The 56,067-nt window shown below is 51.7% G+C and carries 66 protein-coding genes and 6 tRNA genes (2 of these 72 running past the window's edge); 17 read left to right on the top strand and 55 right to left on the bottom strand.

From position 1 onward, the window contains the following. The 20 genes from clpP to IB286_RS11680 all read right to left on the bottom strand — a co-directional run. Positions 1-117: the 5' portion of an ATP-dependent Clp endopeptidase proteolytic subunit ClpP gene (clpP, locus tag IB286_RS11775; protein ID WP_317889752.1), read on the bottom strand. Its footprint begins 522 nt before the window's first position; 117 of the gene's 639 nt are visible here — the first part of the coding sequence; it begins with the start codon at positions 115-117; its stop codon lies off the left edge, out of view. 129 nt (positions 118-246) lie between these two features. Continuing rightward, entirely contained in the window at positions 247-1,575 is a 1,329-nt protein-coding gene (gene tig / locus IB286_RS11770; protein WP_190765761.1) for a trigger factor, read from the bottom strand. 80 nt (positions 1,576-1,655) lie between these two features. Further along, positions 1,656-1,740: transfer RNA gene (locus tag IB286_RS11765), tRNA-Leu, on the bottom strand. A 160-nt stretch (positions 1,741-1,900) separates the two neighbouring features. After that, positions 1,901-3,076: an acetyl-CoA C-acyltransferase FadA gene (gene fadA / locus IB286_RS11760; protein ID WP_190765759.1), complete on the bottom strand. Its 1,176-nt coding sequence runs from the start codon at positions 3,074-3,076 to the stop codon at positions 1,901-1,903. A gap of 18 nt (positions 3,077-3,094) precedes the next feature. Then, positions 3,095-5,245, bottom strand: coding sequence for a fatty acid oxidation complex subunit alpha FadB (fadB, locus tag IB286_RS11755; RefSeq protein WP_190765757.1), 2,151 nt, complete (start codon positions 5,243-5,245; stop codon positions 3,095-3,097). 214 nt (positions 5,246-5,459) lie between these two features. Then, positions 5,460-6,521, bottom strand: a complete 1,062-nt coding sequence (locus IB286_RS11750) for a beta-N-acetylglucosaminidase domain-containing protein (protein WP_190765755.1) — start codon at positions 6,519-6,521, stop codon at positions 5,460-5,462. A 22-nt stretch (positions 6,522-6,543) separates the two neighbouring features. After that, positions 6,544-7,677 carry a glycine cleavage system aminomethyltransferase GcvT gene (gcvT, locus tag IB286_RS11745; RefSeq protein WP_190765753.1) on the bottom strand — a complete coding sequence of 378 codons (1,134 nt, stop codon included), beginning with the start codon at positions 7,675-7,677 and terminating at the stop codon, positions 6,544-6,546. Positions 7,678-7,698: 21 nt separating this feature from the next. Further along, a complete protein-coding gene (locus IB286_RS11740) occupies positions 7,699-8,472 on the bottom strand; it encodes a TatD family hydrolase (RefSeq protein WP_190765751.1) in 774 nt (257 codons plus the stop codon). A 48-nt stretch (positions 8,473-8,520) separates the two neighbouring features. Next, positions 8,521-8,868 carry a PilZ domain-containing protein gene (locus IB286_RS11735; protein ID WP_190765749.1) on the bottom strand — a complete coding sequence of 116 codons (348 nt, stop codon included), beginning with the start codon at positions 8,866-8,868 and terminating at the stop codon, positions 8,521-8,523. 191 nt (positions 8,869-9,059) lie between these two features. Beyond that, positions 9,060-10,052 (bottom strand): DNA polymerase III subunit delta', encoded by a 993-nt coding sequence (locus IB286_RS11730; RefSeq protein ID WP_190765746.1) that lies wholly within the window; start codon positions 10,050-10,052, stop codon positions 9,060-9,062. Between the two features lie 11 nt (positions 10,053-10,063). After that, positions 10,064-10,702: a dTMP kinase gene (gene tmk / locus IB286_RS11725; protein WP_190765744.1), complete on the bottom strand. Its 639-nt coding sequence runs from the start codon at positions 10,700-10,702 to the stop codon at positions 10,064-10,066. After that, positions 10,702-11,781, bottom strand: a complete 1,080-nt coding sequence (mltG, locus tag IB286_RS11720) for an endolytic transglycosylase MltG (RefSeq protein ID WP_190765742.1) — start codon at positions 11,779-11,781, stop codon at positions 10,702-10,704. Before mltG ends, tmk begins: the two co-directional genes overlap by 1 nt. Beyond that, on the bottom strand, positions 11,774-12,613 hold the full coding sequence (gene pabC / locus IB286_RS11715) for an aminodeoxychorismate lyase (RefSeq protein WP_317889751.1): 840 nt from the start codon (positions 12,611-12,613) through the stop codon (positions 11,774-11,776). The genes mltG and pabC overlap by 8 nt, the downstream gene beginning before the upstream one ends. A gap of 15 nt (positions 12,614-12,628) precedes the next feature. Then, positions 12,629-13,867, bottom strand: a complete 1,239-nt coding sequence (gene fabF, locus IB286_RS11710) for a beta-ketoacyl-ACP synthase II (protein WP_190765740.1) — start codon at positions 13,865-13,867, stop codon at positions 12,629-12,631. A gap of 123 nt (positions 13,868-13,990) precedes the next feature. After that, a complete protein-coding gene (gene acpP, locus IB286_RS11705) occupies positions 13,991-14,227 on the bottom strand; it encodes an acyl carrier protein (protein ID WP_190765738.1) in 237 nt (78 codons plus the stop codon). A gap of 201 nt (positions 14,228-14,428) precedes the next feature. Then, positions 14,429-15,166, bottom strand: coding sequence for a 3-oxoacyl-ACP reductase FabG (fabG, locus tag IB286_RS11700; RefSeq protein WP_190765736.1), 738 nt, complete (start codon positions 15,164-15,166; stop codon positions 14,429-14,431). A gap of 22 nt (positions 15,167-15,188) precedes the next feature. Further along, positions 15,189-16,136 carry an ACP S-malonyltransferase gene (gene fabD / locus IB286_RS11695; RefSeq protein ID WP_190765734.1) on the bottom strand — a complete coding sequence of 316 codons (948 nt, stop codon included), beginning with the start codon at positions 16,134-16,136 and terminating at the stop codon, positions 15,189-15,191. Positions 16,137-16,210: 74 nt separating this feature from the next. Beyond that, positions 16,211-17,206, bottom strand: coding sequence for a phosphate acyltransferase PlsX (gene plsX, locus IB286_RS11690; RefSeq protein WP_190765732.1), 996 nt, complete (start codon positions 17,204-17,206; stop codon positions 16,211-16,213). A 9-nt stretch (positions 17,207-17,215) separates the two neighbouring features. After that, the gene (gene rpmF, locus IB286_RS11685; RefSeq protein WP_190765730.1) at positions 17,216-17,395 is read right to left on the bottom strand and encodes a 50S ribosomal protein L32; all 180 of its coding nucleotides are present in this window, start codon (positions 17,393-17,395) and stop codon (positions 17,216-17,218) included. Between the two features lie 37 nt (positions 17,396-17,432). Beyond that, entirely contained in the window at positions 17,433-17,969 is a 537-nt protein-coding gene (locus IB286_RS11680; RefSeq protein WP_190765728.1) for a YceD family protein, read from the bottom strand. Between the two features lie 165 nt (positions 17,970-18,134). On the opposite strand from IB286_RS11680, the gene IB286_RS11675 reads away from it, so the two are divergent. Beyond that, positions 18,135-18,734 carry a Maf family protein gene (locus IB286_RS11675; RefSeq protein ID WP_190765726.1) on the top strand — a complete coding sequence of 200 codons (600 nt, stop codon included), beginning with the start codon at positions 18,135-18,137 and terminating at the stop codon, positions 18,732-18,734. A 6-nt stretch (positions 18,735-18,740) separates the two neighbouring features. Here the strand turns inward: IB286_RS11675 and IB286_RS11670 are convergent, their stop codons facing one another. Both IB286_RS11670 and rluC read right to left on the bottom strand, forming a co-directional pair. Then, complete coding sequence (locus IB286_RS11670; RefSeq protein WP_190765724.1) at positions 18,741-19,394, bottom strand: HAD family hydrolase; 654 nt, start codon at positions 19,392-19,394, stop codon at positions 18,741-18,743. A 3-nt stretch (positions 19,395-19,397) separates the two neighbouring features. After that, positions 19,398-20,348: a 23S rRNA pseudouridine(955/2504/2580) synthase RluC gene (gene rluC, locus IB286_RS11665; RefSeq protein WP_317889750.1), complete on the bottom strand. Its 951-nt coding sequence runs from the start codon at positions 20,346-20,348 to the stop codon at positions 19,398-19,400. 577 nt (positions 20,349-20,925) lie between these two features. Between rluC and rne the strand changes: the two genes are divergently transcribed. Together rne and IB286_RS11655 are read left to right on the top strand one after the other, a co-directional pair. After that, positions 20,926-23,775: a ribonuclease E gene (gene rne / locus IB286_RS11660; protein WP_190765720.1), complete on the top strand. Its 2,850-nt coding sequence runs from the start codon at positions 20,926-20,928 to the stop codon at positions 23,773-23,775. Between the two features lie 127 nt (positions 23,776-23,902). Next, positions 23,903-23,990: transfer RNA gene (locus IB286_RS11655), tRNA-Ser, on the top strand. Between the two features lie 179 nt (positions 23,991-24,169). Here IB286_RS11655 and IB286_RS11650 read toward each other — a convergent pair. Continuing rightward, positions 24,170-24,409 carry a hypothetical protein gene (locus IB286_RS11650; RefSeq protein WP_190765718.1) on the bottom strand — a complete coding sequence of 80 codons (240 nt, stop codon included), beginning with the start codon at positions 24,407-24,409 and terminating at the stop codon, positions 24,170-24,172. 105 nt (positions 24,410-24,514) lie between these two features. On the opposite strand from IB286_RS11650, the gene IB286_RS11645 reads away from it, so the two are divergent. Further along, positions 24,515-25,567 carry an IS110 family RNA-guided transposase gene (locus tag IB286_RS11645; protein WP_190765716.1) on the top strand — a complete coding sequence of 351 codons (1,053 nt, stop codon included), beginning with the start codon at positions 24,515-24,517 and terminating at the stop codon, positions 25,565-25,567. 212 nt (positions 25,568-25,779) lie between these two features. After that, the gene (locus IB286_RS15810) at positions 25,780-26,019 is read left to right on the top strand and encodes a helix-turn-helix domain-containing protein (protein ID WP_190765714.1); all 240 of its coding nucleotides are present in this window, start codon (positions 25,780-25,782) and stop codon (positions 26,017-26,019) included. Between the two features lie 139 nt (positions 26,020-26,158). Here the strand turns inward: IB286_RS15810 and IB286_RS11635 are convergent. Further along, positions 26,159-26,233, bottom strand: a tRNA-Lys gene (locus IB286_RS11635). Positions 26,234-26,580: 347 nt separating this feature from the next. Here IB286_RS11635 and IB286_RS11630 point away from each other — a divergent pair. Genes IB286_RS11630 through IB286_RS11600 form a run of 7 tightly spaced genes read left to right on the top strand, consistent with a single transcriptional unit; the run spans position 26,581 to position 30,702 of the window. Next, positions 26,581-27,252, top strand: a complete 672-nt coding sequence (locus IB286_RS11630) for a Bax inhibitor-1/YccA family protein (RefSeq protein ID WP_190765798.1) — start codon at positions 26,581-26,583, stop codon at positions 27,250-27,252. A 55-nt stretch (positions 27,253-27,307) separates the two neighbouring features. After that, positions 27,308-27,676: a sulfurtransferase complex subunit TusD gene (tusD, locus tag IB286_RS11625; RefSeq protein ID WP_190765711.1), complete on the top strand. Its 369-nt coding sequence runs from the start codon at positions 27,308-27,310 to the stop codon at positions 27,674-27,676. Between the two features lie 3 nt (positions 27,677-27,679). Continuing rightward, complete coding sequence (locus tag IB286_RS11620) at positions 27,680-27,988, top strand: hypothetical protein (protein ID WP_190765709.1); 309 nt, start codon at positions 27,680-27,682, stop codon at positions 27,986-27,988. Further along, a complete protein-coding gene (locus IB286_RS11615; protein ID WP_190765708.1) occupies positions 27,988-28,236 on the top strand; it encodes a hypothetical protein in 249 nt (82 codons plus the stop codon). The genes IB286_RS11620 and IB286_RS11615 overlap by 1 nt, the downstream gene beginning before the upstream one ends. Positions 28,237-28,278: 42 nt before the next feature. Further along, on the top strand, positions 28,279-29,280 hold the full coding sequence (locus IB286_RS11610) for a glycosyl transferase family protein (RefSeq protein WP_190765706.1): 1,002 nt from the start codon (positions 28,279-28,281) through the stop codon (positions 29,278-29,280). 12 nt (positions 29,281-29,292) lie between these two features. Next, positions 29,293-30,399, top strand: coding sequence for a tRNA (uridine(54)-C5)-methyltransferase TrmA (gene trmA, locus IB286_RS11605; RefSeq protein WP_190765704.1), 1,107 nt, complete (start codon positions 29,293-29,295; stop codon positions 30,397-30,399). A gap of 3 nt (positions 30,400-30,402) precedes the next feature. Continuing rightward, complete coding sequence (locus IB286_RS11600) at positions 30,403-30,702, top strand: 4a-hydroxytetrahydrobiopterin dehydratase (protein ID WP_190765701.1); 300 nt, start codon at positions 30,403-30,405, stop codon at positions 30,700-30,702. On the opposite strand, the gene IB286_RS11595 is transcribed toward IB286_RS11600, so the two are convergent. From IB286_RS11595 to IB286_RS11565, 7 genes are all read right to left on the bottom strand, one after another. Beyond that, positions 30,673-31,572: a hypothetical protein gene (locus IB286_RS11595; RefSeq protein ID WP_190765699.1), complete on the bottom strand. Its 900-nt coding sequence runs from the start codon at positions 31,570-31,572 to the stop codon at positions 30,673-30,675. The two genes, IB286_RS11600 and IB286_RS11595, sit on opposite strands and share 30 nt — an antisense overlap. A 5-nt stretch (positions 31,573-31,577) precedes the next feature. Then, positions 31,578-32,174: a dUTP diphosphatase gene (locus IB286_RS11590; protein ID WP_190765796.1), complete on the bottom strand. Its 597-nt coding sequence runs from the start codon at positions 32,172-32,174 to the stop codon at positions 31,578-31,580. A gap of 123 nt (positions 32,175-32,297) precedes the next feature. Then, a complete protein-coding gene (locus IB286_RS11585) occupies positions 32,298-32,537 on the bottom strand; it encodes a hypothetical protein (RefSeq protein ID WP_190765697.1) in 240 nt (79 codons plus the stop codon). Continuing rightward, positions 32,537-32,854 carry a hypothetical protein gene (locus IB286_RS11580; protein WP_190765696.1) on the bottom strand — a complete coding sequence of 106 codons (318 nt, stop codon included), beginning with the start codon at positions 32,852-32,854 and terminating at the stop codon, positions 32,537-32,539. Before IB286_RS11580 ends, IB286_RS11585 begins: the two co-directional genes overlap by 1 nt. Before the next feature lie 128 nt (positions 32,855-32,982). Next, on the bottom strand, positions 32,983-33,813 hold the full coding sequence (gene queF, locus IB286_RS11575) for an NADPH-dependent 7-cyano-7-deazaguanine reductase QueF (protein WP_190765695.1): 831 nt from the start codon (positions 33,811-33,813) through the stop codon (positions 32,983-32,985). Positions 33,814-33,822: 9 nt separating this feature from the next. Then, entirely contained in the window at positions 33,823-34,596 is a 774-nt protein-coding gene (locus IB286_RS11570) for an ABC transporter permease (RefSeq protein ID WP_190765694.1), read from the bottom strand. 10 nt (positions 34,597-34,606) lie between these two features. Further along, positions 34,607-35,521: an ABC transporter ATP-binding protein gene (locus IB286_RS11565; RefSeq protein ID WP_190765693.1), complete on the bottom strand. Its 915-nt coding sequence runs from the start codon at positions 35,519-35,521 to the stop codon at positions 34,607-34,609. A 113-nt stretch (positions 35,522-35,634) separates the two neighbouring features. Here IB286_RS11565 and IB286_RS11560 point away from each other — a divergent pair, with 113 nt between their 5' ends. Beyond that, positions 35,635-36,036 (top strand): PA2817 family protein, encoded by a 402-nt coding sequence (locus IB286_RS11560; RefSeq protein WP_190765692.1) that lies wholly within the window; start codon positions 35,635-35,637, stop codon positions 36,034-36,036. 72 nt (positions 36,037-36,108) lie between these two features. Here IB286_RS11560 and IB286_RS11555 read toward each other — a convergent pair. From IB286_RS11555 to msrB, 4 genes are all read right to left on the bottom strand, one after another. Further along, positions 36,109-36,184, bottom strand: a tRNA-Gly gene (locus IB286_RS11555). 50 nt (positions 36,185-36,234) lie between these two features. Beyond that, positions 36,235-36,310: transfer RNA gene (locus tag IB286_RS11550), tRNA-Glu, on the bottom strand. A 147-nt stretch (positions 36,311-36,457) separates the two neighbouring features. Next, positions 36,458-36,533: transfer RNA gene (locus tag IB286_RS11545), tRNA-Glu, on the bottom strand. Positions 36,534-36,687: 154 nt separating this feature from the next. Next, positions 36,688-37,083, bottom strand: a complete 396-nt coding sequence (gene msrB, locus IB286_RS11540) for a peptide-methionine (R)-S-oxide reductase MsrB (RefSeq protein WP_190765690.1) — start codon at positions 37,081-37,083, stop codon at positions 36,688-36,690. A 143-nt stretch (positions 37,084-37,226) separates the two neighbouring features. On the opposite strand from msrB, the gene IB286_RS11535 reads away from it, so the two are divergent. Then, entirely contained in the window at positions 37,227-38,462 is a 1,236-nt protein-coding gene (locus IB286_RS11535) for a pyridoxal phosphate-dependent aminotransferase (protein ID WP_190765688.1), read from the top strand. On the opposite strand, the gene IB286_RS11530 is transcribed toward IB286_RS11535, so the two are convergent. The 6 genes from IB286_RS11530 to IB286_RS11505 are packed head-to-tail and all read right to left on the bottom strand — an operon-like array spanning position 38,459 to position 43,815. After that, a complete protein-coding gene (locus tag IB286_RS11530) occupies positions 38,459-39,388 on the bottom strand; it encodes a class I SAM-dependent methyltransferase (protein ID WP_223826332.1) in 930 nt (309 codons plus the stop codon). The genes IB286_RS11535 and IB286_RS11530 overlap by 4 nt on opposite strands. A 21-nt stretch (positions 39,389-39,409) precedes the next feature. Continuing rightward, on the bottom strand, positions 39,410-40,567 hold the full coding sequence (locus IB286_RS11525; RefSeq protein WP_190765686.1) for an ATP-NAD kinase family protein: 1,158 nt from the start codon (positions 40,565-40,567) through the stop codon (positions 39,410-39,412). Beyond that, positions 40,564-41,712 carry a 4-phosphoerythronate dehydrogenase gene (locus IB286_RS11520; protein ID WP_190765684.1) on the bottom strand — a complete coding sequence of 383 codons (1,149 nt, stop codon included), beginning with the start codon at positions 41,710-41,712 and terminating at the stop codon, positions 40,564-40,566. The genes IB286_RS11525 and IB286_RS11520 overlap by 4 nt, the downstream gene beginning before the upstream one ends. A 27-nt stretch (positions 41,713-41,739) precedes the next feature. Beyond that, entirely contained in the window at positions 41,740-42,672 is a 933-nt protein-coding gene (locus tag IB286_RS11515) for a 5'-3' exonuclease (RefSeq protein ID WP_190765682.1), read from the bottom strand. Further along, positions 42,669-43,244 (bottom strand): elongation factor P hydroxylase, encoded by a 576-nt coding sequence (locus tag IB286_RS11510; RefSeq protein WP_190765680.1) that lies wholly within the window; start codon positions 43,242-43,244, stop codon positions 42,669-42,671. Before IB286_RS11510 ends, IB286_RS11515 begins: the two co-directional genes overlap by 4 nt. Then, positions 43,237-43,815 carry a gamma-glutamylcyclotransferase family protein gene (locus IB286_RS11505; protein WP_317889748.1) on the bottom strand — a complete coding sequence of 193 codons (579 nt, stop codon included), beginning with the start codon at positions 43,813-43,815 and terminating at the stop codon, positions 43,237-43,239. The genes IB286_RS11510 and IB286_RS11505 overlap by 8 nt, the downstream gene beginning before the upstream one ends. A 55-nt stretch (positions 43,816-43,870) precedes the next feature. On the opposite strand from IB286_RS11505, the gene IB286_RS11500 reads away from it, so the two are divergent. Next, complete coding sequence (locus IB286_RS11500; protein ID WP_190765678.1) at positions 43,871-44,551, top strand: hypothetical protein; 681 nt, start codon at positions 43,871-43,873, stop codon at positions 44,549-44,551. 53 nt (positions 44,552-44,604) lie between these two features. On the opposite strand, the gene IB286_RS11495 is transcribed toward IB286_RS11500, so the two are convergent. From IB286_RS11495 to IB286_RS11480, 4 genes are all read right to left on the bottom strand, one after another. After that, positions 44,605-45,000, bottom strand: coding sequence for a helix-turn-helix domain-containing protein (locus IB286_RS11495; RefSeq protein ID WP_190765674.1), 396 nt, complete (start codon positions 44,998-45,000; stop codon positions 44,605-44,607). Then, positions 44,997-45,239, bottom strand: a complete 243-nt coding sequence (locus IB286_RS15805) for a type II toxin-antitoxin system HigB family toxin (RefSeq protein WP_223826345.1) — start codon at positions 45,237-45,239, stop codon at positions 44,997-44,999. Before IB286_RS15805 ends, IB286_RS11495 begins: the two co-directional genes overlap by 4 nt. A gap of 160 nt (positions 45,240-45,399) precedes the next feature. Beyond that, entirely contained in the window at positions 45,400-45,663 is a 264-nt protein-coding gene (gene tusA / locus IB286_RS11485) for a sulfurtransferase TusA (protein ID WP_190765670.1), read from the bottom strand. 63 nt (positions 45,664-45,726) lie between these two features. After that, complete coding sequence (locus IB286_RS11480; RefSeq protein ID WP_317889747.1) at positions 45,727-45,945, bottom strand: YheU family protein; 219 nt, start codon at positions 45,943-45,945, stop codon at positions 45,727-45,729. Between the two features lie 150 nt (positions 45,946-46,095). Between IB286_RS11480 and IB286_RS11475 the strand changes: the two genes are divergently transcribed. After that, positions 46,096-46,611, top strand: coding sequence for a glycine cleavage system protein R (locus IB286_RS11475; RefSeq protein ID WP_190765666.1), 516 nt, complete (start codon positions 46,096-46,098; stop codon positions 46,609-46,611). 23 nt (positions 46,612-46,634) lie between these two features. Here IB286_RS11475 and IB286_RS11470 read toward each other — a convergent pair whose 3' ends face one another. From IB286_RS11470 to prmB, 5 genes are all read right to left on the bottom strand, one after another. Beyond that, a complete protein-coding gene (locus tag IB286_RS11470) occupies positions 46,635-46,874 on the bottom strand; it encodes a hypothetical protein (protein ID WP_190765664.1) in 240 nt (79 codons plus the stop codon). Between the two features lie 6 nt (positions 46,875-46,880). Further along, complete coding sequence (locus tag IB286_RS11465) at positions 46,881-47,312, bottom strand: hypothetical protein (RefSeq protein ID WP_190765662.1); 432 nt, start codon at positions 47,310-47,312, stop codon at positions 46,881-46,883. A 59-nt stretch (positions 47,313-47,371) separates the two neighbouring features. After that, on the bottom strand, positions 47,372-48,541 hold the full coding sequence (locus IB286_RS11460) for an MFS transporter (protein WP_190765660.1): 1,170 nt from the start codon (positions 48,539-48,541) through the stop codon (positions 47,372-47,374). Between the two features lie 16 nt (positions 48,542-48,557). Then, positions 48,558-49,655, bottom strand: a complete 1,098-nt coding sequence (aroC, locus tag IB286_RS11455; protein ID WP_190765658.1) for a chorismate synthase — start codon at positions 49,653-49,655, stop codon at positions 48,558-48,560. A gap of 75 nt (positions 49,656-49,730) precedes the next feature. Beyond that, positions 49,731-50,663 (bottom strand): 50S ribosomal protein L3 N(5)-glutamine methyltransferase, encoded by a 933-nt coding sequence (gene prmB, locus IB286_RS11450; protein WP_190765655.1) that lies wholly within the window; start codon positions 50,661-50,663, stop codon positions 49,731-49,733. Positions 50,664-50,771: 108 nt separating this feature from the next. On the opposite strand from prmB, the gene folE reads away from it, so the two are divergent. Beyond that, entirely contained in the window at positions 50,772-51,326 is a 555-nt protein-coding gene (folE, locus tag IB286_RS11445) for a GTP cyclohydrolase I FolE (RefSeq protein ID WP_223826331.1), read from the top strand. Positions 51,327-51,437: 111 nt separating this feature from the next. Here folE and IB286_RS11440 read toward each other — a convergent pair whose 3' ends face one another. The 5 genes from IB286_RS11440 to IB286_RS11420 all read right to left on the bottom strand — a co-directional run. Then, on the bottom strand, positions 51,438-52,673 hold the full coding sequence (locus tag IB286_RS11440; RefSeq protein WP_190765651.1) for an acetyl-CoA C-acetyltransferase: 1,236 nt from the start codon (positions 52,671-52,673) through the stop codon (positions 51,438-51,440). A gap of 21 nt (positions 52,674-52,694) precedes the next feature. Further along, positions 52,695-53,459, bottom strand: a complete 765-nt coding sequence (locus IB286_RS11435; RefSeq protein ID WP_190765649.1) for a crotonase/enoyl-CoA hydratase family protein — start codon at positions 53,457-53,459, stop codon at positions 52,695-52,697. Between the two features lie 83 nt (positions 53,460-53,542). Next, complete coding sequence (locus IB286_RS11430; protein WP_190765647.1) at positions 53,543-54,313, bottom strand: SDR family NAD(P)-dependent oxidoreductase; 771 nt, start codon at positions 54,311-54,313, stop codon at positions 53,543-53,545. A gap of 224 nt (positions 54,314-54,537) precedes the next feature. Next, positions 54,538-55,563 carry a phosphotransferase family protein gene (locus tag IB286_RS11425; RefSeq protein WP_190765645.1) on the bottom strand — a complete coding sequence of 342 codons (1,026 nt, stop codon included), beginning with the start codon at positions 55,561-55,563 and terminating at the stop codon, positions 54,538-54,540. A 9-nt stretch (positions 55,564-55,572) separates the two neighbouring features. After that, a protein-coding gene (locus tag IB286_RS11420; protein WP_190765643.1) for an acyl-CoA dehydrogenase family protein crosses the window boundary here: on the bottom strand, positions 55,573-56,067 show its end. It continues 729 nt past the right edge of the window; 495 of the gene's 1,224 nt are visible here — the last part of the coding sequence; its start codon lies off the right edge, out of view — the gene reads right to left on this strand; it ends in the stop codon at positions 55,573-55,575.

Below are 56,067 nucleotides of genomic sequence, written 5' to 3'. Positions count from 1 at the left end.
ACGGGAATAGATGTCGTAGGAACGCTCACCCCGTGAGGTCTGCTCAACGACCATAGGAATCAGGCCGAGGTTATTAATAGTATTGTTGTTGATGCCTTCAAAATTGCTACGCGACATATTTCTCTTCTCGTGGGTCGTAATTGCGGGTGTAGTTCTGAATAGTAGTTATTAGGGCGACCCTAAAAAAAATCAAGCGACGGAACGGAAGTTCGGTCGCTTGATTCTCATCAACTTGGCAAATGACGCTTATTCGTCATCGCCACCTTTCTTAGGTGGAGTCAGAACTTCTTCGTAGCTTAAAGTTACATCGCTAAGCTGCGCTTTTTCAAGCAACTTTTCGACTACTGTCTCTTCAATCACCATACCTTCGATTTGCTGAAGCTGCTGAGGGTTGCTCTTGTACCAGCTAATCACCTCATCTTTGTCTTCATAGCTTCCCGCCAACTCTTCCAGTGCTTCGTCCACTTTAGCGGCATCGGCCTTGATATCTTCAGCAGTGATAATTTCGTTAATTACCAAGCCCAAGCGCACACGGCGCTCAGCGTTTTCGCTGAACAGCTCATCCGGCAGGATATCTTTTGGATTCAGTTTCTCAGCCAGAGCACCGAACTGCTGCATTTGCTGGTTGCGCAGCGCATCGATTTCTTGCTGGATCAGCGCTTGAGGAATCAGCAGGTCGCTGTGCGCTGCCAGAATGCCTTCCATCACCTGATCTTTAATGCGAGTGTTCACGGCGCGCTTCAGTTCGCGCTCCATGTTCTTTTTCACTTCTTCACGGAAGGCTTCTACACCACCCTCTTCAACACCGAAGGCAGTGAAAAACTCATCGTTCAGCTCGGGTAATTTCTTTTCCTGAACGGCGTTCACTTTAATTTTGAACTCAACTGCCGCGCCTTTCAGCTCTTCGGCGTGGTAGTCCTCTGGAAAGCTCAGCGCAACCACTTTCTCTTCACCGGCAGACAGGCCAATAATGCCGTCTTCAAAACCGGGAATCATACGACCTGAACCCAATTCCAATTTTTGACCTTCGGCTTTACCACCAGCAAATTCTTCGCCGTCTTTTGTGCCAACATAGTCGATATCAACCTGGTCACCCTCAGCAGCGGCACGCTCTACGGTGTCCCAGCTTGCGCGTTGTTTTTGCAGGTTCTCGATCATCACATCGATATCAGCATCAGTCACAGAAGAAACTGGCTTTTCTACGGTGATGCCGCTGTAGTCTTTCAATTCAATTTCTGGAAATACTTCAAAAGTGGCAACAAACTCTACGTCTTTGCCTTCATCCATGTTTTTGGGTTCGATTGAAGGACGGCCTGCTGGGCGAAGATCTTGCTGTTGAATGGCCTCATAGAACGCTTGGTTCATGACATCGCCCAAGATCTCCATACGAACTGATTGGCCGAAACGCTGGCGAACCACTTTCATTGGCACTTTTCCGGGACGGAAACCGTCGAGTTTAACGGTGCGGGCGGCTTCCTTCAGACGTGCATCAACAGCACTATCAACACGCTCGGCGGGTACGCCAACAGTCAGACGACGCTCCAGGCCAGAGGTTGTTTCAACGGAAACTTGCATGGGTATTCCTCAAATACGGTAAATAAAAATACAGCTCCGCGACGGAGTCGGGGAGCTGTCAAAAATTATTGCCTTTAAAATGGTGCGGATGGAGAGACTCGAACTCTCACGCCTCGCGGCACCAGAACCTAAATCTGGCGTGTATACCAATTTCACCACATCCGCACGAAAAAACCGCCTAACTATCTGAATTAAAACGGCTTTGAAAAGAGGCTTCGCGAAGCTCCAACAACGCGAGGCCGCAGATTGTGCCACAGCCCGGCAGTCGGTTCAAGGGAGGACTGCAACAACAATCACTCCCACGCGAAACCTTTAGTAAGCGAGCTTAAATACGCTCAATAATGGTGCTAATACCCTGCCCCATACCAATACACATGGTGGCCAGACCAACAGACGTATCCTGCTGTTCCATAACGTTAAGCAAGGTGCCCACAATACGCGTACCGGAACAACCGAATGGGTGACCCAGTGCAATGGCGCCGCCATTGAGATTCACTTTCTCGTCCATCATTTCCAGCAGACCAAGGTCTTTTAGTACTGGCAATGCTTGAGCGGCGAAGGCTTCATTCAGCTCGACAGTTTGAATATCAGACATTTCCATGCCCAAACGCTTCAGGGCTTTCTGAGTTGATGGCACAGGACCGTAACCCATAATTGACGGATCAACACCCGCAACCGCCATACCGATGATGCGCGCGCGAGGGGTTAAACCCAGCTCGGCAGCACGGGCACCAGACATTACGATCATGGCAGAGGCACCATCGGCAATCTGAGAGCTAGTACCCGCAGTTACCGTACCATTTACCGGATCAAAAGCGGGACGCAATTGCGCCAGACCTTCAAGGGTTGTTTCAGCGCGAACGGTATTATCGGCAGTGACCAGAATCTTGCGACCCTCTTCGTCATGGCCTTCCATCGCAATGATTTCTTTATCGAACAGGCCTTTCTGCTGAGCGGCAGCCGCACGCAGGTGCGAGCGAACGCCAAACTGGTCTTGCTGTTCGCGGCTAATGCCGTGCAACATACCCAGCGCTTCAGCGGTCATGCCCATCATGCCGGCGGCACGAGCGACATATTTGCTCGACTGCGGGTTGGGATCAACGCCGTGGGTCATCGATAAATGGCCCATATGCTCAACACCACCCACCATAAAGGTGTCACCAATACCGGCGGTAATAGACGCCGCAGCAGTATGCAGTGCCGACATTGAAGAACCACACAGGCGGCTCACGGTTTGCCCAGCTACGGTGTGCGGCAATTGGGTCATTACCGAGAACATGCGAGCGATGTTCCAGCCCTGTTCTTTAGTCTGGTTTACACAGCCCCAGATCACATCCTCAAAGCTGGCAGGATCAATGCCGGGATTGCGGGCTAGCAGGCCGTTTACCAGTGCCGCCGACAAGTTTTCTGCGCGCACATTGCGGTAAACACCATTTTTAGAACGCCCCATTGGGGTACGGGCGCAATCTACAATTACTACATCATTTGCTTGATAAGTCATTTTTCGTCTCCGCCCGAATTACTTGAAGAAAGTCTCGCCATTGGCCGCCATGCTACGCAGGCTTTCAGGAGCCTCGTATACGCCGCCAAGTTCTTTAAAGCGATCAGCCAGTTCAACAAAAGCTGCTACGCCCATCTGGTCGATGAAGCGCAGAGCACCGCCGCGGAATACTGGGAAACCAATACCCATAATCAGACCCATATCGGCATCGGCCGCTGAGCTAACAATGTTCTCATCCAAGCAGCGCACCACCTCGGTACACATTGGAATCATCATGCGAGCAATAATGTCTTCGTCGGTGATTTCCAGGCTGCGACCTTCTGCAGCTTCCGCCGCCATGCTCAGCGCAGTTTCATCTTCGGTCTTGCGCGGCTTGCCTTTCGCATCTTCGCTATAGGCGTAAAAACCAATGCCATTCTTCTGACCGAAACGCTTGGCTTCATACATCATTTGAGAAATGGTACGGAAACCGTAGTTCATACGCTCAGGGAAGCCTTCTGCCATCACCTCAGCAGCGTGACAACCGGTGTCGATACCGACCACGTCCATCAAATAAGCAGGCCCCATAGGCATGCCGAATTTTTCCATAACTTTGTCGATACGGCGGTAATCCACCCCATCGCGCACCAGCATTTCAAAACCAGCAAAGTACGGGAACAACACACGATTGACATAGAAACCGGGGCAGTCGTTAACCACGATGGGCGTTTTACCCATTTGCAGCGCGTATTTGACGACTTTGCTCACGGTTTCATCAGAGGTTTTCGCACCGCGAATAACCTCAACCAGCGGCATAGCGTGAACCGGGTTAAAGAAGTGCATACCGCAGAAATTTTCAGGGCGCTTCAGAGGCTCAGCCAAATAGTTGATAGAGATGGTTGACGTATTCGAGGCGAGAACCGCATCTTCACGGATGTGATTTTCCGTTTCGCTCAGTACGGCATGCTTAACTTTGGGATTTTCAACTACCGCTTCAACAATGACATCGGCCTTGTCAAAGCCATCGTAATTCAGGGTAGGACGAATGCTGCCCATGATTTTGGCCATTTTGTCTGCGCCCATACGGCCGCGATTGACCTGTTTGGAGAGCAGCTTACCCGCCTCTTTCATACCTAATTCCAGACCTGCCTCGGCAATGTCTTTCATCAGAATTGGAGTGCCTTTATAGGCAGACTGGTAAGCAATACCACCACCCATAATACCGGCGCCAAGTACCGCCGCCTGGTTTACATCACCACCCGCTTTGGCGTGGGTTTTGGCAGTTTTATTCACCGCTTGGTCATTCAGGAACAGACCAATCAGCGCATTGGATTGTGGCGTACGGGTCAATTTAATGAAGTTGGCAATTTCCACTTCAATGGCCGCGTCGCGAGCCAATGGTGCGTTCTTCTCCATGGATTTGGCCGCAGTAATCGGCGCGGGCATATTTTTGCCGGCCTGCTGTGCCACCATCGCTTTACCCGTAGTAAAGGCCATCATGCGCTCAATATCGTTGAGCTTAACGGGTTCCAGCTTCTCTTGGCGTTTGGCTTTGTAATCAAAGGTGCCGTCGACACACTTGTTCAACAGATCCAAGGCCGCCTCTTTCAGCAATTCTGGTGCAACCACCGCATCGACACCGCCGTCTTTCAGCGCTGCATCCGGTTTTTGCTGATTGCCCGTTGCCGTCCACAGCATCGCGTTGTCGCAACCAATAACCCGAGGCAAACGCACGGTGCCACCAAATCCGGGGTTAATGCCCAGCTTAACTTCGGGCAAGCCAACGACCGCCGCAGTAGACATAACGCGGAAATCACAGGCCAGACACATCTCATAGCCGCCGCCTAGGGCCACGCCATTAATGGCGACTACCGTGGGTACCGGCAGATCTTCAAAGCGGTTAAAAATGCCATTGGCCTCACGAGCCCATTTGCCCAGTTCTTCATCGGGCAGTTTGAACAATTCGGTAAACTCAGTGATGTCGGCACCAACAATAAAAACGCCCTTGGCGCTGGTCACCAATACGCCTTTCAGGTCGGCTTCTGCCGCTAATGCCGCAGTCGCCTGATCGAGCTCATTCAGAGTCAGGCGGTTAAATTTATTTACGGAGTCACCCTGCAGATCGAAGCAGAGTTCAGCGATACCACCATCCAGATACTTAGCCGTTAAGGCTTGGCCTTGATAGATCATTGTTATTCCTCAATTGAGTTAGGGAAGGCCTGATAAAGGAGAACACTTCCGCTGGCAATGAAGCGCGCGAACAGCTCACGCTAAATGTTTACATGTAAAACATTTGGGCGAAAATTACAGCATCGCCGCTAACAGTTCAATAACCCTGTTGACATAGAACGGCGTCCGCAAAGTCAAAACCCCAGTGCAAACAGCCACACAAATACTCGAACAACTACTCGGTGAGACAATCCGGATCAAAGCGGTAAGCCTCATCCAGCCAGTCTGCCACCTCTACGGCAATAGGGTGTGAGATTGCCCGGTATGCACTGCAAAGTTTGTTTTTATCGGACTCAGGAATCTGATCCAGCCCCTGCTCTTGAAACAGCGACCAATCCACTCGCAAGCGCTGGGCAAGCACCTCTGGAAGTGTAGACAATTGTTGCTCAAATTGCTGATCGGCCCAGTAAGGCTCATCGTTTTTATAAATGGCCGCCAAGGTCGGCAACACCAGACAGGAGGCGGCAAATTGATTCATGGGATTGGTGAAATGCCCACGGGTCTGGGCGGCAAGACTCGCGCCCCGCCCCCGAAAGGGGTAAAGATTGAGAAAACGACTGCTTTTGCGACCATCGTTGACCGGGTAGTTATCCCATAGCAACGGCTTGCGCCCTAAGATAAGCCGGGCGCGATCCATATCCTCGGCGCTGTAATCTGGGCTGATCACGGCCCGACCAGTCCAGAGAATATCAATATCCTCCGCCAAGCCCGCCCCCAGCTCTTCAAAATAGCCTGTTGGGCAAGCGCCAAACAATTGCTCAAGAATGGGGTCTTCGCTGTAGTAACTGGGGCAGACGGCCAGTTGCGTATTGGGCATTTGCTGGCGAATAAAATCGACTACGTCTAATTGTCGTCGAGCTAAATCAGGATTCCCGGCAGGCAGGTCATCAAACAAAATCCACAGCTGGTCGAGTACCAGCGCTTTCAGCGTGTCGACCTTAGCTGCCAGTCGCTGGCGATCAGCGGCATCGAAACGGGTTTGTAAACCGGCGGGAGAAAATCCCAGCCCCCAAGCAATTCCGGCCTGATGACAGGCCTCACTCATGGCCGAGAGTTGATATTGATGAACTCGGCTAAAGGGCTGATGCCAAGCGCTGCGCAGGCTACTATCCCCTTTTGGGGCATAGATATACGCGTTATATCCCCAGGCTGCTAATAAGGCGGGAAGCTGCTCTCGCTGGGCCCAACTCCACTGGCGGCCATAGAACCCCTCAATCACACCCAGCTGAAAGTGCATACACCGGCCTCAAAGAAAAAACTTACCCCCGGAAATAGCGCTGAGGGAAAAAGGCCCCGCGTCTCACACTCACCGGAATGGATTTGCCGCGCACATTGGCAAACAAGGCACGCTTGTCCGCCAAGGCAGCGCTTTCAATATAGGCCATGGCAATGGGACCTTCCACACTGGGGCCAAAACCACCACTGCAAACCTCGCCCAACACTTCGCCCTGCTCGCCCACAATCTCGGTGTGTTCACGCACTGGCGCGCGACCTTCAATATCGAGCAGAACGCGTTGCTGTTTTGCACCCGATTCCAGCTGCTGAAAAAACGCGGTATCACCGATGAAACCACCGGCGCGCTCCCCGCCGGGGCGACGGCATTTTTGAACCGACCACATTAAGTTGGCGGACAAGGGCGAGAGGGTTTCGTCCATATCGTGACCATAGAGACAGAGGCCTGCCTCCAAACGCAGTGAGTCTCGCGCACCTAAACCAATAAATTCGACTTCGGTTTCAGCGATAAGCAAACGAGCTAAACGCTCAACATCGGCATTGGCCACTGAGATTTCAAAACCGTCTTCACCGGTATAGCCGGAACAGCTCAACCAGCAATCAATACCGCCAATGCTGGCAAAGGCTGTATCCATAAAGGTCATCTCTGCCAGCGCCGGTTGTAAACGGCTCATTACCGCACGCGCCTGCGGCCCCTGAATGGCTAGTAGTGCCTGATCTTCCAGCATCTCGAGCTTAATAGAATCCGGCAGTTTTGCGCGCAACCAGGCGAAATCCTGATCTTTACAAGCGGCATTCACCACTAACATGAAATCCTCGCCGCGATTAGCAAACATTAAGTCATCGCGAATACCGGCCTGTTCATTCAGCATCAAACCATAGCGCTGGCGTCCCACCGGCAAGCCGATAACGTCTTGGGGAAAAACCGCTTCCAAGGCCTGTGCGATGCCCTCACCGGTAACGCGAATTTGTCCCATATGTGAGACATCAAACAAGCCCGCTGCAGTGCGCGTGTGTAAGTGTTCTTTTTTTACACCCAAGGGATACTGCACCGGCATATCGTAGCCAGCAAAAGGCACCATCTTTGCACCCAACTCGCGGTGCAGGGCATTCAGTGCCGTAGATTTCAATTCAGCAGTCGATAGGCTCGCGTCACTCACCTGGGGTTTCCTCAATCTAATCTAATTTAATCTAAATAACTGGTTAAAATTTTTACCGGTCTGGCTCACCACATCGGCAAAGCTCAAACCTTTTAAATCCGCCACACATTGCGCCACTTCCACCACAAACTTGGGCTCATTTTTTTTGCCGCGATAAGGCACCGGCGCCAAATATGGTGAGTCGGTTTCCACCAAGATACGCTCCATGGGCACCCGTCTCACGACCTCTCTTAACTCTTCCGCACTTTTAAAGGTAATGATGCCGGAAAAGGAAATGTAGTAACCCATTTCAATGGCCGCACTGGCCATTTCCCAAGATTCGGTGAAACAATGCAGAACACCGGCAACCGCAGGGTCACCGTGTTCGGCAATAATATTCAGGGTATCTTCGCGGGCATCCCGGGTATGGACAATCGTGGGCTTGCCGGAACGCGCCGAAGCCTGCAGATGGTTGGCAAAGCTGAGCTGCTGCTCCGCCTTGCGCTCCTGACTGTAGTAATAATCGAGGCCGGTTTCACCAATGGCGACCACCTTATCTTGACCCGCCAATTCCACAAGCGTTTCTATAGCGCAGACATCCTCAGCAATATCCAAGGGGTGCACACCAACAGAGGCATAGATATCCGGATTTGCCTGGGCAATTGCCACTACATCTGGCGCGTTTTTAAGATCAATACCAATACAGAGCATGCGCTCCACACCGCGCTCACGGGCAGCCGCTAAGGCGGCATTGAGCTCACCGTCATAGTGCCGCAAATCAAGACGATCTAGATGACAATGACTGTCTACCAGCATCTCTACTCTCTTTCTTTAATGGGGTCGTAAATGAAACGAACAGGTAACTCACATGGTGTGAGTGAGCTTGTCTGACTCGAGAATTCCAGCCAGATAGGCTTCAATTTTTGAATTCGCGGTATGGTCTTCACCAATAAACTGAACGCCAATACCCGCTGCGCGATTGCTCTGTGCGCCCCGTGGCGTAATCCAGATTACCTTGCCGGCAACCGGAATTTTTTCCGGCTCATCCATCAGCGTCAATAACATAAATACTTCATCACCAATGTCATAAACCTTGGTGGTGGGAACGAAAAGCCCGCCATTTTTGATAAAGGGCATATAGGCCGCATACAGCACCGCCTTGTCTCTAATTGTCAGAGACAAAATTCCATTTTTTGCGGGGGCGCCACTCATTGCTTCAATCGGTCCTTATCGCGGTGAGGCGAATTTTGTTAATGCGGTACTCGTCTACTTCCAATAGTGCAGATAAACGGACTGCGGGCAAATACTAACTCAAGTATGGGGGGAGTGGCTAATTATCGCACTGTTGTGCCATTTAGTAGCTTGCCAACTTTCACACAATTGATCAGCGCCACATCCTTGTTTTAGGCAAACCAGTTCAGGAGCATTTCCTCCCAAACCAATCGTTTGTTCAGTGTAGCACCCCTCTGCATTTTGGCACGCAGAAGCTGAGCTTTATCCAACTCCACCACGAGCTGATGCGCTGAGCGCTTGGCAAAGGCCTGCCAAACCGGGTTTTCGCAATCCACGCCAGCACTGACCTGCTTAAGCAGTCGCAAACCTCGCTGCAACCACCAATCCAGTGTTTCCAAGATATCCTCACCGGCAAGCAGCTCAGCTAGCTGAACCGGACTCTGTCGGCCTTGAATAACGCCTTGCAATTGCTCGTCAAAACCTTGCCAACGACTTAGCCCATCCTGATCAAATAGCGCTTTTGCCGCCAATGGTCGGCCGCTAGCCTCGGTTAATAAACGTGAACACAAGGCCTCATCGCCAATATAATTCTGCAGCCAATTGAGCACCACTTTCTGATCCGGCACCCCAAAACTCATTTGCAAACAGCGCGATCGAATGGTGGCCAATAACTGGCTTGGCGCATGACTGACTAAAAGTAAAACCGTGTCGCCAGCGGGTTCTTCCAGCGTTTTTAACAGAGCATTGGCGGTGTTGATATTCATCGCTTCCGCAGGGTGAAGCACCACTAATTTTCGACCACCCTCGCGATGCGCGTGTTGCCCCACAAAGCTCTGTAATTGGCGTACCTGATCGACACCGATCTGGCGCTTGCCTTCTTCAGGAGAAATTTCCCGGTAATCTGGATGATTACCCGCAGCCAATAAACGGCATGATTGGCAGTGGCCACAGGCAGCAAAAGTGCTGGCATCCTGACACAGTAAGCTATGGGCAAAGGCCTGAGCGAAACGCAACTTGCCAATACCCTGCGGGCCAGACAGGAGCAAGGCGTGGGGCAACCGTTTTGCCTCTAATAAAGCCCCCAATTGCTGCCATTGATTCATTTGCCATGAAAATGCCGTAGCCGGCTGAGCCACGCCTTCATTCGCGCCTGTTTCACTCACGCCAGCCTCACTCACGCCAACCAAGCCTCGATAATAGAATCAATTTCTCCGCCTAATTGCTGCTGCACGGCCTCAAGCTCAACACTGGCATCAATCACCCGGTAACGCTTCGCGTGCTCCGCCGCCATATGCAAATAGGCACCGCGCACCTTTTCAAAAAAACTCTGTTGCTCGCGCTCAAACCGATCCAACTCGCCACGCTCTCGCGCACGGGACATCCCAACCGCAACTGGAGCATCCAGCAAAATAGTGTAATCCGGGCGCAATTCGCCTTGCACGAGACTTTCCAACTGAGCAATGGTCGACTGCGACAAACCACGGCCGCCGCCCTGATAGGCATAAGTCGCATCAGTAAAGCGATCGCAAACTACCCACTGCCCTTGTTCAATTGCCGGTTTGATACAGGCTTCGAGGTGCTGTGCCCGAGCGGCAAAGACCAGCAACAGCTCGGTAAGCTCCGACATGGCTTCTTCCCGAGGCGTTAATAACAGCGAGCGAATCTGCTCGGCCAACTCGGTGCCACCCGGCTCGCGAGTAGAAATAAACGGAATACCTGCGGCTTTAAGTCGTTCGGTGAGGAAGGCAAGATTGGTCGATTTTCCCACCCCTTCGCCGCCTTCAACGGTGAGAAACACGCCGCGTTTAGTCATTATTTATTCGCCTCAGGCGCAGAGCGATAACTCTGACGCCGCTGTGTAATTTGATATTTCCGCACTGCGGCTTGATGCTCTGCCAATGTTGCTGAAAATTGGTGGCTACCATCACCTCGGGCCACAAAATACAGCGCAGAGCCCTCCGCCGGATGCAGTGCAGCATGAATCGCTTCCCGACCGGGTAAGGCAATGGGCGTCGGTGGTAGCTGAAAATGCTGGTAGGTATTGTAAGGATTATTAGCATTACGCAAATCGGCACTGCGCAAATTGCCCTTATAAGAATCACCCATGCCGTAAATCACGGTGGGGTCAGTCTGCAGGCGCATTTTTTTCTGCAAGCGGCGTACAAATACCCCGGCAATTTGCTCACGTTCGCTGGCCAAACCGGTTTCTTTTTCAATAATCGATGCCATGATCAAGGCATCATAGCGATTTTTATACGGCAGGTCAGGCGCGCGAGCCGCCCACTCTTCGTCAAGAATTTGCTGCATCCGCTCATGGGCCCGCCGCAATAGTTGCACTGCATTTTCGCCGCGATGAAATTGATAGGTGTCAGGGAAAAACCAACCCTCGGGAAAGACGACCTCGGGAGCCTGCAATCCTAGCTGCGCCCATAAACCCTCATCAGCACGTAAATCAGTTTTATCCGACGCATTTTTATTCGTTACGGGCTGCAATTTATCATTGGCATTGAGCAGCGCAATCACCTGCGCCAGCGTCCAGCCTTCAACCAAAGTAATTTGGTAACTCACCACCTCTCCGCGCTGCATTTTCGACAGCCACTCGCGAATGGTCATTCCACTTTCAAGCCGATACTCACCGGTACGCAACAGAGCTTGCTCCGGCTGCAGGCGCGCATAAATTTTTAATGCTGCCGGGTATTCCAACAGTCCTTCCGCCGCCGCTTTATCCGCAACCGCCGACAAGCCCATACCGGCATTTAGCTGAAACAAGTCGTGTTCTTGCTTGAGTTTTAATGGAGTATCCAAATAAGACACCAACCACCAGGCGCCGATCAACGCGAGAATCAACGGCGGAAATAAAAGCGTGAGGAAAAATCGAAACGCCTTAAACATCAAAGGTCGCCTTAAACTGCTCCTGAAGATGCCGACTTAACGGCCCAATGGATTTCTGATGGCAATCAACTGCGGTAATAGGCCAAATACCAAAAACACTATTACAAAGGAACAACTCTTCAGCCAAATACACATCCGCGAGTGTTAGGTCTGCGACACGCGCAGGAAGTTGAGATTGCGCTGCATATTCTAAAATTTTGCCGCGCATAATCCCCGCTACACCACAGCGTGACAGTGCTGGTGTCAGCAATTGCCCCTGACGAACCAAAAACAGATTGCTGCGAGTACCCTCAATCAACAAACCGCTATCGTCTTGCATCAAACCCTCGGCAAACCCTCGGGCTTGAAGCTCGGCACTGGCCAAAACCTGCTCTAAGCGATTGAGATGCTTTATTCCCGCCAAGGCAGGCTGGCGCGACAAACGCTGCTGACACAGTGTGATTTTAACGCCATCGTGCCAGTAAGGCGCAGGCTTCGTTGCCGGAAAAAAACTTAATAGCCGATCGCTTTGCTGACTCGCGGGGCTATACCCTCTACCTCCCGAGCAGCGACAAATAATGACTTTAATCACCCCGGATTGCGGTTTGCCCGCCTTATCCAGCAATAACTCAAGTTCCTTTAGCAGTACCGACTCATTGAGCTGAAGATTGAGTCGCCCCAAGCCTTCACGCAAGCGATCAAGATGCGCCTCTAACCAAAGCGGCTTACCCGCCACCACGGCCAGCGTTTCAAACAGGCCATCACCGTAAGCTAGGCCCCGGCTGTGTGCCAAGTCAGTCAAATCCGCGTTAGCTCTTCCATTGAACAGGCTGATGGGCAGCTCTTTTACCACGCGCTTACAAATCCCTTAAATTTTAGAAAACAGTAGACTGCCATTGGTGCCGCCAAATCCAAAGGAATTGGATAACACATGCTGAATCTCGCGGGCTTGCGCCGTATGGGGAACATAATTGAGATTGCAGCCCTCATCGACATTATCAAGATTAATGGTTGGCGGAGCTAACTGGTCACGGATCGCCAACACACTAAAAATCGCTTCAACGGCACCGGCCGCACCCAGTAAATGTCCAACCATCGACTTGGTTGAACTTACCGCCACTTGATTCGCCGCCGCGCCCATCAAACGTTCCACCGCTCGACTCTCGGCAATATCACCCGCCAGCGTTGAGGTGCCATGGGCATTAATGTAATCGATTTGCTCAGCATTGAGAGCAGCATCGTTCAACGCATTTTGCATGGCCGCATGGGCACCACGACCATCTTCCGGTGGCGAGGTCATATGGTGAGCGTCACAACTCATACCAAAGCCGCTTAGCTCGGCATAAATCCGCGCACCACGTTGCTTGGCAAATTCATATTCTTCCAACACCAACATCCCGGCGCCATCGCCCAGCACAAAACCATCGCGGTCTTTATCCCAGGGACGACTAGCTGCTTGCGGATCATCATTGCGGGTCGACATGGCCCGCGCCGCTGAAAATCCGCCAATACCCACCGGAGTCGTGGCCATTTCCGCCCCGCCAACCAGCATTACATCGGCATCGCCGTAGGCAATCATTCTCGCCGCCATACCAATATTATGCGTACCCGTGGTGCAGGCGGTAGTAATGGCAATACTGGGCCCTTGCAGATTGTGGCGAATAGCAACCACGCCCGCGATCATATTAATAATGGCGCCGGGCACGGTAAAAGGCGACAACTTACGCGGGCCACTTTTTTCTACAATCAGACGTGAGTTTTCAACTAGGCCAAGGCCGCCAATACCAGAACCGATGGCAGTACCAAAACGCGGAGCCAATTGCTCATCTACGGTGAGACCCGAATCTGCCAGAGCTTGCTCTGCTGCCGCGACACCATAGTGAATAAACGGATCAAAACGCTTGGCTTCTTTGGGCTGAAAATAATCACCAAGCTCAAAGCCTTTTACGGCACCGCCAATCTGCGTGGCATACTGACTGACATCAAAGCGGTCGATCAGTCCGATACCGCTCTTGCCAGCCACAATATTTTGCCAGCTTTCCGCTACGGAATTGCCCAAAGGAGAAATCATCCCCATTCCAGTAACCACAATCCGACGCTTGGCCATTGCGTTCCCCCACTATTTTGAATCTAAAATTCGAGACATAAAAAAAGCCGCTCTATTCGCATAGTAACGGCTTTTTAAACGGTTTCCCGTGTGGCGGATCAGTAAAGACTCCGCCCAGAAGAATTACTGCAGATTTTCTTTGATGTAATCAATCGCCAGCTTAACAGTGGTGATTTTCTCTGCTTCTTCATCTGGAATCTCAGTTTCGAACTCTTCTTCCAGAGCCATTACCAGCTCAACGGTGTCCAGCGAGTCAGCGCCGAGGTCTTCAACGAATGAAGCGTTCTCTTGAACGTCTTCTTCCTTCACACCCAACTGCTCGGCAACGATTTTCTTGACGCGCTCTTCAATGCTACTCATGGTCTTGTATGACTCCTATTGGATAAATATGTAAGCGAAACAGGTTCAATGTTCTAGTTAAAAAAACTCACCTGCCCACCAATGTAAAATCTGTCTTGCGGTATGCACGTGGCGCACATTCTACATCGACTGATTCCGCTTTTGCATAGCAAAACGTGAAAAATTCACATTTGATGCAAAATATTCTTTAAAAACAGATGTTTACGCCATATACATGCCGCCATTCACATGAATGGTCTCACCGGTAATATACGCCCCCGCATCGCTGGCCAAAAACACCACAACGCCGGCAATCTCCTCGGGCTCGCCCAAACGCTGTAGCGGAATCTGCGCTTTCAGCAGTTCGCGCTGGTCATCGCCCAGCTTTTTGGTCATATCGGTATCAATAAAGCCCGGCGCAATGCCGTTCACAGTAATACCGCGTGAACCGATTTCACGCGCGAGTGAACGAGTAAAACCATCCATGCCCGCCTTTGCTGCCGCGTAGTTTGCTTGTCCGGCATTACCCATTGCGCCCACTACAGAGCTGATATTGATAATGCGGCCCCAGCGCGCCTTGGTCATGCCACGCAGACAGGCTTTGCTCAAGCGATAGAGAGAGTTGAGGTTGGTGTCGATCACATCGAACCACTCTTCGTCTTTCATCCTCATCATAATATTGTCTTTGGTAATACCGGCGTTATTTACCAGAACCGCTGGGGCACCGTACTGCTCGCCAATAGCCTTGATAACCGCATCGACAGACTCAGATGAAGACACATCCAAGGTCATACCCTGACCTTTAATGCCTTCCGCTGCCAAACCTTCGCTAATGGATTGCGCGCCGGCATCTGAGGTTGCGGTTCCTACAACGGTGTAACCGCTTTTACCCAAGGCCAGCGCAATCGCGCGTCCAATTCCACGGCTGGCGCCGGTCACTAGTGCAACTCTGTCAGTCATGTTGTTCTCCTATTAGTAAAATTTATTCGCCGGCAATAGCAGCCAAGGTCGCCGCCAAGCTGTCTGGGCAGTCAATATTCAGGCAGTTTAGTGGTTTATGAATACGCTTATTCAGGCCACTCAGCACTTTACCGGGGCCACACTCAACGCCAGTTTCAACACCGCGGGCAATCATCGCCTCAACACAATCCACCCACTTAACTGGGCTGTAAATTTGCTTAACTAACAGGGCTTTAATGGCTTCGGCGTCACTTTCTGTTTGTGCATGAACGTTATGGATAACCGGAATACTTGGCGATGAAACAGGAATAGTTTCCAGTGCTTCTTCAAGTTTTTCACCGGCGGGTTTCATCAGTGAGGTATGGAAAGGCGCGCTTACTGGCAACAGCATCGCCCGCTTGGCTCCCGCCTCTTTCAGCGCATTAATGGCTTTTTCCACTGCGCCAGCATGACCGGCAATCACGACTTGTCCGGGGGAATTGAAGTTCACCGCCTCAACAACTTCATCGCCAGAAATGGATTCGCAGATGCTAAGAATTTGCTGATCTTCAAGGCCTAACACTGCAGCCATGGCGCCAACACCAACGGGAACGGCCGTTTGCATAGCTTGGCCCCGAGCGCGAACCAAGCGCACCGCATCGCTGAAGCTCAACGCGCCAGCGCAAACCAGTGCAGAAAACTCACCCAAGCTGTGACCAGCCATCACCCCAGGAGTCATGCCACCGCGCTGGCACCACAGACGCCAAACCGCCACGCTTGCAGTCAGCAAAATCGGCTGAGTATTTTCCGTCAGGTTCAGTTGCTCCTGCTCGCCGTTTTGCACCATGCTCCACATATCGTAGCCCAGCGCTTCAGAGGCTTCTTCAAAACAGGCTTTAACAATCGGGTATTCGGCGCCCAGTTCAGCCAGCATCCCCACTTTCTGAGACCCCTGACCGGGAAATACAAATGCCAGTTGCTGCTTATCCATAGTGCTTCCTTTATATAAATTGTATTTTTTTGAGAATGCCGTCTTCGAGCATTCAAATTCTTGTGTATCGCCGCCTAGAGTTGGCGCGCGATATTAGTAATCAAGTCACTGCGCACAGCCTGCACAGTCTGGTGAAGGGCTGCATAATACCCGCTCTGATCGGAACTGCCATGGGCCTTGATCACAATCCCGTTCAAGCCCAGCAGAGCTGCGCCATTATAGCGGCGCGGATCAATCTCTCTGCGAAATTTCCGAATCAGTGGCCAGAATAAAGCCGCAATAAGTCGGGCAACCGGGTGCTGATCAGAAAAACGGCTCAATTCACCACGAATATAATTGGCCGTTCCCTCACAGGCTTTAAGGGCAACGTTGCCGGCAAATCCATCACTGACAATAACATCGACCTGTTCCGAGAAATAATCGCCACCCTCAACAAAACCGCAAAAATTCAGCTTGGCATCCGCTTGAATCAGCTCGGCGGCATCGCGAACCACCTCGGTCCCTTTGATCATTTCCTCGCCCACATTCAACAGCCCAACTCGAGGAGCCGACTGTCCAGTCATACTGCTGTACAAAGCTGAGCCCATAGAGGCAAATTGATAAAGCTCTTCTGGCGAGGCGGCGATATTGGCCCCTACATCCAAACCCAGAGTAAAACCATTGTGGGCGGGGAATAGCGCACAAATGGCCGGACGGCGCACCTGAGGTAAACGCTCCACTAAAAGACAGCCCAAGGCCATCAGCGCGCCGGTATTACCAGCACTAACCACGGCATCGACCTGCCCGTCTTTCAGCAATTGCAGGGCAATCCCCATGGACGATTCGCGCTTATGGCGTAAGGCGTGGGAAGGTTTTTCATCCATATCCACCACATCGGCGGCATGAACAATGTGCAGGCGTGACTGATCACCGCCATGAGCAGACAAGGCAGCAGAAATTTCTCCCTGATCACCGATCAGAGAAATGGAGAGTTCGGGGATTTCCTGCAGTATTTGCAGGGAAGCAGGAAGGGTTGCGCGGAGACCTAGGTCTCCGCCCATAGCATCAACAGCGAGGCGCAGTGATGCCACAAAGAATAATTAGTCGTCTTTGCCCGCAACTACTTTGCGGCCACGATAGAAACCGTCAGCGGTAACATTGTGACGCAGGTGTTTTTCACCGCTGGTCTGATCTACGGACAGAGCCGAGCCAGTCAGCGAGTCGTGTGAACGGCGCATGCCACGACGTGAACGGGTTTTCTTGTTTTGCTGAACAGCCATGGCTCTCAGATCCTCGTATTCAATTATTCCGAGTCAGTTATTTTTTAGGAAATAATTGACCCAACACGGAAAACGGCGACTCGCCACCTTCCTGACTTTCAGTACCCTCTTGTTGTTCCACCTCGGGGTTAAACTCTGCCAATTTTACAGAGCAGTCCGCCTCGGGGTGATAATTAACAAAAGGCGTATTCAAAATCAGCTCATCCTGAACCAGATCGTACAGATTAAGCGGCTCGTCACCCAAGATCACGGGATCAAGGGATTTAGGCAACGCTTTCGCCTGTTCGTCGTTCCAGACAATCGCCAATTCAAAATCAGCTTGGAGATCAACCGGCATCGCTTCGAGACAACGCTGACAAAAAACCTCAACGTTAGAAACGGCTTTTCCAGCTACCCGAAAAAAGCCCTGCTCGTCTCGAAAAAACTGCAGATCAACGTCCACAACCCCGCTATCCGTGGCCAAGCCTTCCACAAATCTTGGCAAGGCTGAAACGGGCACAGCGGCAGAAACTTCACAACCAGCGGTTGCAAATTTCCGCGCTTCCACCATCTTGGGCAGGGGCTGTCTTTGCATAGGCGCGCAATCATAGGGATTTGCCCTCTTTTTGTCAAAGCAAATTCCTGTTTTTTAAACGATTTGCACCCACATTTCGGGGTTCACTGCCCGCCCCATCCCAAAATAGAGGACGCGAGCAAAATGGCGCTAGCCTAAGTCCATCCACCCAGCCAAAATAGCGCCATGAAAAACACAAACCAACCGCTGCCAACACTTATTCTGGCCTCCGGCTCCCGTTACCGGCGGCAACTACTGGAAAAGCTTGGGCTAGAGCCGCTCCAGATCTCCCCAGACATTGACGAACGCGCCCTGAAAAATGAGCAACCCCGTGAAACCGCTCAGCGCCTGAGCTTAGCCAAAGCACAGGCCGTTGCCCAAACCCAACCCAATGCCTTAATTATCGCCAGTGACCAAGTGGCCGAACTTGAGGGAAAAGCCATTGGCAAGCCGGGCACCCAAGAAAATGCCAAGGCGCAGCTACTCGCCAGCTCAGGGAAGACCGTGGTATTCCATACTGGCATCTGCCTGCTTAATAGCAGCGCCAACAGGGTGCAACTAAGCGTTGAAACCTTCAGTGTTCGCTTCAGAACACTGAACCCAGATCAAATTGATCAATATTTACAAAAGGAACAAGTGCTCGATTGCGCCGGCAGTTTTAAATCAGAAGGCCTAGGTATTGCGCTGTTTCAAGCCCTCAATGGCGACGATCCCAACAGCCTGATCGGCCTTCCATTAATACGCCTTATCGATTTCCTGGAAAAAGAGAACTATCCCATTCTCTAAAAAGCGTTAAACCTCGCCGAAATGCCGGCCAAGCACCGGTATTAACTGGGAAAAATGATCAATAACCGAAATCGGCTGCCAGCGCTGCAGGCGTTCAACAGCATGGGCGCCGTAACTCACCCCCACGCTGGGCATGGCCAATCTTGACGCCATTTCCAGATCGTACTCAGTATCCCCCACCATTACCGCCTGCGCGGCAGGCACCCGAAACTCCTCGCACAACTCCCGCAACATAAGCGGATCGGGCTTTGAAGACGTTTCATCAGCACAGCGGGTTGCAGAAAACAGCCGAGCTTCCGGCAAATCACTCAACACCCGGTTAAGGCCGCGCCGACTCTTGCCGGTGGCCACACAAAGAGTATGTCCCGCACCATGCAAGGCTCTCAACCCCTCAGCCACACCCGCAAAGAATTGGCAGGGAACCTGATCCGCCTCAATAAAATGGTGAACATAGGCTTCACGGATGCGTAAACACTCAGCCGGGCTTTGATCGGGGTACAGTTGCTGAATCGCCAAACCCAGTTCAAGACCAATAATATTTTGGACTTCCAGCTCAGTTCGCGGCAGATAGCCACAATCTAATGCCGCTTTCTGCATACATCCGACAATTTTAGCGCTGGAATCCAGCAACGTGCCGTCCCAATCAAATATCAGCAACACCGCCTACTCTCCCTGCTGAGCCGGCAGCTCGATTCGAGTTAAAAATTGCTGCAACTCATCGGGCAACGGCGCTTCTACGCTAATTCGCCGCCCCGAAACCACCAAACTCAGCGAGTGGGCGTGCAAAAACAAACGCCGCAAGCCTAAACCCTTGCTGTGCTTGTTAGCCTCTTCATCGCCGTATTTATCGTCACCCAAAATGGGATAACCCGCCGACTGGCAATGCACCCTAATCTGATGAGTGCGGCCAGTGATGGGCTTGGCCTCAACGAGACTGGCATCCCGATAGCGCTGAAGTAACTGATACTCGGTCAGCGAAAACTTGCCCTCTGGACTAACCCGCACCATGCGCTCGCCGGAACGCAGATGATTTTTCTCCAACGCCACTTTGACCTGACGCTTACGAGCCGGCCACTTACCCGCCACCAGAGCCAGATAGCGCTTATCCACGCCCTGCTTGGCTTTGAGTAATTCGTGAATTTCTTTAAGCACTGAGCGTTTTTTCGCCACCATCACACAGCCGGAAGTATCGCGATCCAAGCGATGCACCAGCTCCAACTGGCGATATTCTGGAAAAACCTGCCGCAACGACTCAATCAAGCCCAAAGACACACCGCTACCGCCATGCACCGCCAAGCCAGAGGGCTTGTTAATGATCAGCAGCCCATCATCCTCATACAACACCGCATCGCGAATGGTCTGTTCCAGCGTCTTAGGTACCGCCACCGTTTCCCGTTCGGCAATTCGCACCGGCGGCACCCGCACCACATCACCAGCAACTAATTTGTAGTCAGGTTTGGCCCTTCCTTTATTTACCCGCACCTCGCCGCGCCGCAAAATATTATAGATTTTGGACTTGGGGACGCCTTTCAGCTCGCGCATCAAAAAATTATCCAGCCGTTGCCCCTCAAATGCCGCATCTACAGCAATCAGCTTCACTTTGGCGTTTACCACCGTCTCCAACTGTCCTGACCTCCCTAAGTCATTGAGCTCGCAATTGATTACTGCTATATTCAGCGCGCAGGTCAGCGCCCCGCTCCCCCGCCTTTGCGGCTTGAGTTGGAATTGGCGAAACCTGCCTGACGACTGATCAGTGCAACACACCGACAGCGTCACGAATTCCCTGCTTATATAAAAGGAAGTAGGGCGCAAAAGATTAATGAAATATTGGTGCCGGCGAATTCTAACGCAGTGCCGGCCTATTAACTATTCGTGCTGCCGCAACTTGCCAGCACCGTGAGTGTGACAGAGCTTCGAAAAGCGACTCCTGAGACCAGCTAAAACAGTATTACCATTGCCCCGCCAAATTTGGCCCGGCGCAATGAATAGATGAGAGTGACGGCCGATCGCCAATCGCGACGCCCGAAAAGGAAACCACGCCAGCGCCCAATGCGACTGGCCAGATAGACCGAATAATGCGCCCAAGCGCCACTAATGACGCCGCAATTAGCGGTCTATCAAGACGCTTAACAAGATGATCCGTCACATGAGCGGAACGGCGAGACCCGCAGCACTGGGAATCTCTAAGCTCATGAAAAGAATGTTGATAAACGCAACTCAACCAGAAGAGTTGCGTGTCGCACTGGTCGATGGCCAGCGGCTCTATGATCTGGACATTGAAAACCGGACTCGCATCCAGAAAAAAGCCAATATCTACAAAGGTAAAATCACCCGCGTAGAACCCAGCCTCGAAGCCGCTTTTGTCGACTTTGGCGCCGAACGTCACGGCTTCCTCCCCCTCAAAGAAATTGCCCGCGAATACTTCTACCGCGCCCCCAACGATGTTCAAGGCCGTGCCAAAATCAAAGATTTGGTCAAAGAAGGCACCGAAGTTATCGTTCAGGTTGAAAAAGAAGAGCGCGGTAATAAAGGCGCAGCCCTCACCACCTTTATCAGCCTCGCCGGCCGTTACATGGTATTGATGCCCAACAACCCTCGCGCCGGTGGCATTTCCCGCCGCATCGAAGGTGACGAACGCTCGGCTCTGCGCGATGCCATGAACGGCCTCGAGCTACCAGACAGCATGGGCGTGATTGTGCGTACCGCGGGCATTGGTCGCAGCTCCGAAGAACTGCAATGGGATCTCGATTACCTGCTGCACCTGTGGTCTGCCATCAAGCAAGCTGGCGAAGAACGCCAAGCGCCAGTACTGATTCTGCAAGAAAGCAACGTCATTATCCGTGCGATTCGCGACTATCTACGCGACGACATTGATCAAGTTTTGATCGACTCCGCCGAGTCTTACAACGAAGCCATGCACTTTGTTGAGCAGGTGATGCCGCACTTCAAAAATAAAGTGCGCCACTATAACGACCCTGTGCCGCTGTTTAATCGCTACCAGATTGAATCCCAAATTGAATCCGCCTTCACCCGTGAAGTGCAACTGCCCTCGGGCGGCTCGATTGTTATCGACCCCACCGAAGCATTGGTGTCTATCGACATCAACTCGGCGCGCGCAACCAAGGGTGGTGATATTGAAGAAACCGCCCTGCAGACCAACCTGGAAGCGGCTGATGAAATTGCCCGTCAACTGCGTCTGCGCGATATCGGCGGTTTGATCGTGGTCGATTTTATCGACATGACCTCACCCAAAAATCAGCGCGAAGTCGAAAACCGTGTCAAAGATGCGATGGGCCCCGACCGCGCCCGCGTGCAAATAGGCCGCATCTCCCGCTTTGGCCTATTGGAAATGTCTCGCCAGCGCCTGCGTCCTTCTCTGGGTGAAACCAGTGCCAAAGTCTGCCCACGCTGTAACGGCCAAGGCACGATTCGCGACACCAAATCATTAGCGCTCTCGATTCTGCGTTTAGTAGAAGAAGAAGCCAATAAAGAGAAAAGCGCCGAGATTCGCGCGATTGTGCCCGTAAATGTGGCCTCTTACCTGCTGAATGAAAAACGCCGCCCAATCAACGATATTGAGCAACGCAGCAGCGTTCGCGTGGTCATCATCCCCAATCCCAATATGGATACCCCGCACTTTGAAGTGCTGCGCCTCCGCGAAGGCGATCTGGGTGAGCAGGAAGAACTGAGCTACAAAATCGCCCTCGAAAACGAGGAAGAAATTGAAGAAAACCTGTCTGCACCTACACCAACCGTCAATCAGGCGGCCGTAGTTCGCACCGCAGCACCGGTTGCAGCAGCACCCGCTCCCGCCGCCGCACCTCAAGCGAAAGCGGACAACCGCAAAGCGACGCAAAATGACAGCGCAGAAGAAGCTGGCTTCTTTGCCAAAATCGGCAAAACCATTGCTAGCTGGTTTACCGGCCCTGAGCCCGAACCCGAAAAACCCGCCCGCAATAATCGTCGCAATAACCAGCAACGTTCTGGCGGCAACAACAATAACCGTAATCGCAATAACCGCAACGGCAATCGCAATAATCGCCGTAACGACTCACGCGATAATCGTATTTCTGACAATCGTTCCTCGGATAACCGCGCCTCAGATAATCGCAACAACGACAACCGGGCAGCGGATAACAAACCCCGCCAGGAAGAGCGCCAAGAACGTAACGACGACAATCGCAGCGAAGGCGGTAATAACCGCAACCGTCGCAACCGCAACCGCCGCAACAATCAAAACCGTTCAAACAACGGCGAAAATCAGGCGCAAAACAATCAGAACGTAGAAACTCAAGACGACAATGCAGATAACCAGCCAAAACGTCGCCCGAGCAACCACAAGCCTCGCGGCCCACAAGAGCGCAAACGCACTCCTGCCCCTGCTGAAGCCCAGGTTGAGCTAGAAAACGACGTTATTGAAAACAAAGCAGCTGAAAACAACACAGCTGAAAACAACACAGCTGAAAACAACGCCGCAGAACGCAGCGAAGTTGCCGCCGAAAGCCAAAATCCTGCGCCCGCTGTGGCAGAAACCAGCCCAGCAGCAGAACAGCTTGAAGCGACAACAGAAGCTGAAATTACAGAATCACAAAGCCCAGCTTCAACTGAAGCCGCTAGCGAGTCTGTAGAAGCCGAAGAAGTGCGCACTCCTGCTGAACCAACAGTAGCCGTTGCCGATGAAACGGCTCCCGCTGAAACTCAAGATGAGCAGCCAGCGAGTGCCGCCAACGACACCGCTGCGCCAGAAGCGAGTAATGATGCGCCAGCTTCGACTCAAGAAGCTCAACAGCCCGTTAAAGTAGAAGCCAGTACAGCCAAAGTTGCTGCAGCCGAAACTAAGATCGAGGCACCTGCGGTAATCAAGCCAGTTAAACCAATTGGCCGCGCAGCTAACGATCCTCGCGAAGCTCCACGTCCGGTTGGCGCGATTGAAATCACCACCAATCGCCCAATGCCACCAGCACTGGACGCAAGCCTGATGGCTCAGCCAGACCCCAACCGTCCGGTACTGCCTCGCGCAGCCAATGATCCGCGTAATTAATTGCGCAAGTGAAAATTCAAAGCCCGGTTAAGCCGGGCTTTTTTTCGCTAAGAAAAAAGATATTTCAGCAATTTCATCGGCACTTCTTGCGTCAGAGAATTTCGTAGGTATAATTGCCGGCTTCTGCGGTGGGGTGGCTGAGTGGTCGAAAGCGGCGGTCTTGAAAACCGTTGAACCTCGCGGTTCCTAGGGTTCGAATCCCTACCCCACCGCCATTTCTTTTCTTCCCCAAATCTCCTGTTCAAACTTATTTGTTAACAACAATTTCTGTTGGCGAATTTCTATGCTTCTGCGTAAACCCTAAAAAATTTCAGACGAAAAAAAAGCGCTGCCCGCAAGCAACGCTTTGTTTATATTTTCTAAAACCGCAGGGAAGATTAAAGAAGCTCCAGATTTAGAAGCGTCCTTCATTCGCCAGCAGAACTTGCGAAGCGCCATCAAGACTTGCCTCACAAGCAGAGCGTGCTGCTTCAATTTTATTGTCGAAGCACTGACCACCAGTTCTAGATTCAACACACCAGGTTTTCTCATCGGGTGCACGACTCACTACAGGAATTGCACGGGTCGTACATTTCACTTGGTAGCGAGAGTATTTTTCACCCTCTGCGGTGTATTTATAGGAATGCAGCTTCAATGAAAGCGGATCCTGTTGAATTAATGGAATGGTACGCCCCTCTCCCCGATCGGGGTATTTCAGAGGAATATAGTAATTCCTTTGGCAGGCGCAGCGAGGCTAACCATGAAAAAAGCAGCAGGAGTTCCATCAATCACCGTTATCGGTATTGATATTAGTAAATCGTCGTTTCAACTGTTTGGTGTTGATGAGCGCGGTAATCCGAAGCTGGACAAGGTGCTTAATCGCAATCGGTTCAAAGAGTTTTTTACTAACCTACAGCCCTGCATTATTGGCATGGAAGCGTGCGCCGGTGCCCACTACTGGAGCCGCTACTTGCAGGCTCATGGACACCAGGTAAAGTTGATAGCACCGCAATTCGTAAAGCCCTTCGTCAAATCCAATAAGAACGATCGAGCGGATGCCGAGGCTATTTGTGAAGCAGTACAACGTCCAACAATGCGCTTCGTATCTGCCAAGACTGTTGAGCAGCAAGATATTCAAAGTCTCCATCGAATTCGCAGTCAAGTAGTAGCGAATCGAACAGCCCTAGTGAACCAAATTCGAGGTCTTCTTCTGGAATACGGGGTTGATATGCCGAATGGCATCAGGCGTGCACGTGTACAAATACCCTTGGTATTGGAAGATGCGGAAAATGGTTTAACAGGAAGGTTTCGTAATTGGCTTGCGCAGCTTTACAGTGAATTGGTTCATTTGGACGAGCGAGTTTCCGGTCTCGACTCGGAGATAGAGCAGATTGCAGCGTCGGAGGAGGATGCCAAACGTCTTATGAGCATTCCTGGAATCGGCCCAATGTGTTCAACCGCTCTGATTGCGGCAATAGGCGATATTCGAAATTTCAAGAATGGACGAGAGCTTTCTGCTTGGCTTGGTCTTGTTCCAAGGCAGTGCTCAACCGGTGGAAAGCCGCGACTGCTTGGCATCAGCAAACGAGGCGATGTTTATCTCCGTCAACTACTGGTTCATGGTGCTCGTTCTGTCGTGCAACGGGTAGATGGGAAATCCGACCCAAGAAGCCGCTGGCTTCAAGAGTTACTAAAACGCAGAAACAAGAATGTTGCCATCGTGGCGCTGGCAAACAAGATGGTGCGTACAGCCTACGCGCTGCTAGCCAAGAAGATAGAGTATAGGCAGGATCTTGCATTACCGACCACATGACAAAATTTATGAACTACTGATGTCACTCATCGTAATTCAAAGATAGGAGACTCCCCGCCGACGAGTTGCTAAGAGTAAAATCAGCGTGATGGCATGAAAGGTGAAGCCTGCGCCTCTGGAATCCTGTTTGGATGCAGGACTATTCAGAAAGCCGATGAATTGATAAGGATTGAGGCGCGCGTATTCCATCAGGGCCCGAAGGCGATCTTCATATGAGTACATGGACTACCTCCAAAGTAGTCCAAGATTTTGTCCGCACCCTCGGGACTTCGGTGACGATGAAAGATGTTGCTGAGGCGACTGGAATTCATCCCGTTACATTGTCGAAGATTGGTAAAAACCGGGGCTACAATCCGTCGTTAGATATCGTAGATCGACTTTGTGAGTATTTTGATTGCGAGGTAAGTGACCTTTTGGTTCGCGTCAGGAATGACGTGACAAGCACAAGCTAACGGGTCACTTTTGGATAAAAATTTAGGCTCGAGGAAAGGCTGTTTGGCACGGATCTGTCACAGATTCGTCACGGCGCCTTTTTACAGGCGAAAAAAAAGCGCTGCCCGATTGCAACGCTTTGATTTCTAAATCATTAAATGGTGGGTCGTGAAGGATTCGAACCTTCGACCAATTGGTTAAAAGCCAACTGCTCTACCACTGAGCTAACGACCCCCAGCGAATGAGCTGCATATCATACGGATTTATAAGCAAAAGACAACCAAAAATATCGAAAAAATATAAGTTTTATTACGGTTAAATTTCGAACAGCGCTTTGCGTATTTTTTAAGCAAATTAGCGACTTACTTGCTGAAAGTGAAATTCTCGGCTGCCGCTGTAATATCCCGCAAGTCTTGCTTCTTATTTATGTGTTTAAACTTTTCCAAGTGCATTAAAAAGCCGTTATATAAGGCGAATAATCGTTTTCTTCCTATGAAACTGCCAGTATGATTTCTGTCTAATAATGCTGTAAAAACACTTAACTACACTTCTTTAAACAGGAGCCCGCTATGCGCGACCCAATGCAAGAGACTTCGATTTTACAGGCCGGCAGCGCCTCGGAATCGGCTCTGCAGACTAATAAAGTTCTTCGCAATACCTATATGTTGCTGGGTCTTACCCTTGTCAACAGCGCAATTTGTGCCGGTATTGCCATGGCCATGAACCTCGGCCACGGCGCTGCATTGGTAATGATGATTTTGGGCTTTGTTATGCTGTTTGTGGTGAACGCCACCGCTGACTCAGGCAAAGGCATTGGCGCAATCTTTGTATTTACCGCGCTTATGGGTGCCTCTATCGGCCCCATGCTTAACGCTTACCTTGCTCTACCCAACGGCGGCGAGCTGGTTATGCAAGCCCTTGGCGGCACCGCATTGGTATTCTTCGGACTGTCTGGCTACGCGCTGACCACGCGCAAAGATTTCTCCTTCCTCGGTGGCTTCCTAATGGTTGGCCTGCTGGTAATTGTGGTTGGTAGCTTGGCTAATATGTTCTTCCAAGTGCCGGCGGCCTCTCTGGCAATTTCAGCGGCAGCGGTTTTTATCATGTCCGGCCTGATTCTGTTTGATACCAGCCGCATTATTCACGGTGGAGAAACCAACTACATCCGCGCAACTGTGGCGCTGTACTTGGATATCTACAATCTGTTTGTTCACCTGCTGAGCCTGCTCGGCGTATTCGGCAGCGACGACTAAGCCCTCTGAGCTAGCTTGCGATGGTGCTACCGTCGCAAGCGCTTTCCCTCTTTCAGTGAAACTTCAATACGCGATCCTCGTCACCTCTTCCCAAGCGGCGCAAACGGCCTACGACTTTGCCCAAGCCTTAAATGAAGCCGGGCACAGTATTTACCGGGTATTTTTCCTCGGTGAAGGAGTCACAATGGGTCACCGTGAAAACACCAGCGCGCTACTGCCCCAGTGGCAAGCATTCCAGCAACAACAGAGTCTCGATCTGGTGCTCTGCTCAAGCAGTGCCAACAAATTCGGGGTACGGGATCAGCGCGAAGCCAAGCGACAAAACCTGCCTGAAACCCTTGCGGATACATTCTGCATAAGTGGATTGGGGCAATGGTTGGACGCTTGCGAAAACGCAGACCGCATTATCCGGTTCGATGTTTAAGCCATGCAGCAGCTTTACCTGATCAGTCGCCCAGCCGATGACCCGATAATGAAGCCGGTCATCGATATGATTTTTAGCGCCGTTGCTTTTGGCTATGCCCCCACTCTGGTCTGTATCGGACGGGGCTGCGACCTTCTCAATGCCGAAAATGAAGCAAGCGGTATTCAAACGCTCAGTGATTTTGGTGATTATCAGCTCTACTATTTGGATAACGTGGAACCTACGCCCCCAATAAACCAAGGAGCCAGTGCGATTACCACAACCGAGCTGCAAGCACTGATTAATCAGCACTCCTGTGTACAGAGCTTTTAATGACACTGCACTTACTACAACAGCCTGAAAGCCTAACGCGTGCCGCTGCACTGATTGCCGAATCAGATAGCGTTGTTTTTATGCACGAAAAGCTACTCCTTGCCAACGATGTTCAGCTGCCTACTGCGGCAAACTACTTTGCTCTGAATCCAGTAAACACAGACGCCTTACCCAGCCATATCAAAGCCATCGACTACCCTGAGCTTGTTTCGCTGACTAGCCAACACGCGCACTGCTTAAGCTGGTAAAATTCGCGACTCCAACCGCGTTTTATATAGAGATCAGCACGAGTGAATAGCGCCCAAGAACACCCCTTTGCCCAATACGTTCGCATTCTTGGAAAAGGTAAAACCGGCTCTCGCTCCTTAGAACAGAACGAAGCCCGCGATGCTATGGGTATGATTCTGCGGGGAGAAGTCGAAGATGTGCAGCTAGGCGCTTTTTTAATGCTGTTACGCGTCAAAGAAGAAAGCAGCGCCGAACTCGCCGGCTTTGTACAGGCGGTGCGCGACGAGCTTAAACTGCCTTCCATCGCCATTGATCTGGATTGGGCCAGCTATGCCGGCAAGCGCCGCCAACAGGCTTGGTATTTACTGGCTGCGCTGGCACTGGCAGATAGCGGAATTAAAACCCTGATGCACGGCGCATGTGGCCATACCGCCGGCCGGGTATACAGCGAAACCTTACTTGCTCAATTAGGCGAAGCGCCCGTCAGTGATATCGATCAACTCGAAACCACACTGAATGCCCGCAACTTTGCTTTTTTACCGCTCCAGCAGTTCAGTCCGGTTTTGCAGCGTATTATGGATTTGCGCAACCAGTTTGGATTACGCTCCCCGGTACACACCCTATCACGGCTGATTAATCCTCTCGCAGCCGAATATTCTGTGCAGAGTATTTTTCACCCCGCCTATGCCGACAGCCACCAACACGCTGCCCATTTGCTCGGGCAAAAACACGCTGCCGTCTTCAAAGGTGAAGCGGGTGAAGCCGAACGCAAACCCGAAGCCAACTGCAAAGTAAAATACCTGCATAACGGTCAGCTCAGCGAGGTTGAATGGCCGCGCATGTTAGAAGGCCGCCAAGCATGGCAGGAAGATCTAAACCCCCAGGTTCTACTCGACGCATGGCAGCACGACCGCATGGATGAATACGGACGTCTCGCCATTCTCGGCAGCATGGCCATTGCCCTGCAACTACGCAATGCGGATCTTAGTTGCGAGCAAGCCTTGGCAGAAGCCGAACAGCACTGGCAGCAACGCGACCGCCAGCGCCTACAAGCCCAATTTTAAACAGGATTCACTGTGAGTTTCCAAGCTATAGACCCCAGTCAGTACGAGCTGCTACTGGCTGAAAAATCCCAGCGCATTACCGAACTGTTTGCCGACACCACCTCGCTAAGCCCCGAGGTTTTTCGCTCGCCAACGAGTCACTATCGCATGCGCGCTGAATTTCGTATCTGGCACCAAGACGACGATTTGTTCTACGCCATGTTCGACCCAGCCGAGCCAAAAGAACCCGTTCGTATTGACGATTTCCCGGTAGCCAGCGAACAAATTTGTTCTGCAATGCCAAAACTGCTCGATGGGCTGCGAGACGCCCCTGCCCTGCGAAACCGCTTATTCCAAGTGGAGTTTCTCAGCACTTTAAGCGGCGAGTTATTAGTCACCCTGATCTATCACCGCAAACTGGGCCCAGAATGGCAACAGGCCGCAACCGAGCTCTGCGAGCAACTCGATATTGAAATAATCGGCCGCAGCCGTGGACAAAAAGTGGTGCTGCAACGCGACTATGTTCAAGAAGCGCTGCCAGTAGGCGAGCAGGTTTTTCATTACCGGCAATATGAAGGTGGCTTTAGCCAACCGAATGCCACCGTTAACAGCGCCATGATTCAGTGGGCGATGGCCAGAGCGAGCCAAGCCCCAGAGCGCGATCTCTTGGAGCTGTATTGCGGCAATGGCAATTTCACCATTCCACTAGCGGGATGTTGCCGCCGCGTGCTGGCTACAGAAATTTCCAAAACCTCGGTAAAAGCTGCGCGAGAAAATTTTGAACTGAACAACGTTCACAATGCGGAAATTGCCCGCATGTCCAGCGAGGACTTTACCGCTGCCCTGCAGGGAGAGAGAGAATTCCGGCGGCTGGAAGGCATTGATCTTGCCAGTTACGATCTGGGCACGGTGTTGGTCGACCCACCCCGCGCGGGCCTTGATGAAGCCACCTGTGAATTAATCAGCGGCTTCGACAATATTATTTATATCTCTTGCAACCCCCACACCCTGCACCGCGATTTGCAGCAGCTTTGCAAAAGTCACGCGTTAACGCATTTCGCGCTCTTCGACCAGTTTCCCTACACTGAGCATATGGAATGTGGGGTATTTTTGCAGCGGGCTAATTTTGCGACGGAATAAGTGATGAAAGATGCGTTGACGGAATCAGAGCTTCAGCAAGCCTTGAAGGGTCTGCCCCAATGGCAGCAGATCGATAACCAACTGTACCGGCAATTCCGTTTCAAAAACTTTGCCGAGGCGTTTGCGTTTATGACTCAAGTCGCCGAACACGCTGAAGCCATGAACCACCATCCGGATTGGTCAAACAGCTATAACAAAGTGGATATTTACTTGAGCAGCCACGACATTGGCAAATTGAGTCAGCGAGACATTGCCCTTGCGGCAGCAATTGATTTAATAAAAATCGACGTTGAGATCCGCTAACCTTCGCCCCAACACATCGTCCAATTGCGGCAGTTCGTCGCTGTGCACATCCACCACATGCAAACCGTGTTGCGCATACACTGATTGACGCTCAAGGCGTTTTGATAAGGCCGAGGGGGTTTCCTGCCCACCCCAACACTCTATAAAGATATGCCAGTCTGGCAAATAGAAATCCGCTCTTAGCTCTTGTTCAAGGGGCAATAAAGCATTTTTGGCGTAGCGCAGCCCCGCGAGATAAAGCCACTGAGCCAACTGCCAGCGCACCTGACAATAATAGGTGTGGCCATCCAAGCCCTGAAAACTGACTGGCGCTTTGGCTTGCTCGGCAAATAAATCATCGCCAAGCGCCGTTTCACTCGTATTAGCCTCAACCAGTTCAAGAGGTTTGCTGGCCTGAGATAAGCGAATCAGGCCGGGGTGTTCCGCAAAAGACTCCGGCCACAGCAAATGGGTCATGCCGCTGTCTTGACTCAATACCGATTGCGCGCCCAACTCAAGGCCCAGCGGAGTCGGCCGCCAACCTTGACCGGCACGCACCATGACTCCCATAGCTAACAGCAAGCGATTCACCTGCCGAGAACTGATCCCCAACTCCCGGCCCAAGGCAGAAGATGAGAGCATCTGGATATGTTCCAACGCTTGTAACAGAGGGTGCTCCAACAGGGTTTTCGGCCAGACGATATAGCGTCCATAGCGTTTGCTATTCACATAGCGACCACCTTCAAATTCCCCCTTTCCGGTCAGTGCCCAGCCGTCTTCCAGTTTGGAAATCCAGCCATAATCCTGCAGCGTGCTAAACAACTGCTGCAGGGGCAGGCCCAGCTCACGCGCCAGCGCCGAGGTAGAGAGATTATCGAAGGCCTGACTCATCGCACTTAACCGGGATAACGCTCAGACAAGCCGCGATAGACTTGATCGGCAAAGTCCTCAGCCTCGCTGTTCAGCTCTGCCAGAATCGCCATCAGGTGCACATTATCTTCTTCGCCACCCCAAATCTTAATGTAGGAGCCATCCTTATAGCCGTTATCCTGACGGAAGAAGTTCAACACATTTTTGCCAATATAACGGCGGTAAAGGGTGTCGAAATCCAGTTGCGCCGCTTGCATCAGATTCCAGAACAGTGGCACAGAGAAGGATCGAGTTTGTAGGGAATAACCAGCCAAGGCCTCGGTCGCCAGTAGAACGTTTGGGCTTGAGTCTAAAGCAGCCGCTTCCAACGCCGCCACAATTTCATCGGCAATCACTGCGGTGGACACACCGGGACGAAACAAGGCACTCATGCCAAAATGCCAGATATCAATAACTTCTAGCTGCACCTGCTCCAGATCGTGCTCTTGCTTCTTCCACCACTTGTAGCCGTAGTGATCCATCAGCTCGGCACATTCAATCCAGGCGGCCCGATACCATTCATAACCCTGCTCAATCCACTGGGGATGAACCTTGGTATTCATCCGGTCTTGAAGGTCCAGCATGGTAATAAAGGCCTGGCGCTGCTTGGCTGTAAACACGTTCCGCTCCTGAAATGGCAAAACGCTAATCATACGCAAGCGACCCGCCGCAGGCGAGTCTGAAAAGCAGGCAATAAGGGAGGAAAATCAGGCTTCGGAATCAGTGGCTTCGCAAGCCAGATTCATCAGGTAAGACATACGCTCAGAATTGACCGCATGGCGGTGATCTTCTGCAATGCAACGGCGAATCACACCGGGCAGTTGGGCTTCGAAGTTTCCCGCATAGACAATGCGCCGCTGTTCTGGCCAGATACAAATACTTGAGGTTGGCCCGTGTAGGGTATAGCGCTCAAGGCGGGCATTTTTTTGCGGGCGAAAACCTAACATTAGGCACAATCTCTATCGCGAAATACCGCCGCACTTTCCATAGATTGGCCAGAGGCAAAATCCAGAACAGGAAGTACGCGGCCTTTCAGGAAACACTCAACAACATCGTCTGGCAGCTCAGGCAGACAAACGAGATTTTGTGGCATATCGCCCTTGGGAAAGAAAATCAGCAGGTCATACTCGGCATTGCGACCCAAACCCGTCTCTCTTAGTTCGCAACGCGCACCCGAAATATCCTCGGGGAAGACGCGATCCACGCCTAAATGCCCCACAGACATATCTGAGTTGTAGCCGACCAAATAACTGGCTATCAGCATTACCGGACTCCCACCAAGCCTTCTAAGATTACAAGGGAATCTTGCCTGCGAAGTGGGTTTTCTAAAATCCGTTAATTTACCTATCTGACTGAGTAGGCGGGAAAATTACCAAAATTGTAGCGGCGAATTTATTGGCGGGCCGCGCGGCGGTTTGCCGCACTCATATTCACATTGGAGCTACGCCACGGGTTGATATCCAGCCCACCTCTACGCAGATAGCGAGCATACACCGTAAGCGACTCCGGCGCGCACTGGCGCTGGATATCACAGAAAATCTGCTCCACGCACTGCTCGTGAAAATCATCCTGACGGCGGAAAGAAATCAGATAGGCCAATAGACCAAAGTGATCAATTTTTGACCCTGAATAGGAAATATAGATGCTCGCCCAATCTGGCTGGCCGGTCACCGGACAACGGGAGCGCAATAAATGGCTATAAACCTGCTCGCTTACCGCCTGCTCCTGCTCACAATTCAGTAAATTCGCATTAGGTTGATAATCTGAGGGAGCAATATCCAGATCATCCAGGCACACCCCTTCGTCCACGGCGACCGCAAATTCAGCAGGCCACTGCCCCGGGCGGTGCAGCACAATCTCAAGCTCTGCCCCACAGGCGGCGCTGAGGTCTTTTTTAAGCGTAGCCAATAAGGCCGACGCCGACGCCATACGGGTCTGGTTGAACGAATTCAGATAGAGCTTGAAGGATTTTGATTCGACGATATTGGGCGAATCCGCCGGAAAGCGAAATTCACCAATGGCGACCTCGGGCTTGCCCTTGGCATTCAGCCACGACAATTCCCAGGCATTCCAAATATCCACACCCGCGAATGGCAGCTCGCCACTTAAGCCGAGTTGATCGCGCCCAGCCTTGCGGGCAATAGGATGCAGCAACTCAGGCGCATATTGGTCGAGATATTCTACCGACTCGCCCAGCGGGCCGTGATTTGGCAACTCACTCATTGCAATAACTTACTGGCGCAGGCGCTTGCCGGTGTTCAACAGATACAGGCAGTAGCCATAGGCGGCCAAGGTGAACAAGCCCACCATGCCAAAGGCGAGGCCGACACTGACGTCAGACACGCCCAGCAAGCCGTAGCGGAAGGCATTAACGATATAGAGCATGGGGTTTAACTGAGAAACCTTGGCCCAAAACTCCGGCAGCAGATCAATCGAGTAAAACACCCCGCCCAAGTAGGTCAGTGGCGTTAGTACAAAGGTTGGCACAATCGACACATCGTCAAAGTTATTGGCGTAAACCGCATTAATAAAGCCAGCCAGCGAGAACATAATGGAGGTCAGCAGCACAATGCCAATCGTCACCGCCACATGCTGTACCTGCAATTTGGTAAAGAACAGTGATAGCAGGGTCACAATCAAGCCGACCAACAAGCCTCGCGCCACACCACCAATCACATAACCCCACAGCACAATGCTATTGCTCATGGGCGAAACCAGAATTTCTTCCACAAAGCGTTGGAATTTGGCGCCAAAAAAGGAGGACACCACATTGGAATAGGCATTGGTCACCACCGACATCATAATCAGGCCCGGCACCACAAATTCCATATAGGTAAAGCCGCCCATATCGCCAATACGCGAGCCGATAAGGGTGCCAAAAATAATAAAATACAGCGACATCGTGATCGCAGGGGGCAAAAGGGTTTGCATCCAAATCCGCAAAAACCGGCGAATTTCTTTGCGTACCAGTGTTGAGAAGGCAATCCACTGCTGTTGGTAATTCATTCCGCTATCCTCACTTCTTCGCCAGCAGACTGACAAACAATTCTTCAAGGCGATTGGCCTTGTTACGCATACTGGCCACTTCCACTCCCTGCTCGGTCAGCGCTGTGAAAATAGCGTTAAGTGAATCTCCCCGCTCCACCGCCACTTCAACACAGTGCGCATCCATACGACTGGAATCAAAACCCGGTAAGCTAAAATCTTCTGGCAACTCATTAACGCAATCGAATACAAACACCTCCCGGTGCAACTGCTTCAACAGCGCCTTCATGCTGGTGTTCTCAACAATCTTACCGGCATCGATAATGGCGATATTGCGGCACAGACTTTCCGCCTCTTCCAAATAATGGGTAGTCAGAATAATGGTGGTGCCGCTGCGATTAATTTCCGTCAGGAACTGCCACATAGAGCGGCGCAGTTCGATATCAACCCCCGCCGTGGGCTCATCCAAAATCAACAAGCGCGGTTCGTGAATCAGCGCGCGGGCAATCATCAAACGGCGCTTCATACCGCCAGAGAGCATCCGCGAAGCGACAAAGCGCTTGTCCCACAAATCTAACTGGCGCAGGTATTTTTCTGCGCGCTGTTCTGCTTCTTTTCGAGGTAGGCCGTAATATCCCGCCTGATTGACCACGATGTCCCACACCGCTTCAAAGTTGGAAAAGTTAAATTCCTGGGGCACTAACCCAATTTGCTGTTTGGCCTGTGCCAGTTGCTTATCCAGCGAATAGCCAAATACGCTGACATCCCCGGAGGTTTTTTTCACCAGCGAAGAAACAATGCCGATAGTGGTGGACTTGCCCGCTCCATTGGGCCCAAGCAGGGCAAAGAAATCGCCCTCTTTAACCACTAGGTCGATGCCTTTTAGAGCCTCAAAGCCGTTATCGTAGACTTTTTTTAATCCGCTGATTTCCAGTGCGTGGGTCATTGCGCTTGTCGCTTTTGAGAGAATTGAAGAAATGCCATAAAAATTGAAGAACGCATTTTGCCACGTCAGCAAGATCGAATACACTGCGGCAAATTCTTAAAAGGCGGTTTCACATGAATCAGCGCACCCAATATTTCCATCTGCTGCTGCAAAACTTGAAACAAAGCGTAGAAACCGGACTCTCTGAACTCAGCGCCCATGAGCCAGAAGCAGGTGAAGAGCTGCTGAAACGCTTCGATCTGGTACTGGGCCGCATTGCCGCAACCAGCGACCGGGAAGATTACCTAGGCGACGGCCAAGACCTACTAACCCGCATTATTGCGCTTTATCCGCAACTCACGCCCGCCATTCACCGCGATCTGCTGTGGTTCTTTGGTGGCGACTGCCTGCATTTTCTGAGCGATGAAGAGTTAGATCACTACCAAAATCTGGAAGAACGCTACTACCAGCAGGCTAGAGATTCTGGCGATGCGGACTATCGCTCGCTACGCGCTCAGGAATTTGGGCTGCATTAACGCCACCCTTCTGCTTAGCGTGACCATAAGACAGGCGAAAAAAAAGCGAACTAAACAGTTCGCTTTTTTATTTGGAGCGGGATATCGGGTTCGAACCGACGACCTGTACCTTGGCAAGGTACCGCTCTACCAACTGAGCTAATCCCGCAAAATTTTGATTATCTGGCTGTGATCTTTCACATCAAATAATCGAAATAATGGCATCCCGTAGGGGACTCGAACCCCTGTTACTGCCGTGAAAGGGCAGTGTCCTAGGCCACTAGACGAACGGGACCCCGCAGCCTTTCAAGCAGTTCAGTGCTCGAAAGAGGCGGCAATTTTAGAAGCAGCTTATCCAAGCGTCAAGCGCAATTGGTTGAAAACGCACTTCTTTTTGCCGACTACCGGTGAAAAAAGGAAGCTATTCCTCTCTTCAAAATAATGGCATCCCGTAGGGGACTCGAACCCCTGTTACTGCCGTGAAAGGGCAGTGTCCTAGGCCACTAGACGAACGGGACGCGGCCTCACTTTTGACGCAATCACGGCCTATGTGACGACGTCTGAAAGTGGCGCGCATTGTAGGGAGCAGGGCCGGTATCGTCAAGTCGAAATTGCCATGAAATCACTTTTTCTTTCAGTTTCAATGGCCGGCACAGACAGAGAACTGGAATTTCAGGATTTCTGCAAATCCAATGAGGCCGAGTTTACGCAATAGCGCAGCCCGGTTGGCGCTGGGCCATCAGGGAAAACATGGCCCAAATGAGCGTCGCAGCGGGCGCAAGTAATTTCATCTCGAATCATGCCGTGGCTGGTATCTCGGTGAACATCTATCGCCGTTTTATCCAGCGCTTGAAAAAAGCTGGGCCAGCCAGAACCAGAATCGTATTTACTCTCGGAATCGAACAAAACCTGCCCACAGCATTTGCAAAGATATTGGCCAGTGGATTTTTCCTGATTATAAACACCGGTAAACGCGCGCTCAGTGCCCTTTTCTCGGCAGATATAAAACTCTTCATCACTGAGTTGCTCACGCCATTGGGCCTCAGTTTTCACGACTTTTTCCACCATTTCCCCTCCACTTCCACCACGGTATCGACTTATAATCCGCCCTTGGCCTCAGATTTTAGAATAAACACGAAATCCGGCAGCCAACATACTATTTTTACAGGAATGTTAAACCAGACCCCAAACATTTGGTCAAGAAGGTAATCATGGGCCGTTATATTCAGAAATCCAGCAAGCTCGACAATGTGTGCTACGACATTCGTGGACCTGTCCTGCATCGAGCGAACGAGCTGGAGGAAGAAGGTCAACGCATCATCAAGCTGAATATTGGCAACCCAGCCCCCTTCGGCTTTAACGCGCCCGACGAAATCATTCAAGACGTCATTCACATGCTGCCCAAAAGCGAGGGCTATAGCGACTCCAAGGGCCTTTACTCAGCCCGTAAAGCAGTCATGCAGGAATGCCAGAAAATCGGCATCCCCAATGTGGAAGTGGGCGATATTTATTTAGGCAACGGCGCCAGTGAGCTGATCACCATGGCCACCCAAGCCCTGCTCAATCAAGGCGATGAGGTATTAATCCCCGCCCCCGACTACCCGCTGTGGACCGCGGTAACCTCCCTCGCCGGCGGCACGCCAGTGCACTATCTTTGCGATGAAGAAAATGACTGGCAGCCCAATCTCGATGATATTCGCAGCAAGATTACCGAACACACCCGGGCGATTGTCATTATCAACCCCAACAATCCGACTGGCGCCGTATACAGCCGTGAATTGCTAACCGAACTGGTCGCCATTGCCGAAGCTCACAATCTGGTGATCTTTGCCGACGAAATCTATAGCAAGATTCTCTATGATGACGCCGTGCACATTCCGCTCGGCAGCCTGTGTAAAGATACCCTCTGCCTGACCTTTAACGGCCTGTCCAAAGCCTATCGCCTTGCTGGCTTTCGCAGTGGCTGGTTGATTGTGTCTGGTGCCAAGGAACGCGCGCAAGATTATATTGAAGGGCTGACCATGCTGTCTTCAATGCGTCTGTGCGCCAATGTTCCAGCGCAACATGCCATTCAAACTGCACTGGGCGGCTACCAAAGCATTAATGAACTGATTCTGCCCGGCGGGCGCTTACTTGAGCAGCGCGACCTTGCGTGGGAAATGCTGAATGCCATCCCCGGCGTAAGTTGCAGCAAACCCAAGGGCGCAATCTACATGTTCCCTCGTCTCGATCCTGAGGTTTACCCCATTATCGATGACGAACAAATGGTGCTGGATCTGCTGAATCAGGAAAAAATGCTGCTAGTGCAAGGCACCGGCTTTAATTGGCCAAGCCCGGACCATGTGCGTATTGTTTTCCTGCCGAATAAGATTGATTTGGAAGATGCGATTGAGCGCTTTGCGAGATTCTTGAGTCGCTACCGGAAAAAATTACAGGCTGTCGGCTAGGCTTTATAAGACAGGACTTTCAATGAAGCTGCCGCATCGCTTTCTGGAAAGTCCTTTCGCCCAGGCAGGCGTTCAATAAATTGCCCTTCTGGCCAGTGCTCGGCAACCATCTCCTGAAGAAAATCCGTATCCAAATACGGCGCATTCAAACAGATCAACGCCTCACCACCCTCGGCGAGTAACTCTGGCATTTTGCGCAGCAGCCTTGGGTAATCCTTACGCACTTCAAAACTACCTGCCTGCCGCGACGGCGGATCGCAAATCACCAGATCATAGGGCCCCATTTTTTTTATTCGCCCCCAAGAGCGGAAAATATCGTGGCCCAAATACACCACTTCCGTATCGGTAAATTCCAAACCAGATAGTTGGTGATTAACTCGCCCGGTACGCAGTGCCGATTTACTCATATCCACATTTACTACCCGCTCCGCGCCTTCGGCAGCCGCCGCTACAGAAAAGGCGCAGGTGTAGGAAAATAAATTGAGAATCCGTTTACCCTTTGAACGTGGCCGCAACCATTGCCGTGCCGGCTGCATATCCATGAAATAACCAATATTCTGGCGCCCACCAAACTGCAGCTGGAATACCAAATTATGCTCTTTAGCTACAGGGCGCTCTGGCAATTCTCCCCAAAGCAAGTCCAACTCGGCATCGCGCTGATAGCGATGCTGAACCGCAGCCACCCCAACGGACGACGCTAGATGCGTTGTTAATTGGGAGCAAAATTCGGCCCAAAATTCAGCCTCAGGCTCGCGGTACAACACCACCCACAATACCGGCGCAAAATAATCCACCGTGAAATATTCAAAACCGGAAAAGCACTGACCACGGCCATGAAACAGCCGAATTGCATCATCACTTTCCGCTATTTTTTGCGGCCACTGAGCAAACGCAGAAACCGATGAAAACTGCTTAAAATCTGTCAAAACCTGTCCTTAACTAAAAAACTACTGCTGACCAATGCGATACATCACCTGATCGCGATAACCCGTAATCACCGGAATAAAACCAGCCCATTCAGCATCTAACTGCGCATCATTGCTATCAACCAAGAGTGGCCGACCTTCAAGTCGACTCAATTTGGTCTTGGTGGCTAACACAATAAAATTGTCGCGCCCCACTCGGCGAATAAGCTCCGGCGTCAACTGCTGATTACCTCGCCCCAGCAAATGCCCCTGCCCGCCAATCGCTGTTATCAACACCTTGACCGGCCCATCGTGCTGATCCAGCGCACCACTAAGCCCCGCCGCATCCAAATCATTAGCCAGTAACTGCTCAGCAAGCACTAGATCAAACCCCAGCAAGGTATTTTCCAAACCCAGCCGCTCCATCACTCCGGCGGTGGTTGAGCCCGGCCCGACGATATAAAGGGTGCGATCATCCATGGTTTCGACCACTTCATCGGCGATTTCCGCTACCGCCAACTCCTCAACCTCACGGCCGCTGTCTTTCACTCGCTGCAGAAATCCGCCCAGCTTCGGTACCAGTAACTCACCGTAATAGCGGGTCGTCACCCGCCCTTCGCGAAAAGCCTGCTCATCAATATCGCGCACTTCTTGCTCGGCAATATCCACTAACTTGCCGTTGATCAACGCTAGCACAATTTCGGCCGCCGCTTCCGGGCTGACCGCATACACTCCGGAATGCATTTTTACGCCTGCCGGCAAACCCAGCGCCGGCAAATCCGTGCCAATGGCCTGCACCATATCCCGCGCGGTGCCATCCCCGCCGACAAAAACCAACAAATCCGCGCCAGCTTGCTTTATCGCCTTTGCTGCCGCACGGCTATCCTCTGGCGTACTTAATTTCTCATCTGCGGGCTTCCCAACAGCGTCGAATGGCAAACCGGCTTCTGCTACCACTTGCTCCGCCATCGCACCGCGAAAACCCAAGACCGAAACCGACATTTTCTGCTGATCCAATCCCGCTTTTATTTGCTGAAGAAATCGCAGGCAACGCGCTTCCGAGCGTGACATTTCATTCGCAGAGGGCACAAATTCGGGCTTGAGTTTCAGCAGATCATCACTACCTTTCAACGCCAACGGCCCACCCAAACCCGCCAGCGGATTAATCACTAAGCCCAGCTTAAAAACCGCAGAACTCATTTTTCTCCTCGCCCTTGTAAGGCATTTAACAAGGAAGCCAGATCAGCTTGTTCTGACCGTAAACTCAGCGAACTACTGCCTAGCTCTCTGCGCAAGGGATACGTTTTACGTAACACATCAAAAGCCCTGCCCCGCTCGGCATCATCTTTCAAATTGCTTAGCGCCTGCCGCAGGCGCGCATCATCTTCACGCACATCGTAAATCGCTAATATCGCTTCGCGGATAAGCTGTGAAGGCGCTTCTGAAACAAGCGTAATTTCATCAGCAGGCGGCAATACCGCATCCACTGTCGCTGCAGAAAAAGACTGATTCAGTTGCAGTGCCAACCACTGTGCAATCTGACGGGTGCCGTTTAATTTGCCGTCACTGCTGTAACCGGCAATATGGGGCGTCGCCAAAAAGACCTTTTCCAATAGGGCCAAGGGAATGGCGGGCTCCGGTTCCCACACATCTAAAACCTGAGTAATGTCTGGGCGTTTTTCGGCCAGCGCCAATAGCACTTCTGTTGAAACCACCTCTCCGCGACCCGCGCTAAGCAATACCGCGCCCTCCGGTAGGCGACAAAGCTGCTCAAAGGATAACAGATGAAATGTGGGGTAATTTCCAGAGCGAGTTAATGGCGCATGCAAGCACAGCATATCGCTCTGCAACACCGAATCCAGCGAAGTCAAAATACCTTGCTGTGCTATCAGGGGGTCATAAGCCAAACAGCTAATACCCAGCCGCTGCATACGCGTTGTTAAACGCTGCCCCACATTGCCATGCCCAATAACGCCTAAACGACCACCGGCCAAGAGACGCTCAAGAATATCGCCACACACCGCCATTGCGCTGAGCACAAAATCGCCCACCGAGTCGGCATTGCAGCCGGGCGCGGTAGACCAAGCGATACCCTGCTGCTCAAGAAACGTCGTATCCAGATGATCCGCACCGATTGTTGCTGAACCCACATAGCGGATATTTGTGCCTTGCAATAACTCACGATTTACCCGCGTAACCGAACGCACCATTATCGCATCAGCGCTAGCCAACACCTCTCGCCATTGCGGTTCGCCGAGCTGCCGTCCGGGCACACGCTGCACCTCACCGAATTGACTAAAGGCCTCCAGCGCAGCTGGGATATTTTCATCAACCAGAATTCTCATGCCGTTTATTTCCGCTTTAATTCGGCCTTAATGACGCAGTGCAAATGCTTGAGGAAAGCGTTTATATTGCTGCCGCAGCCAAGATTCAGGCAAACCGATCTCCATACCCGTAGCGATAAAGCGATCAAGCTCTGCCCCCTCGAAGCGAGCCTGCTGCCAATCATCTGGCAACGGTACGTCTTCACGCAAACGACATAACTCTCGGTAAAGAAAAACTGCTTCGCGCTCTGTCTGTAACTTTTCAGGTAGTCGCGCAGCACCCCGGCAACTCAAGTCCTTCAGTGCCGCCAAATTGTTATATACCGCTTCCAAATTTTCGTAGCGCTGCAAAATTGCCTTTGCCGCGACCGGACCAATGCCTTTCACCCCCGGAATATCATCGACACTATCGCCAACCAGCGCCAGATAATCCGGCAATTGCTTGGTATCAATGCCACTCTCCTGCTGCCACTGAGCACGAGTTTTAGCTGGGGCTCCGACATCTTGAATAGAGTCGTGTTCGGCGGTAAGAATCTGCGCCAGATCTTTATCCCGGCTTAAAATTCGAACTGCTCGTCCCTGCGCACGCGCCTCGCTCGCCGCTGTTGCCAATAAATCATCGGCTTCGAATTGAGATGAGGCCCAGTGGGTCACCGACAAGGCCCCACAGATTTCTCGGCAGGCATTAAGTTGATAGGCCAAGGCCTCGTCGGGCAGAGCACGGCTAGCTTTGTAATTCGGGTATAGCGCTTCACGAAAACCCTGCCCCAGACTTTCATCAAAAGCCGCCAAAAAATAGCGCGGCTGATGCTGCTCCAATACTCTCAGCAAGGTCTGAGTAAAGCCCTCAACGGCATTTAGGGCGTATCCCTCAGAGCTGTAAAATCGCTCAGGCAGACCAAACCAGGCTTTGAAAATATAGATCGAGGCATCCATGGCATAGAGCGCATGATGTTCTAGTTCTGGCTCAGGACGACTCATCGACACAACTCGGCCAACGGGTAATCCTCTGCTATTAACTGCAAGGGGCCACCAAAATACTGAGCTAAAGCCTCTCGAAACTGCGCCGCCCTTACTGGTAAACCACTTTGTAAATAGCACTGAACTTGCTGCCAAACCGCCAATTTAAACGGGAAATCATCGGTGGACTCACCATCGAGATTATCCACACTCACCTGAAAGGCTAAGCCCGCGGCCTTACAAAACAGCCATTCCAAGGCCTGAGGCTTTACTTCCACCTGCTCAAACGCATATTGCTGCTGAGCATTGCGACCATCTGCGGCATACCAGTAACCAAAATCAGCAAGCGCACGGCGCGCCTTACCAGCTATACACCAATGCGCAGACTCATGCAGCGCGCTGCGAGCAAAATCCTCTCGGAAATAAAGCCGATGAAGCTCTTCCTTTTCACCGGGCTGGTAAAAGGGCTCATCGGCACCACCGATCAATACTGTTTGTTCAGATGCCTGAAAACAGTCAGCAAAAATCTGGGACAGATTTTCAGCATCGGCCCCTTCGGCAAATCCATTTGAGATTGAGTGCGCCTCAAACATTAAATTTAAGGCCCGCCTCGCCTTCAATAATCTCGGATGGCAAGCAGTCCTGCGATTGCAGTTGCTGCATATAGGCTTCGGAGAGAAAGGCTTCTCCAGCTAACAAATGTGCCAAATAGCGGCTTTCAGGGATGATCTGGTTGTTGATAAAGGCGGGATTCGCCAAATAAACCCAAGCCAATTCCAAACCCTGCGCAGTATGCACATGCAGGCATTCGCGACTGTAGCGCACCGGCGTGCCCTCAAAGCCATCCATCAAGGCAATCGCCGCTGGGTCGGCAAGCTCATACAGCACACCCTCAACCGACGATGTCGTAAACGGTTCAATATTGGCGTAGGCCACGCCGGGGCTGGCATGGGACTCTTTATTAAAGCGCAGCCGATATCCCGGCAGCGAGCCTGATCGCGCTGTATGAAAGTACAGCCCGCGTGCCTGCATACGCGCGGGATTCATATTGGAGCCATAAGCAAAATAAAAGGAAATTGGACGGGTCACGGCGGCGCTTTTAAAGAAATACTTGGCAAATGGATATTGTGCAGGTAATTTTATCAGAAAGGGATAACGACGCACGCCGTGTCGCCATCCTGCGACATGGCGTGCCGCCCACTACGTTAGGAGCTGTCTTATGGATCCACGTAAACCCGGCACCACCCGAACGGCAACGATTCTTCCCTTCCCTGACCGTCCACGAGAGGTGGACCAACAAAAGATTCTGCAGCTTTCCCCCGAATACGAAGGCTTATGCCTGCTTTACTCTCATCACGCCCTTTCCCACGACAAACTCTACGCCATTAAAATTCTGTGCTGGGCCCGGCTCGCCGACGGCAGCGTGGTAGCCCTAGTACCTTGGCTGAAAGGCATTGCCCGCTGTATTGACCTAGACAACCCCGAATCTGGCTGCGCTGAAGGCTATTACTGCCCGCGTAGCGAGCGCCGCTTCAGCGATGCCCCCGAGCACCATCAACGCGCGCTGGAAGTTCGTGCCACATATCCAAACAACAGCCCAATAGTGCAGGAAATTCCCGACCTGACCGGCAGCCACGCCGCATTGATTCATGAAGATAACAGCCGCTTTCAATTGGAACCCGTGGTGAGTTGGCAGCTAAACGACAAAGGCGAGATGACCGCCATGTTGGCCGATACCAGCGAAACCAAAGAGTGGCCGATACTGCCCGGCTCAGACTGCCTCTACCCCGCCACCGAAGAAAACGGCTTTCGCTATTTTTTCCAGTATCACATTGCTAATCAAATCAAGAGCGGCGGCGTAATGGCTACGAGGGCCTTAAGTAAATTAATTACGCCCTAAATCACTGGAAAGGAAATACAAACCAGAGCTTGTTAAAACACAGCTCTGGTTTTTTATTTAATAAGTATGTCCGCAGGGATAGAAAATCGTGATGACAGCCCTTTGATTTGGGCAAGGGTTAAATCACGCCGACCATTCAAAACATGAGAAACCGCGCTCTGATTGCCTATCTCGGGAATCTGGCTCTGAGTTAAGCCATGCTGTTCCATCAAGAAACGCACAACCTGATCTGGTGAGGCCTCGGGCATAATAAACTGCGCCCTATCATGCTGCTCAATTCGGTCACAGAGAAGCCCAAAAAGCATTTCCATCGGGCCACCGTCATTCGCTTTACCACTCTCAATGATATTGTCAGCCATTTCTACAAGCCGATCATATTCATCCGCGCCACCAAGACCCGCAGCAGCATGAAACTGAGACCAAGCTTTATAAGCTGATTGCCTGTTCATTTCCATTGCTCCTTATCGTATTCCGCGTGAGTTAACACCGCTTTGATGTAGCAAATTTGGTGTGTAAATTGTATGAAGGCTATTAGGCGAAATTTATTGCCTCCAATATTGAAGACATGTAAATCACCCACCTTGTCGATGCCACGAAAGACATTACGTAAATCAGCGAAGTTTACATACGACCGGCACTCCACCAATTTACGCCAAGCCTGCAAAGGTTCTGCAGCTTGCGGGTGCATCTTAGCGAACTCAACTAGCCGCTTATTAGTGATGACTCTCATACAAGAAACATTACACCCCGTAATCTTTAATTACAAGGCGTAATACTGAACCTCCTTGTTCAAAATACTTGCTCGCGCTGGATTTATAGGTGCTACTAATATTGAGTTAGGCCTTACCTCAACCCTGCTTCCGCACCAGATAGCGGTAGCCTTCCTCTTCATCGCTGACCTTGCCCTCTTCACTGAGCAGCAGCTCATGATTCAGAAAATTACAGAACTTGGGAATATCTCGGGTGGTAGCAGGATCAGTGGCGAGAATTTCCAGCACTTCCCCAACCGCCATATCGCGGATTTTATTATGTAGCAGCATCACTGGCTCCGGGCAGTACAGGCCGCAGGTATCGAGCAGGTGATCAGCACGGGGAAAGTCGGTGGAACTCATGGGCAAACTCACTAATTGTCGAGGCGGTATTGTCGGCTCTCAGGGTAAAAACACAAGCCCGTGTTACGTTTTAGGCAACACGGCCCAAGATTCCGAACCCGGATCAAAGGCAATCAGGGCCTTGCCGGAAATAAGCGATTCACGCAGTTGCTCAATCTTCTCACCTTCACTTAGCTCACGCTCGCCGTAGTCTGTGCCATCCCGTGTTACCAACTCTTCCAACATCCCCTGCAGGGCATCTTCCGACAATTTCTGCCACGGAATTTCCAGATAATCACTCACTACCAAACCTCATTCACACTATGTTACGGGGCGACGATTTTGCTGCTGTACAGCGCCCCTTGCTTTCACGTATCGTAACAGCGCTTTGTTTTTCCTCACAGTGAAAGGCGACTCCCAAACCGGGAAATGCCCAAGATAAAAAGGTGATTTGTGAATACCTCACTGGTTTTTACTTTTATAGGTGCTGACCGCCCCGGTCTGGTGGAACGTATTGCTGAACAGATCAGTGCCCATCAAGGTAGCTGGCAGGAAAGCCGAATGGTTGAACTGGCCGGCCAGTTTGCCGGCATCGCTAGAGTTACAGTAGCCAGCGACCAGACCGAATCGCTGCGTCGCGCACTGCAAGCGCTAAGCAGTGAAGGTCTTGAGATCACCCTGCAAAACAGCGACAGCAAGGTCAGCAGCCAGCGCGTTAAACCCTGCAAGCTCAGTGTGGTGGGTAATGATCGCCCCGGTATTGTTCACGAGATCAGCCGGGCCTTGAAACTACACCAGATCAATGTGGTAGAGATGAGCAGCAATGTCACCAGCGCCGCCATGAGCGGAGACACGCTGTTTGAAGCCTTGGCTCAAGTGGAGTTGCCGGCAACGGTGAATCGCGACCAATTGGAAGACGCGCTGGACAGCATTGCCGACCAACTCAGCCTCGATATTTTGGTGGAATAAAGCTCAGCAACGCGCCGCTTTCATTAGCGGCGCGAGAACAATTTAAAAATAAATACCAGCACCAAGGCGGCACCAGCCAACACGCCTACGCCAAATAGACAGACCAGAAAGTAATTCAGAATATCTTGCAGGGGAACATCAAAGGTATTCACGGCTGAACTGACCAGCAGCGCCGTTGCTAGCACCGCTAATAGTGGCGTTCTTATGCGTTTAAAGCGGCGCCACCACTGCAGTAAATACTCAAATTGGGATTCTTCACTCATCTCTTTCTAACTTAAGCTGTCTTCACGCAACCACTCACAACGTAACTTACCGCCACCCTGCCCCGGTGCATGAAACTCATCTTCGGCATGCCACACAAAGGTATGAGTGCCATTATAAGCCGTTTGCAGATGCACCGTGGCAGACACCCAGTACATATCGTGCAACATGGCTTCAAACAATTTCAGCCACTCCGTCCACTCGTGCTCAATGCCCTTATACGAAGCGCCAAAGTGAATAACATCGGTCTGGCAATCGCCAAAGTCCACCGCCTGTTGCGGCAGGGAAAACATCTCCCGGCACAAAAGCGGCCAATCTTCTGCTAGCGGCAAGGACTCAGTAACCCGGCGATTTGCAGCGCGGCGCTCACCAATGCCATCGGCATTGCTGACAAACTGCATATCGGTGATACACCCGTAAACAACGGATTCATTCGCCATTGATTATTCTCATTGCGGAAATAATTGCAGTCTAACCAGCACGGAAAATCGACGCCAGCTTATTGCGCATCAATCTCTTCCAAGGTGACCGGTTCGGCAAAATAACGCCAAAATAATAATGCAGCCACCGCTACGGCAGCCGCCGCGATTGCAAAACACAACTCGGGGCTTACATCCCAAAGCAGGCCGCTATAGTAAGCACCCAACGCACCGCCCGCGCCGTAACTTAAACCGCTGTAAAGCGCCATGCCCTGTCCGTGATGATGGGGAAACCAGCGCCGCACGGTTTCCACCGCCGCCGCATGAAAGGAACCAAAACTGGCGGCGTGCAGGCACTGAGCAATAAACAAACACACTGGCGAATCAACCAGATAAGCAATCATCAGCCAACGCAATACACTCAGCCATAAACTCCACAATAAAATATTGCGCAGGCTGAATGCAGCAAGGAGCCGATGCATAACCAAAAACAGCAGCACTTCAACCAGCACACCCAGCGACCAATACAAACCGGTAATGGTTTTGGTGTAGCCCTTGTCTTCCATAAAGATGGAGAAAAACGTGTAGTACGGTCCGTGGGAAAGTTGCAGAAAAAAACTGCTAAGAAAAAACACCATCACCGCTGGCCGACGCAGAATAGAAAACAATGGTGCCTTGGCTTGGGAAGCGATATCGGTCGCTTTGGGCCGCTCGGCCACGAGCAAACTGCACAGCCAAATACCGACTAATAACAAGCTTACAATGATTAATAAATCAAAGATCGGGTGATAATCCAGCCAAGCGCCCACCGCCATAACGGCCACAATAAAACCGACCGAACCCCATACCCGAATAAGCGAATAACGGGCATAGCGCCCCTCAAGGTGGCTTAGGGTCAGCACGTCAAACTGCGACAGCACCGCGTTCCAAAAAAAGCTATAGCTCACCACCACCAGCGAAATCCACCAGTAGTCATCGCTGAAATACACGCCGAGAAAACAAACTGTGGCTAATAAGGCGCCTAGGCGAATCACTCGGGTTCGACAGTGATAACTGTCCGCCAGCCAACCCCAGATATTGGGCGCAACGACCTTGGTCACCATGACCAAGGCCGACAGAAAGCCAATTTGAATTGAGCTAAAACCGAGGGATTTAAGGTACAAGGCCCAGTAAGGCAGCCAAGTGCCTAACAGGGCGAAGTAGAAGAAATAAAAACCCGAGAGCCGCCAATACGGCAATGCCGCCGCCATTGCTACTCCCGATAAATCAAGATGACGCCGGAATTATTGGCGTTGCACTATGCACACCCGCATTTTGCCCACGGTCACGCAGCAGATGATCCATCAACACAATGGCCACCATAGCCTCAGCAATCGGCACCGCACGAATACCCACACAGGGGTCGTGACGACCGGTAGTAATCACCTCGACCGCTTCGCCATCTTTGTTAATGGTATTGCCCGGCACCAAAATACTGGAGGTAGGTTTAAGGGCAATGCTTGCCACCAAATCCTGCCCAGAAGAAATACCGCCCAAGACACCACCGGCGTTATTGGAGGTAAAACCGTCCGGAGTCAGCTCATCGCGATGCTCACTGCCTTTGGCAGTAACGCAGTCAAAGCCGGCACCAATTTCCACACCTTTAACGGCATTTATGCCCATTAATGCATGGGCTACATCTGCGTCCAAACGATCAAAAACCGGCTCGCCCAAGCCTACCGGCATACCTGAAGCGACCACCGTTAAGCGCGCACCGATGGAATCTCCCGATTTACGCAGAGCTTGCATAAAATCTTCCATCTCGGGAATTTTGGATTCATCGGGACAGAAGAACGGATTGGTTTCCACAATATCCCAATCCACTTTTTCTACTTTGATTGGGCCCAGCTGGGAAAGATAACCGCGCACCTGCACGCCGCAGTACTCCGCCAAATATTTCTTTGCTACCGCGCCAGCGGCAACACGCATGGCGGTTTCACGCGCAGAAGAACGGCCACCACCGCGATAATCGCGAATGCCGTATTTTTGCTCGTAGCTGTAATCGGCATGCATGGGGCGAAAGCGATCCATGATTTTGCTGTAGTCTTTGGAGCGCTGATCGGTGTTTTCAATCAGCAAGCCAATAGAAGTGCCGGTGGTTTTACCCTCAAATACACCAGATAAAATCTTCACCACATCATCTTCACGGCGCTGCGTGGTATAGCGCGAAGTACCGGGCTTGCGGCGATCGAGATCGATCTGTAAATCCGCCTCAGTCAATTCCAAGCCCGGAGGACAGCCATCAATAATGGCCCCCAATGCCAAGCCGTGACTCTCCCCAAAGGTGGTCACAGTGAATAATTTTCCGATGGAATTTCCCGACATAATCTCAACCTGCAAAAATCTGAACGCGGATTATACGCAAAACCGCGCCTAACCGCTTATTCTAGCGTGAACGACTTAGGCAAACTCCGCCTGATATTGCTCCAACTGCTCCCGGCTCAAGGTAAACACGCCGTGGCCGCCCCGCTCAAACTCCAACCATGTAAAAGGCACATTCGGGAAAGCCTCATCCAAGGCAATACAGCTATTGCCGACTTCAACCACCAGCAAGCCACCGGGATTCAAATGCCCGGCGGCCTCACGCAAAATACGGCGGGCGATATCCAAGCCATCGCCGCCAGCGGCCAAACCCAAGACCGGCTCCCGGTGGTATTCATCAGGCATATCCGCCAGATCTTCCGCATCCACATAAGGCGGATTACTCACAATCAGGTCATAGCGGGTATCACCCAGCCCATCAAACACATCGGACTGACGAGCCTGAACCCGATGCCCCAATTCATGGCGGGCAATATTGATTTGCGCCACATCCAGCGCATCGCTGGAAATATCAGCCAAATCCACTTCGGCATTTTCAAACGCGTAAGCACTGGCAATACCAATACAGCCGCTGCCAGTGCACAAATCCAGAATCCGAGTCGGCTCTACCCCAAGCAGCCAGGGCGAAAAATGCTGTTCAATCAACTCGGCAATGGGCGAGCGCGGCACCAAAACCCGCTCATCCACATAGAAAGACAAACCACAAAACCACGCCTCTCGCGTGAGGTAGGCGGCGGGCAAACGCTCAGCTACCCGGCGATCAAACAGAGCCAAAACCTGCTGTTTTTCTTCGCTGACCAAACGGCAATCCAACACCTGCTCTTGCAAGTCCATGGGCAAATTCAGGGCATGAAACACCAGTACCATGGCCTCGTCGTAACCATTGTCCGTGCCGTGACCAAAAAACAAACCGGCGCGAGCAAACTCGCTCAAACCAAAGCGAATAAAATCCCTAACGGTATGCAGCTCATCAGCACATTTCTGCAGTCGCTGTTCTGGGGAGACGGTCATTTTTTTGTCCTTGGGTGATCTGCCACTGTTCCGGGCAACGTATTCTACACGGGTTTCGCTTTCTTCCCGCGAAAACCATTTGTTATGATGGGCGGCGAAAATTTGATAATGGATAATACAGTGGAAAAATCTTACGCAGAGATCATTTCAGCGATCGGTGAAGACCTGACCCGCGATGGCCTCCAAGACACCCCCAAGCGTGCCGCCAAGGCGTTTCAATTTTTAACCTCTGGCTACCAGCGCAAAGTAGACGACGTGGTTAACGGCGCGTTGTTTGAATCTGACTGCAACGAAATGGTGGTGGTTTCAGATATTGAACTGTACTCCATGTGCGAACACCACCTGTTGCCGTTTATCGGCCGCGCCCATGTCGCCTATATTCCCAATGGCAAAGTACTGGGCCTGTCTAAGGTCGCGCGTATTGTTGACCTCTACGCCCGCCGCTTACAGATTCAAGAAGGCCTGACCACCCAGATCGCCAACACCATGATGGAAGTCACTGGCGCTGAAGGTGTCGGTGTGATTATCGAAGCCAAGCATATGTGCATGATGATGCGCGGCGTGGAAAAACAGAATTCGGTAATGCGCACCAGCGCCATGCTTGGTGTCTTTAAAGACAACCACGCGACTCGTAAAGAATTTCTGGCACTGGTAGGCAAGTAAACCCATAAAAACGGGCACAAAAAAAGGCGGCTAATGTAGCCGCCTTTTTACTTCCAAAGCTTTGTAACTCCCGGAAGCCTAAGCTCAAGCACTCCCGGCAGCACAACGAACTTAAACGCGCTCGATAATCACCGCAGGGGCCATGCCGCCGGCCGCACACATGGTAACCAAACCGCGTTTCAGGTCGCGACGTTCCAGTTCGTCCAGAACGGTGTTGATCAGCATGGCACCGGTACAGCCAATGGGGTGACCCAGAGCCATTGCACCGCCGTTCACGTTGACTTTGTTGCGATCCAGATTCAGGTCACGGATGTACTTTTCAGCAACAACCGCAAACGCTTCGTTGATTTCGAACAGGTCGATATCGTCGATCGTCAGGCCAGCTTTAGCCAATACTTTGTGCGTTGCAGGCACAGGTGCGTTCAGCATCAGGGTTGGAGAATCACCCATGTTTGCGAAAGCAACGATTTTAGCGCGTGGCTTCAGGCCGTGCTTTTTCGCGTATTCAGGTGAGGCCATCAGCATGGCAACCGCACCGTCAACCACACCAGAGGAGTTGCCGCCGTGGTGAACGTGGCTGATTTTCAGATCGGGGTACACCTTGTTGATCAGGCTGGCGTAAGTGGTGCCGGCTTCATCAAGTGGGTGGTTAGCCAGACCTTCAAAGGCGGGCTTCAGTTGCGACAGTGCTTCAACAGTGGTGCCGGGACGTGGGAATTCTTCTTTATCCAGCGCCAATGTGCCGTCTTCGCGGTATACCGAGATCAAGCTCTTGTCGAAGTGACCGTTGGCAATTGCATTGGCAGCGCGCTCTTGGCTCACTACGGCCAGCTCGTCCAGTGCTTCACGGCTAATGCCTTCCAATGTTGCAATCGCATCGGCACACACACCTTGGTGAGGCTGTGGGTGAATTTCGCGCAGTTGCAGGTTACCGTTGTCCATAAACGCGGGGCCCATATTGCCCTCGTGTCCGTAGTTGGACATCATTTCAGTACCACCGGCAATCACACACTCTTCAAAGCCTGCACCAATGGTAGACGCCGCCAAGTTTACGGTGGTGATACCTGAGCCGCAGAAACGGTCCAGAGTCACGGCGCTTGAGCGCACATCGTAGCCGGCAGTTAACGCCGCCATACGGCCCAGATCGTTACCTTGTTGGCCACGCTGTGAACTGGTGCCCCAGATGATGTCGTCAACTTGCGAGGTGTCGAGCTGGTTGCGCTCAGCCAGTGCTTTCAGTACCGAGGCACCCAGATTTGAAGGGTGAATACCCGCCAGTGCACCTTTACCTGCTTTACCAATACCGCGTGGGGTGCGGCAGGCGTCAATAATCCATGCTTCTCTCATCGTCATATCCTCGAGTTAAACTTACTTACCCAACCAATTCGGGGCGCGCTTTTCTGCAAACGCTTTGGCACCTTCAGTGGCATCGTGGCTAACAAAAATCGGATCAACAATCGCTTGCTGTTTGGCAAACATTTCCTCGGTTGACCAATCGACTTGTTCCATAATCACGCGCTTGGAGGCTTCAATCGACATTGGCGCATTGGCCACGATTTTGGCTGCCAATGCTTTTGCCGCTTCCAGTGTGGTTCCTGCTGGAACAACCTGATTTACCAGACCCAGATCGTAGGCGCGGGCAGAATCAATAAAATCGCCGGTCAGCGCCAGCTCCATAGCGATACGGCTTGGAATCATACGCGGCAGTTTCATCAAACCCCCGGCAGCGGCAGCCAGACCACGCTTGGCTTCTGGAATACCAAATTTGCTGTTGTCGGCCACAACCAGCAGGTCACAGCTCAGCGCCAACTCACAACCACCCGCCAGCGCGTAACCTTCTACGGCACCGATCAGTGGCTTCTTGGGAGAGGCTTCACACAGACCAGCAAACCCTTTGCCGGGGATGATTGGCATTTCACCGGTGACAAATGCTTTCAAGTCCATACCTGCACAGAAGCTGTTATCCGCACCGGTCAGAATAGCAACGCGGATTTCTGGATTGCTGTCCAGCTCGTCCATTGCCGCGGCAATGCCTTTGGCCACTGCCAAGTTAACGGCATTTTTCGCTTCGGGACGATTGATGGTCACCACCATAATCCCGTTTTCAACTTCAGTTAACACTGCTTCAGACATGGCATGTTCTCCTTCTTATGAATTCCAAACCTTTCTTTAAAGAAAAAAAAGCCCCCTAAGCGGGGGCTTTTAAATTAGCAGTCTTAGCGAGGCTGCATACGGATGGCGCCATCCAAACGGATACATTCGCCATTCATGTACTCGTTCTCAGCCATCATTACAGACAGGTGAGCGATTTCTTCTGGGCGACCCAGACGCTGTGGGTTAACCACGCTGGCTTCCAGAGATTTGTAAGCTGCTTCTGGCAGAGATTCAAACAGTGGAGTGTGAATCAGACCAGGAACGATAGTGTTTACACGAATACCGTAGTCAGCCAGGTCACGAGCCATTGGCAGAGTCATACCAACAACACCACCTTTAGAGGCAGAGTAAGCTACCTGACCGATTTGGCCTTCGTAAGCCGCAACAGAAGCGGTGTTGATGATTACGCCGCGAGCATTGCCTTCGTATGGATCGTTTTGAGCCATTTTTTCAGCAACCAAACGCGCAACGTTGAAGGTACCGATCAGGTTAACGTTGATTACAGTTTTGTAGGCATCCAGTGGGAACGCGCCTTTTTTGCTGTAAGTTTTCATGGCGTTGCCGATACCGGCATAGTTGTTACAAATGTGAATCGCGCCGAATTTAGCAACAACGTCGTTTACGGCGTTTTGTACAGACTCTTCGTCAGCAACGTTTACGTTGTAGAACGCAACTTTGTCAGCACCCAGTTCGTTGATGATGTTGTTAGCACGCTCTTCGTTCATGTCGAAGATGGCAACTTTGCCGCCTTTGGCAACATAGGCACGTACAGTTGCTTCACCCAGACCTGACGCACCACCAGTAACGATGGCAACTTTTCCATTAATATCCATGCTTATCTCCTCGATTTTGGTGGCTGACACCACCTTGATTAATTTTTACCGCTGATCTCAGTATCAAGTAGCACCCTGAAAATCTAAGAAAAACGGCACATTAAGGAATGCGGCGGCTATTCTCAGTCAGTTTTACAGCCCACAACAATGATCGCCGCTCACAAAAAATTGACATAATGTTACAACCGAGCATGGGATTTAGCCCCATACTCGGCGCCAATATCTTATGCGCCCTGCTCGATTGTGGCTACGCCTAGCTCCGCCAATGGTTTCACCATAGCACCGTAATCCTGCGCTTTTTGGCTAGAGGCATTACCGTCGATAGAACGCTTAAGTACGCCCTGCAGAATCGCCGCCAAGCGGAAGAAAGAAAACACCAGATAGAACTCCCAGTTTTCAATCTTGGCAATACCGCGACGCTCACAATAAGCCTGCACATATTCCTGCTCGGTGGGAATCCCCAATGCGCTGCGATCGATGCCACCCAAACCGGGAATCGCCGCATCGCCGGGCAAACGCCACTGCATGCACTGGTAAGCCAGATCCGCATAGGGGTGGCCCAAGGTCGACAATTCCCAATCCAGCAGGGCAACTACATTGCTGCCGCCCTTCTCGAACATCATATTGTCGAGACGGAAATCGCCGTGGGCGAGGCATACCTGACCATCATCCGCCGGCAGGTTTTCACTCAGCCAGCTCATCATGGTTTCCATTTCGGCAATGGTTTCGGTTTCACTGGCGCGGTATTGTTTGGTCCAGCGACCGACTTGGCGCTCAAAATAATTACCGGGCTTGCCGTAATCAGCTAGGCCCACCGCCTCTACATCCACATTGTGCAAATCCGCCAGCACTTTATTCATGCTGTTGTACATAGCGGTGCGCTGCTCTTTTGTGTGGTCAGGCAGTGCCGCATTCCAATGGATTTCACCTTCGACAAAATCCATCAGATAAAACATCGAGCCAATCACGCTTTCGTCTTCGCAGAGAATACGCATGGTGGGCACCGGCACTGGCGTTGAGGCCAGCGCGTTCATCACCCGGTATTCGCGATCTACCGCGTGTGCCGAGGCCAGCAGTTTTCCCGGTGGCTTGCGGCGCAGCACATAGCGACCACTTTTGGCATCAATCAAATACGTCGGGTTAGATTGGCCACCGGCAAATTTCTCCGCCGTTAGCGGGCCTTCAAACCCGGCAACATTGGCTTCCAGATAGCGGTTGAGGCTTTCTGTATCCAGTTCAAATGCAGACATGACTCCCCCTTAACCGGCGTAACGCGTGATGATCTGCTTGCCCAGTGCCATTTGGTGCACCTGATCTGGGCCATCGGCCTGACGGCACCAACGCGCATAGTTAAAGCCTTCGGCCATGCAGTAATCTTCCGTCAAACCGCCTGCACCGTGCATTTGCATACAGCGGTCGATAATAGTTTGTACCATCAGCGGCACCGTAGTTTTGGTGGCAGCAATCATATCGGTGCTGGCCATCGGGCCTTTTTCGTCGATGGTTTTACACGTTTTCAGCACCAGCAAACGGGCCATTTCAATTTCAGAGAAGCAGCGCGAAATTTCTTCGCGAATAGATTGGTGTTTGCTCAGCTTACGACCAAAAGTGCTGCGGTTTTCAACGCGCTGACATGCCAGCTCCAATGAGCGCTGGGCAATACCGATCAGGCGCATACAGTGGTGCATACGTCCGGGAGCCAAACGGCTTTGAGCAATTTCAAAACCACGGCCGGGGCCAGCTAATACGTTTTC

This window comes from Spongiibacter pelagi (assembly GCF_014705705.1).
GTDB lineage: Bacteria > Pseudomonadota > Gammaproteobacteria > Pseudomonadales > Spongiibacteraceae > Spongiibacter > Spongiibacter pelagi.
Note: the sequence above shows the minus strand (reverse complement) of the source record. Positions and strands in the feature narration are given on the sequence as shown.

Coding starts and splice junctions, on each gene's coding strand:
- tig (WP_190765761.1), bottom strand. CDS start 1,575: ATGCAAGTTTCCGTTGAAACAACCTCTGGCCTGGAGCGTCGTCTGACT.
- fadA (WP_190765759.1), bottom strand. CDS start 3,076: ATGACTTATCAAGCAAATGATGTAGTAATTGTAGATTGCGCCCGTACC.
- fadB (WP_190765757.1), bottom strand. CDS start 5,245: ATGATCTATCAAGGCCAAGCCTTAACGGCTAAGTATCTGGATGGTGGT.
- IB286_RS11750 (WP_190765755.1), bottom strand. CDS start 6,521: ATGCACTTTCAGCTGGGTGTGATTGAGGGGTTCTATGGCCGCCAGTGG.
- IB286_RS11740 (WP_190765751.1), bottom strand. CDS start 8,472: ATGCTGGTAGACAGTCATTGTCATCTAGATCGTCTTGATTTGCGGCAC.
- IB286_RS11735 (WP_190765749.1), bottom strand. CDS start 8,868: ATGAGTGGCGCCCCCGCAAAAAATGGAATTTTGTCTCTGACAATTAGA.
- tmk (WP_190765744.1), bottom strand. CDS start 10,702: ATGACTAAACGCGGCGTGTTTCTCACCGTTGAAGGCGGCGAAGGGGTG.
- mltG (WP_190765742.1), bottom strand. CDS start 11,781: ATGTTTAAGGCGTTTCGATTTTTCCTCACGCTTTTATTTCCGCCGTTG.
- fabF (WP_190765740.1), bottom strand. CDS start 13,867: ATGGCCAAGCGTCGGATTGTGGTTACTGGAATGGGGATGATTTCTCCT.
- acpP (WP_190765738.1), bottom strand. CDS start 14,227: ATGAGTAGCATTGAAGAGCGCGTCAAGAAAATCGTTGCCGAGCAGTTG.
- fabG (WP_190765736.1), bottom strand. CDS start 15,166: ATGACTGACAGAGTTGCACTAGTGACCGGCGCCAGCCGTGGAATTGGA.
- fabD (WP_190765734.1), bottom strand. CDS start 16,136: ATGGATAAGCAGCAACTGGCATTTGTATTTCCCGGTCAGGGGTCTCAG.
- rpmF (WP_190765730.1), bottom strand. CDS start 17,395: ATGGCTGTTCAGCAAAACAAGAAAACCCGTTCACGTCGTGGCATGCGC.
- IB286_RS11680 (WP_190765728.1), bottom strand. CDS start 17,969: ATGCAAAGACAGCCCCTGCCCAAGATGGTGGAAGCGCGGAAATTTGCA.
- IB286_RS11675 (WP_190765726.1), top strand. CDS start 18,135: ATGAAAAACACAAACCAACCGCTGCCAACACTTATTCTGGCCTCCGGC.
- rne (WP_190765720.1), top strand. CDS start 20,926: ATGAAAAGAATGTTGATAAACGCAACTCAACCAGAAGAGTTGCGTGTC.
- IB286_RS11645 (WP_190765716.1), top strand. CDS start 24,515: ATGAAAAAAGCAGCAGGAGTTCCATCAATCACCGTTATCGGTATTGAT.
- IB286_RS15810 (WP_190765714.1), top strand. CDS start 25,780: ATGAGTACATGGACTACCTCCAAAGTAGTCCAAGATTTTGTCCGCACC.
- IB286_RS11630 (WP_190765798.1), top strand. CDS start 26,581: ATGCAAGAGACTTCGATTTTACAGGCCGGCAGCGCCTCGGAATCGGCT.
- IB286_RS11620 (WP_190765709.1), top strand. CDS start 27,680: ATGCAGCAGCTTTACCTGATCAGTCGCCCAGCCGATGACCCGATAATG.
- IB286_RS11615 (WP_190765708.1), top strand. CDS start 27,988: ATGACACTGCACTTACTACAACAGCCTGAAAGCCTAACGCGTGCCGCT.
- IB286_RS11600 (WP_190765701.1), top strand. CDS start 30,403: ATGAAAGATGCGTTGACGGAATCAGAGCTTCAGCAAGCCTTGAAGGGT.
- IB286_RS11595 (WP_190765699.1), bottom strand. CDS start 31,572: ATGAGTCAGGCCTTCGATAATCTCTCTACCTCGGCGCTGGCGCGTGAG.
- IB286_RS11590 (WP_190765796.1), bottom strand. CDS start 32,174: ATGCTGGACCTTCAAGACCGGATGAATACCAAGGTTCATCCCCAGTGG.
- IB286_RS11585 (WP_190765697.1), bottom strand. CDS start 32,537: ATGTTAGGTTTTCGCCCGCAAAAAAATGCCCGCCTTGAGCGCTATACC.
- IB286_RS11580 (WP_190765696.1), bottom strand. CDS start 32,854: ATGCTGATAGCCAGTTATTTGGTCGGCTACAACTCAGATATGTCTGTG.
- queF (WP_190765695.1), bottom strand. CDS start 33,813: ATGAGTGAGTTGCCAAATCACGGCCCGCTGGGCGAGTCGGTAGAATAT.
- IB286_RS11570 (WP_190765694.1), bottom strand. CDS start 34,596: ATGAATTACCAACAGCAGTGGATTGCCTTCTCAACACTGGTACGCAAA.
- IB286_RS11565 (WP_190765693.1), bottom strand. CDS start 35,521: ATGACCCACGCACTGGAAATCAGCGGATTAAAAAAAGTCTACGATAAC.
- IB286_RS11560 (WP_190765692.1), top strand. CDS start 35,635: ATGAATCAGCGCACCCAATATTTCCATCTGCTGCTGCAAAACTTGAAA.
- msrB (WP_190765690.1), bottom strand. CDS start 37,083: ATGGTGGAAAAAGTCGTGAAAACTGAGGCCCAATGGCGTGAGCAACTC.
- IB286_RS11535 (WP_190765688.1), top strand. CDS start 37,227: ATGGGCCGTTATATTCAGAAATCCAGCAAGCTCGACAATGTGTGCTAC.
- IB286_RS11525 (WP_190765686.1), bottom strand. CDS start 40,567: ATGAGTTCTGCGGTTTTTAAGCTGGGCTTAGTGATTAATCCGCTGGCG.
- IB286_RS11520 (WP_190765684.1), bottom strand. CDS start 41,712: ATGAGAATTCTGGTTGATGAAAATATCCCAGCTGCGCTGGAGGCCTTT.
- IB286_RS11515 (WP_190765682.1), bottom strand. CDS start 42,672: ATGAGTCGTCCTGAGCCAGAACTAGAACATCATGCGCTCTATGCCATG.
- IB286_RS11510 (WP_190765680.1), bottom strand. CDS start 43,244: ATGTTTGAGGCGCACTCAATCTCAAATGGATTTGCCGAAGGGGCCGAT.
- IB286_RS11500 (WP_190765678.1), top strand. CDS start 43,871: ATGGATCCACGTAAACCCGGCACCACCCGAACGGCAACGATTCTTCCC.
- IB286_RS11495 (WP_190765674.1), bottom strand. CDS start 45,000: ATGAACAGGCAATCAGCTTATAAAGCTTGGTCTCAGTTTCATGCTGCT.
- IB286_RS15805 (WP_223826345.1), bottom strand. CDS start 45,239: ATGCACCCGCAAGCTGCAGAACCTTTGCAGGCTTGGCGTAAATTGGTG.
- tusA (WP_190765670.1), bottom strand. CDS start 45,663: ATGAGTTCCACCGACTTTCCCCGTGCTGATCACCTGCTCGATACCTGC.
- IB286_RS11470 (WP_190765664.1), bottom strand. CDS start 46,874: ATGAGTGAAGAATCCCAATTTGAGTATTTACTGCAGTGGTGGCGCCGC.
- IB286_RS11465 (WP_190765662.1), bottom strand. CDS start 47,312: ATGGCGAATGAATCCGTTGTTTACGGGTGTATCACCGATATGCAGTTT.
- IB286_RS11460 (WP_190765660.1), bottom strand. CDS start 48,541: ATGGCGGCGGCATTGCCGTATTGGCGGCTCTCGGGTTTTTATTTCTTC.
- aroC (WP_190765658.1), bottom strand. CDS start 49,655: ATGTCGGGAAATTCCATCGGAAAATTATTCACTGTGACCACCTTTGGG.
- prmB (WP_190765655.1), bottom strand. CDS start 50,663: ATGACCGTCTCCCCAGAACAGCGACTGCAGAAATGTGCTGATGAGCTG.
- folE (WP_223826331.1), top strand. CDS start 50,772: ATGGATAATACAGTGGAAAAATCTTACGCAGAGATCATTTCAGCGATC.
- IB286_RS11440 (WP_190765651.1), bottom strand. CDS start 52,673: ATGAGAGAAGCATGGATTATTGACGCCTGCCGCACCCCACGCGGTATT.
- IB286_RS11435 (WP_190765649.1), bottom strand. CDS start 53,459: ATGTCTGAAGCAGTGTTAACTGAAGTTGAAAACGGGATTATGGTGGTG.
- IB286_RS11430 (WP_190765647.1), bottom strand. CDS start 54,313: ATGGATATTAATGGAAAAGTTGCCATCGTTACTGGTGGTGCGTCAGGT.
- IB286_RS11425 (WP_190765645.1), bottom strand. CDS start 55,563: ATGTCTGCATTTGAACTGGATACAGAAAGCCTCAACCGCTATCTGGAA.